The organism is Burkholderiales bacterium (assembly GCA_023511995.1).
Lineage (GTDB): Bacteria > Pseudomonadota > Gammaproteobacteria > Burkholderiales > Thiobacteraceae > Thiobacter.
On record JAIMAL010000018.1, the window covers coordinates 1 to 54,450 of the forward strand.

58 protein-coding genes are annotated in these 54,450 nt (G+C 65.4%); 43 read left to right on the forward strand and 15 right to left on the reverse strand.

What is annotated here, in order from left to right:
- The first annotated feature begins 433 nt into the window (after nt 1–433).
- The 6 genes from K6T56_09690 (at nt 434) to K6T56_09715 (ending at nt 5,509) form a co-directional block, all read left to right on the forward strand.
- Nucleotides 434–886, forward strand: coding sequence for a DUF2244 domain-containing protein (locus tag K6T56_09690; protein ID MCL6556619.1), 453 nt, complete (start codon nt 434–436; stop codon nt 884–886).
- 22 nt (nt 887–908) lie between these two features.
- Complete coding sequence (gene coxB, locus K6T56_09695; GenBank protein ID MCL6556620.1) at nt 909–2,042, forward strand: cytochrome c oxidase subunit II; 1,134 nt, start codon at nt 909–911, stop codon at nt 2,040–2,042.
- 17 nt (nt 2,043–2,059) lie between these two features.
- A complete protein-coding gene (ctaD, locus tag K6T56_09700) occupies nt 2,060–3,634 on the forward strand; it encodes a cytochrome c oxidase subunit I (protein ID MCL6556621.1) in 1,575 nt (524 codons plus the stop codon).
- 140 nt (nt 3,635–3,774) lie between these two features.
- The gene (locus K6T56_09705; protein MCL6556622.1) at nt 3,775–4,338 is read left to right on the forward strand and encodes a cytochrome c oxidase assembly protein; all 564 of its coding nucleotides are present in this window, start codon (nt 3,775–3,777) and stop codon (nt 4,336–4,338) included.
- Nucleotides 4,335–4,538 carry a DUF2970 domain-containing protein gene (locus tag K6T56_09710; GenBank protein ID MCL6556623.1) on the forward strand — a complete coding sequence of 68 codons (204 nt, stop codon included), beginning with the start codon at nt 4,335–4,337 and terminating at the stop codon, nt 4,536–4,538. The genes K6T56_09705 and K6T56_09710 overlap by 4 nt, the downstream gene beginning before the upstream one ends.
- An 80-nt stretch (nt 4,539–4,618) precedes the next feature.
- Complete coding sequence (locus K6T56_09715; protein MCL6556624.1) at nt 4,619–5,509, forward strand: cytochrome c oxidase subunit 3; 891 nt, start codon at nt 4,619–4,621, stop codon at nt 5,507–5,509.
- Between the two features lie 120 nt (nt 5,510–5,629).
- Here the strand turns inward: K6T56_09715 and K6T56_09720 are convergent, their stop codons facing one another.
- The gene (locus K6T56_09720) at nt 5,630–5,839 is read right to left on the reverse strand and encodes a twin transmembrane helix small protein (GenBank protein ID MCL6556625.1); all 210 of its coding nucleotides are present in this window, start codon (nt 5,837–5,839) and stop codon (nt 5,630–5,632) included.
- Nucleotides 5,840–5,957: 118 nt separating this feature from the next.
- Here K6T56_09720 and K6T56_09725 point away from each other — a divergent pair, with 118 nt between their 5' ends.
- The 18 genes from K6T56_09725 (at nt 5,958) to ccoS (ending at nt 22,463) form a co-directional block, all read left to right on the forward strand.
- Nucleotides 5,958–6,674, forward strand: coding sequence for an SURF1 family protein (locus K6T56_09725; protein ID MCL6556626.1), 717 nt, complete (start codon nt 5,958–5,960; stop codon nt 6,672–6,674).
- Nucleotides 6,640–7,218, forward strand: a complete 579-nt coding sequence (locus K6T56_09730; GenBank protein ID MCL6556627.1) for a cytochrome C oxidase subunit I — start codon at nt 6,640–6,642, stop codon at nt 7,216–7,218. The genes K6T56_09725 and K6T56_09730 overlap by 35 nt, the downstream gene beginning before the upstream one ends.
- Nucleotides 7,219–7,228: 10 nt before the next feature.
- The gene (locus K6T56_09735; protein MCL6556628.1) at nt 7,229–8,320 is read left to right on the forward strand and encodes a COX15/CtaA family protein; all 1,092 of its coding nucleotides are present in this window, start codon (nt 7,229–7,231) and stop codon (nt 8,318–8,320) included.
- Nucleotides 8,321–8,337: 17 nt separating this feature from the next.
- Nucleotides 8,338–9,246, forward strand: a complete 909-nt coding sequence (gene cyoE / locus K6T56_09740; GenBank protein ID MCL6556629.1) for a heme o synthase — start codon at nt 8,338–8,340, stop codon at nt 9,244–9,246.
- 64 nt (nt 9,247–9,310) lie between these two features.
- A complete protein-coding gene (locus K6T56_09745; GenBank protein ID MCL6556630.1) occupies nt 9,311–9,790 on the forward strand; it encodes an Rrf2 family transcriptional regulator in 480 nt (159 codons plus the stop codon).
- 18 nt (nt 9,791–9,808) lie between these two features.
- Nucleotides 9,809–10,948, forward strand: a complete 1,140-nt coding sequence (locus K6T56_09750; GenBank protein MCL6556631.1) for an MlaE family lipid ABC transporter permease subunit — start codon at nt 9,809–9,811, stop codon at nt 10,946–10,948.
- A 1-nt stretch (nt 10,949) separates the two neighbouring features.
- Nucleotides 10,950–11,720: an ATP-binding cassette domain-containing protein gene (locus K6T56_09755; GenBank protein ID MCL6556632.1), complete on the forward strand. Its 771-nt coding sequence runs from the start codon at nt 10,950–10,952 to the stop codon at nt 11,718–11,720.
- A gap of 8 nt (nt 11,721–11,728) precedes the next feature.
- Complete coding sequence (locus tag K6T56_09760; GenBank protein MCL6556633.1) at nt 11,729–12,634, forward strand: MlaD family protein; 906 nt, start codon at nt 11,729–11,731, stop codon at nt 12,632–12,634.
- Nucleotide 12,635: 1 nt separating this feature from the next.
- On the forward strand, nt 12,636–13,256 hold the full coding sequence (locus tag K6T56_09765; protein ID MCL6556634.1) for an ABC-type transport auxiliary lipoprotein family protein: 621 nt from the start codon (nt 12,636–12,638) through the stop codon (nt 13,254–13,256).
- A gap of 66 nt (nt 13,257–13,322) precedes the next feature.
- Nucleotides 13,323–13,910, forward strand: a complete 588-nt coding sequence (locus K6T56_09770; protein ID MCL6556635.1) for an SCO family protein — start codon at nt 13,323–13,325, stop codon at nt 13,908–13,910.
- 144 nt (nt 13,911–14,054) lie between these two features.
- On the forward strand, nt 14,055–15,512 hold the full coding sequence (gene ccoN, locus K6T56_09775; protein MCL6556636.1) for a cytochrome-c oxidase, cbb3-type subunit I: 1,458 nt from the start codon (nt 14,055–14,057) through the stop codon (nt 15,510–15,512).
- Between the two features lie 23 nt (nt 15,513–15,535).
- Nucleotides 15,536–16,282, forward strand: coding sequence for a cytochrome-c oxidase, cbb3-type subunit II (gene ccoO / locus K6T56_09780; protein MCL6556637.1), 747 nt, complete (start codon nt 15,536–15,538; stop codon nt 16,280–16,282).
- 9 nt (nt 16,283–16,291) lie between these two features.
- Nucleotides 16,292–16,540: a cbb3-type cytochrome c oxidase subunit 3 gene (locus tag K6T56_09785; protein MCL6556638.1), complete on the forward strand. Its 249-nt coding sequence runs from the start codon at nt 16,292–16,294 to the stop codon at nt 16,538–16,540.
- Nucleotides 16,537–17,457: a cytochrome-c oxidase, cbb3-type subunit III gene (ccoP, locus tag K6T56_09790; GenBank protein MCL6556639.1), complete on the forward strand. Its 921-nt coding sequence runs from the start codon at nt 16,537–16,539 to the stop codon at nt 17,455–17,457. The genes K6T56_09785 and ccoP overlap by 4 nt, the downstream gene beginning before the upstream one ends.
- 118 nt (nt 17,458–17,575) lie before the next feature.
- Nucleotides 17,576–19,015 (forward strand): cytochrome c oxidase accessory protein CcoG, encoded by a 1,440-nt coding sequence (ccoG, locus tag K6T56_09795; protein MCL6556640.1) that lies wholly within the window; start codon nt 17,576–17,578, stop codon nt 19,013–19,015.
- Nucleotides 19,012–19,809: a FixH family protein gene (locus tag K6T56_09800; protein ID MCL6556641.1), complete on the forward strand. Its 798-nt coding sequence runs from the start codon at nt 19,012–19,014 to the stop codon at nt 19,807–19,809. The genes ccoG and K6T56_09800 overlap by 4 nt, the downstream gene beginning before the upstream one ends.
- Nucleotides 19,806–22,211 carry a cadmium-translocating P-type ATPase gene (cadA, locus tag K6T56_09805; protein ID MCL6556642.1) on the forward strand — a complete coding sequence of 802 codons (2,406 nt, stop codon included), beginning with the start codon at nt 19,806–19,808 and terminating at the stop codon, nt 22,209–22,211. Before K6T56_09800 ends, cadA begins: the two co-directional genes overlap by 4 nt.
- A gap of 45 nt (nt 22,212–22,256) precedes the next feature.
- On the forward strand, nt 22,257–22,463 hold the full coding sequence (gene ccoS / locus K6T56_09810; protein ID MCL6556643.1) for a cbb3-type cytochrome oxidase assembly protein CcoS: 207 nt from the start codon (nt 22,257–22,259) through the stop codon (nt 22,461–22,463).
- 233 nt (nt 22,464–22,696) lie between these two features.
- Here the strand turns inward: ccoS and rpoH are convergent, their stop codons facing one another.
- The 4 genes from rpoH to ftsY form a co-directional block, all read right to left on the reverse strand.
- Complete coding sequence (gene rpoH / locus K6T56_09815) at nt 22,697–23,566, reverse strand: RNA polymerase sigma factor RpoH (GenBank protein MCL6556644.1); 870 nt, start codon at nt 23,564–23,566, stop codon at nt 22,697–22,699.
- Nucleotides 23,567–23,691: 125 nt separating this feature from the next.
- A complete protein-coding gene (ftsX, locus tag K6T56_09820) occupies nt 23,692–24,582 on the reverse strand; it encodes a permease-like cell division protein FtsX (GenBank protein MCL6556645.1) in 891 nt (296 codons plus the stop codon).
- Nucleotides 24,579–25,232: a cell division ATP-binding protein FtsE gene (ftsE, locus tag K6T56_09825; protein ID MCL6556646.1), complete on the reverse strand. Its 654-nt coding sequence runs from the start codon at nt 25,230–25,232 to the stop codon at nt 24,579–24,581. The genes ftsX and ftsE overlap by 4 nt, the downstream gene beginning before the upstream one ends.
- Nucleotides 25,229–26,197 carry a signal recognition particle-docking protein FtsY gene (ftsY, locus tag K6T56_09830; protein MCL6556647.1) on the reverse strand — a complete coding sequence of 323 codons (969 nt, stop codon included), beginning with the start codon at nt 26,195–26,197 and terminating at the stop codon, nt 25,229–25,231. Before ftsY ends, ftsE begins: the two co-directional genes overlap by 4 nt.
- Nucleotides 26,198–26,285: 88 nt before the next feature.
- Here ftsY and K6T56_09835 point away from each other — a divergent pair, with 88 nt between their 5' ends.
- Genes K6T56_09835 through K6T56_09855 form a run of 5 tightly spaced genes read left to right on the forward strand, consistent with a single transcriptional unit; the run spans nt 26,286 to nt 30,310 of the window.
- Nucleotides 26,286–27,671, forward strand: a complete 1,386-nt coding sequence (locus K6T56_09835) for an insulinase family protein (protein ID MCL6556648.1) — start codon at nt 26,286–26,288, stop codon at nt 27,669–27,671.
- Nucleotides 27,661–28,998 carry an insulinase family protein gene (locus K6T56_09840; protein ID MCL6556649.1) on the forward strand — a complete coding sequence of 446 codons (1,338 nt, stop codon included), beginning with the start codon at nt 27,661–27,663 and terminating at the stop codon, nt 28,996–28,998. The genes K6T56_09835 and K6T56_09840 overlap by 11 nt, the downstream gene beginning before the upstream one ends.
- The gene (gene rsmD, locus K6T56_09845; GenBank protein ID MCL6556650.1) at nt 28,883–29,545 is read left to right on the forward strand and encodes a 16S rRNA (guanine(966)-N(2))-methyltransferase RsmD; all 663 of its coding nucleotides are present in this window, start codon (nt 28,883–28,885) and stop codon (nt 29,543–29,545) included. Before K6T56_09840 ends, rsmD begins: the two co-directional genes overlap by 116 nt.
- Entirely contained in the window at nt 29,542–30,024 is a 483-nt protein-coding gene (coaD, locus tag K6T56_09850; GenBank protein ID MCL6556651.1) for a pantetheine-phosphate adenylyltransferase, read from the forward strand. Before rsmD ends, coaD begins: the two co-directional genes overlap by 4 nt.
- A 34-nt stretch (nt 30,025–30,058) precedes the next feature.
- Nucleotides 30,059–30,310: a YfhL family 4Fe-4S dicluster ferredoxin gene (locus K6T56_09855; GenBank protein MCL6556652.1), complete on the forward strand. Its 252-nt coding sequence runs from the start codon at nt 30,059–30,061 to the stop codon at nt 30,308–30,310.
- 114 nt (nt 30,311–30,424) lie between these two features.
- Here the strand turns inward: K6T56_09855 and K6T56_09860 are convergent, their stop codons facing one another.
- Nucleotides 30,425–30,658, reverse strand: a complete 234-nt coding sequence (locus tag K6T56_09860; protein ID MCL6556653.1) for a DUF3567 domain-containing protein — start codon at nt 30,656–30,658, stop codon at nt 30,425–30,427.
- A 107-nt stretch (nt 30,659–30,765) separates the two neighbouring features.
- Between K6T56_09860 and K6T56_09865 the strand changes: the two genes are divergently transcribed.
- Nucleotides 30,766–31,527, forward strand: a complete 762-nt coding sequence (locus K6T56_09865; protein ID MCL6556654.1) for a tetratricopeptide repeat protein — start codon at nt 30,766–30,768, stop codon at nt 31,525–31,527.
- A 3-nt stretch (nt 31,528–31,530) separates the two neighbouring features.
- On the opposite strand, the gene K6T56_09870 is transcribed toward K6T56_09865, so the two are convergent.
- The 7 genes from K6T56_09870 to K6T56_09900 form a co-directional block, all read right to left on the reverse strand.
- Nucleotides 31,531–32,511: a 2Fe-2S iron-sulfur cluster binding domain-containing protein gene (locus K6T56_09870; protein ID MCL6556655.1), complete on the reverse strand. Its 981-nt coding sequence runs from the start codon at nt 32,509–32,511 to the stop codon at nt 31,531–31,533.
- Nucleotides 32,512–32,538: 27 nt separating this feature from the next.
- Nucleotides 32,539–33,177 carry a thioredoxin family protein gene (locus tag K6T56_09875; protein MCL6556656.1) on the reverse strand — a complete coding sequence of 213 codons (639 nt, stop codon included), beginning with the start codon at nt 33,175–33,177 and terminating at the stop codon, nt 32,539–32,541.
- A gap of 225 nt (nt 33,178–33,402) precedes the next feature.
- Nucleotides 33,403–36,015, reverse strand: coding sequence for an EAL domain-containing protein (locus K6T56_09880; protein ID MCL6556657.1), 2,613 nt, complete (start codon nt 36,013–36,015; stop codon nt 33,403–33,405).
- Entirely contained in the window at nt 36,002–36,784 is a 783-nt protein-coding gene (rsmA, locus tag K6T56_09885; protein ID MCL6556658.1) for a 16S rRNA (adenine(1518)-N(6)/adenine(1519)-N(6))-dimethyltransferase RsmA, read from the reverse strand. The genes K6T56_09880 and rsmA overlap by 14 nt, the downstream gene beginning before the upstream one ends.
- Nucleotides 36,785–37,771, reverse strand: a complete 987-nt coding sequence (gene pdxA / locus K6T56_09890; protein MCL6556659.1) for a 4-hydroxythreonine-4-phosphate dehydrogenase PdxA — start codon at nt 37,769–37,771, stop codon at nt 36,785–36,787.
- A gap of 4 nt (nt 37,772–37,775) precedes the next feature.
- The gene (locus K6T56_09895; protein ID MCL6556660.1) at nt 37,776–39,080 is read right to left on the reverse strand and encodes a peptidylprolyl isomerase; all 1,305 of its coding nucleotides are present in this window, start codon (nt 39,078–39,080) and stop codon (nt 37,776–37,778) included.
- Nucleotides 39,081–39,083: 3 nt separating this feature from the next.
- Complete coding sequence (locus K6T56_09900; GenBank protein ID MCL6556661.1) at nt 39,084–41,282, reverse strand: LPS-assembly protein LptD; 2,199 nt, start codon at nt 41,280–41,282, stop codon at nt 39,084–39,086.
- 309 nt (nt 41,283–41,591) lie between these two features.
- Here K6T56_09900 and K6T56_09905 point away from each other — a divergent pair, with 309 nt between their 5' ends.
- From K6T56_09905 to K6T56_09955, 11 genes are all read left to right on the forward strand, one after another.
- Nucleotides 41,592–42,647, forward strand: a complete 1,056-nt coding sequence (locus tag K6T56_09905; protein MCL6556662.1) for a phosphotransferase — start codon at nt 41,592–41,594, stop codon at nt 42,645–42,647.
- Between the two features lie 2 nt (nt 42,648–42,649).
- The gene (locus K6T56_09910) at nt 42,650–43,384 is read left to right on the forward strand and encodes a nucleotidyltransferase family protein (protein ID MCL6556663.1); all 735 of its coding nucleotides are present in this window, start codon (nt 42,650–42,652) and stop codon (nt 43,382–43,384) included.
- Nucleotides 43,381–44,694, forward strand: coding sequence for an aminopeptidase P N-terminal domain-containing protein (locus K6T56_09915; GenBank protein ID MCL6556664.1), 1,314 nt, complete (start codon nt 43,381–43,383; stop codon nt 44,692–44,694). The genes K6T56_09910 and K6T56_09915 overlap by 4 nt, the downstream gene beginning before the upstream one ends.
- The gene (locus K6T56_09920; protein MCL6556665.1) at nt 44,678–45,856 is read left to right on the forward strand and encodes an FAD-dependent monooxygenase; all 1,179 of its coding nucleotides are present in this window, start codon (nt 44,678–44,680) and stop codon (nt 45,854–45,856) included. The genes K6T56_09915 and K6T56_09920 overlap by 17 nt, the downstream gene beginning before the upstream one ends.
- Before the next feature lies 1 nt (nt 45,857).
- Complete coding sequence (locus K6T56_09925; protein MCL6556666.1) at nt 45,858–47,033, forward strand: UbiH/UbiF family hydroxylase; 1,176 nt, start codon at nt 45,858–45,860, stop codon at nt 47,031–47,033.
- A gap of 71 nt (nt 47,034–47,104) precedes the next feature.
- Complete coding sequence (locus K6T56_09930; GenBank protein ID MCL6556667.1) at nt 47,105–47,884, forward strand: DsbC family protein; 780 nt, start codon at nt 47,105–47,107, stop codon at nt 47,882–47,884.
- Nucleotides 47,881–48,486: a class I SAM-dependent methyltransferase gene (locus tag K6T56_09935; GenBank protein MCL6556668.1), complete on the forward strand. Its 606-nt coding sequence runs from the start codon at nt 47,881–47,883 to the stop codon at nt 48,484–48,486. The genes K6T56_09930 and K6T56_09935 overlap by 4 nt, the downstream gene beginning before the upstream one ends.
- A gap of 60 nt (nt 48,487–48,546) precedes the next feature.
- Nucleotides 48,547–49,227 carry a TonB family protein gene (locus K6T56_09940; protein MCL6556669.1) on the forward strand — a complete coding sequence of 227 codons (681 nt, stop codon included), beginning with the start codon at nt 48,547–48,549 and terminating at the stop codon, nt 49,225–49,227.
- 27 nt (nt 49,228–49,254) lie between these two features.
- A complete protein-coding gene (locus K6T56_09945) occupies nt 49,255–49,824 on the forward strand; it encodes a hypothetical protein (GenBank protein ID MCL6556670.1) in 570 nt (189 codons plus the stop codon).
- Between the two features lie 457 nt (nt 49,825–50,281).
- Nucleotides 50,282–50,536 (forward strand): type II toxin-antitoxin system Phd/YefM family antitoxin, encoded by a 255-nt coding sequence (locus tag K6T56_09950; protein ID MCL6556671.1) that lies wholly within the window; start codon nt 50,282–50,284, stop codon nt 50,534–50,536.
- Nucleotides 50,526–50,813 carry a type II toxin-antitoxin system RelE/ParE family toxin gene (locus K6T56_09955; protein ID MCL6556672.1) on the forward strand — a complete coding sequence of 96 codons (288 nt, stop codon included), beginning with the start codon at nt 50,526–50,528 and terminating at the stop codon, nt 50,811–50,813. The genes K6T56_09950 and K6T56_09955 overlap by 11 nt, the downstream gene beginning before the upstream one ends.
- A gap of 191 nt (nt 50,814–51,004) precedes the next feature.
- On the opposite strand, the gene K6T56_09960 is transcribed toward K6T56_09955, so the two are convergent.
- The gene (locus tag K6T56_09960) at nt 51,005–52,216 is read right to left on the reverse strand and encodes a murein transglycosylase A (GenBank protein ID MCL6556673.1); all 1,212 of its coding nucleotides are present in this window, start codon (nt 52,214–52,216) and stop codon (nt 51,005–51,007) included.
- A gap of 117 nt (nt 52,217–52,333) precedes the next feature.
- Nucleotides 52,334–52,717: a Co2+/Mg2+ efflux protein ApaG gene (apaG, locus tag K6T56_09965; protein MCL6556674.1), complete on the reverse strand. Its 384-nt coding sequence runs from the start codon at nt 52,715–52,717 to the stop codon at nt 52,334–52,336.
- A gap of 116 nt (nt 52,718–52,833) precedes the next feature.
- Between apaG and rpe the strand changes: the two genes are divergently transcribed.
- Together rpe and K6T56_09975 are read left to right on the forward strand one after the other, a co-directional pair.
- Nucleotides 52,834–53,529 carry a ribulose-phosphate 3-epimerase gene (rpe, locus tag K6T56_09970; GenBank protein ID MCL6556675.1) on the forward strand — a complete coding sequence of 232 codons (696 nt, stop codon included), beginning with the start codon at nt 52,834–52,836 and terminating at the stop codon, nt 53,527–53,529.
- A 45-nt stretch (nt 53,530–53,574) separates the two neighbouring features.
- A complete protein-coding gene (locus K6T56_09975; GenBank protein ID MCL6556676.1) occupies nt 53,575–54,303 on the forward strand; it encodes a phosphoglycolate phosphatase in 729 nt (242 codons plus the stop codon).
- Nucleotides 54,304–54,450: the final 147 nt, after the last annotated feature.

Sequence of the window (54,450 nt, forward strand, 5' to 3'; positions counted from 1 at the left end):
TGGGCTCGTCGCCCGTGCGCGAATCTGCTCGAAACCCGGCTCGCCATCATCGCGCGCCCTAATGACAAATCTGGGTTTAAGCGCCGCTTGGGGGAGGGGTGAAATCAGTCCTTTGCCATCCTCTGCGAGAGGGGGGCTGCGTTTCCGCTGGCGCCGGTGACGGCCCATGACGGCCAGGGGTGGGCCTTCCCGCGCCGGCTTTGGGCGGTTTTGGCCTCGCCGGGTGCGGATCTCCCGGGCGGATAGAAACGTCCCATGCGATAAGCATTTCATTATATCGTGAAGTATGAATGTTAAGTCGTTCATCCAAAAAGGGTTTTTGCGCGTTTCCCCCTTGCGGCATTTTGTCGCGGCGTGCTAAGGTAGCGCCCAAAACAAAGACGGTGGCAAAAAACCGTCGCGGGCCCAACGACCAAGAAGGCAGCCGCCAAGGATGGAAGGCACACAGCTTGCAACCGGCGCAGATCGCACCGTTCTGGTGCGGCCCAACTGCTCTCTCTCCCCCCTTGGTCGCCGGTGTTTCCTCTTTCTCATCGCGGGTGTCACTTTCGCCGTCGCGGCGGGTTTCGCCTGGTTCGGCGCCTGGCCGGTGCTGCCCTTTGCGGGCCTCGAGGTCGGCGTGCTCGCCTGGGCCTTCCGCGAGGTGGAGCGCCACGCCGACGACTACGAAAAGATCAGCTTCTTGGGCGACCGTGTCCTGGTGGAACGGCGGGACGGCGGGCGCGTTTTCCGCCATCAGTTCAACCGTCACTGGGCCAGGCTCCTGCCGGATGGCGGCGCGCTGAAGCTGCGCTCCCATGGCCGGGAGGTGGAGCTGGGTCGCCGGCTTGCGCCAGAGGTGCGGCAAAGCCTGCTCGTGGAACTGCGAAAACATTTCAACAACTGACGATAACCTGAGGGGGAAGGCAATGACGAGGAAGTCTCGGGGTCTGGCGGTGCGCCTTTTTACCGCATTCATGACCTTAAGCGCCGCGGCGGCGGCTTGGGCGGCCGAATCCAAATACAACCTGCCCACGCCGCAAAGCCAGGTGGCAAGGGAGATCTACGACCTGCACCTGCTCATCCTGTGGGTGTGTGTGGGCATCTTCATCGTGGTCTTCGGCGCCATGTTCTATTCCCTCTGGAAACACCGCAAAGCGGCGGGCCACCAGGCTGCCCACTTCCATGAGAACACCAAGCTGGAGGTGGTGTGGACCATCATTCCCTTCATCATCCTGGTGGGCATGGCCATTCCCTCCACGAAGACGGTGCTCAACATGCGGGATGCCAGCAGCCCCGACATGACCATCAAGGTGACCGGCTACCAGTGGAAGTGGGAGTATGAATATCCCGTCGAGGGCATCCGTTTCCTTTCCACCCTGGCCACACCCCGGGAGCAGATCACCAATCAGGCGGCGAAGGGTGAGCACTATCTCCTCGAAGTGGACAATCCCATGGTGGTGCCGGTGGGCAAGAAAGTGCGGCTGCTCCTCACCGCCAACGACGTCATCCATTCCTGGTGGGTGCCCGCCTTCGGTATCAAGCAGGATGCGATCCCGGGCTACATCAAGGATGCCTGGTTCAAGGCGGAAAACACCGGCATCTATCGCGGGGTGTGCGCCGAGCTTTGCGGCAAGGACCATGGCTTCATGCCCATCGTGGTCGAGGTGAAGACCCAGGAGGAATACGACAAATGGGTGATGGCGCAGAAAGCGGCCAAGGCGGCGGCGGTGGCCGATGCCAACAAGACCTATAGCCTGGACGAACTCAAGGCAGCAGGGGAGAAGGTGTACAAGACCCACTGCGCCGCTTGTCACCAGGCCGATGGCAAGGGGCTGCCCCCGACCTTCCCTGCGCTTGCCGGGTCCAAAATCGCCACGGGTGACAAGGCCGCCCACATCGATATCGTCATGAACGGCAAGGCCAACACCGCCATGGCTGCCTTCGGCAAACAACTTTCAGACGTGGAGCTTGCCGCCGTCATCACCTACGAGCGCAATGCCTTCGGCAATGCCACGGGTGATGTGGTGCAGCCCGCCGAGATCAAGGCTTTGCGCAAATAATCCGAGGAGGTCGAGAAATGGAAGCGACGTACGCACACGAACACGGCCATGCCCATCCCAGCGGCATCATGCGCTGGATCACCACCACCAATCACAAGGACATTGGCACCCTCTACCTGTGGTTCTCCTTCATCATGCTGCTGGTGGGCGGCGTCATGGCCCTCCTGATCCGCGCCGAGCTGTTCCAGCCTGGGCTGCAGGTGGTGGAACCGGAGGTATTCAACGCCCTGACCAGCCTGCACGGCCTCATCATGGTGTTCGGTGCCATCATGCCGGCCTTCGTCGGCTTCGCTAACTGGCAGGTGCCGATGATGATCGGCGCCCCCGATATGGCCTTTCCCCGGATGAACAACTGGTCCTTCTGGCTGCTGCCGGTGGCGGCGATCCTGCTCATCGCCCAGTGGTTCGTGCCGGGCGGGCCCTTTGCCGGCGGCTGGACCATGTATGCGCCGCTGTTCCTGCAGGGCGGGGTGTCCTACGACATGACCATCTTCGCCGTGCACATCCTCGGCATCTCCTCGATCATGGGCGCCATCAACATCATCACCACCATCCTCAACATGCGCGCCCCGGGTATGACCCTGATGAAGATGCCCCTTTTCGTGTGGACCTGGCTCATCACCGCCTATCTCCTCATCGCGGTGATGCCGGTGCTCGCTGGTGCGGTGACCATGCTGCTCACCGACCGCCATTTCGGCACCCACTTCTTCAACGCCGCGGGCGGCGGTGATCCGGTCCTGTTCCAGCACATCTTCTGGTTCTTCGGGCATCCGGAGGTGTACATCATGATCCTGCCGGCCTTCGGTATCATCTCCCAGGTCGTGCCGGCGTTTGCGCGCAAGCCCCTTTTCGGCTATGCCTCCATGGTGTATGCCACGGCTTCCATCGCCATCCTCTCCTTCATCGTCTGGGCGCACCACATGTTCACCGTCGGTATGCCCACCTCGGCGCAGCTCTTCTTCATGTACGCGACGATGCTGATTGCCGTGCCCACCGGCGTGAAGGTCTTCAATTGGGTGGCGACCATGTGGCGGGGTTCCATGACCTTCGAAACGCCCATGCTGTTCGCCGTGGGCTTCATCGCCCTGTTCACCATCGGCGGCTTCTCCGGTCTGGTCTGCGCCATCACGCCGGTGGACATTCAGGTGCAGGATACCTATTACGTGGTGGCCCATTTCCACTATGTCTTGGTGTCAGGCGCGCTGTTTGCCATCTTCGCCGGGGTCTATTTCTGGCTGCCCAAGTGGACCGGACACATGTATGACGAGAAGCTTGGCAAGCTCCACTTCTGGCTGTCCGTCATTTTCTTCAATGTGACCTTCTTCCCCATGCACTTCCTGGGGCTGGCCGGCATGCAGCGTCGTGTGCCGGATTACGCCCTGCAGTTTGCGGACTGGAACATGGTGGCGAGCATCGGGGCCTTCGGCTTCGGCCTGTCCCAGTTGATCTTCCTGGCGGTGGTGCTGAAGGCGATCAAGGGCGGGGTGAAGGCGGAGGCCAAGCCCTGGGAGGGGGCAGACACCCTGGAGTGGACCCATCTGCCTTCGCCGCCTCCGTACCACTCCTTCGAAACGCCGCCCGTCCTTAAATGAAGGGCTGAGGCAATGGGCGAGGGGCCAGGCCCCTCGCCGGGAAAGGGCAACCATGCAACCGGGCGAGAGGGGCAAGTACATCACGGCATTCATCCTGGCGGGTGTCGTGGTGCTCATTTATCTCTGGACCATCCATGCCTATGGCTGACGCGATGAGGGACGCCCGCGCACAGAACAAGACCACACTCATCCGGCTCATCGTGATCACGGTGGTCATGTTCGGCTTCGGCTTCATGCTGGTGCCCTTCTACAAAAAAATTTGCGAGGTGACGGGCATCGACCGGCAGCGTGTGGCGGTGAGTAATACCCAGGTGGACCCAAGCCGCCGTGTCACCATCGAATTCGACTCCAATGTGGGGAGCGGCTTGCCGTGGCGTTTCGAACCCCTCACCCCCCGCGTCACGGTGCATCCGGGGGAAATGAAACAGGTTGTCTTCCGCGTGGTGAACACCAGCAACCGCCCGGTGGTGGGACAGGCGGTGCCCGCCTACGCGCCGCCGCGGGCGGCGGGCTATTTCAAAAAAATCGAGTGCTTCTGCTTCAGCGAGCAGACGCTCAAACCCGGCGAGGAGCGGTTGATGCCGGTGCAGTTCGTGGTGCAGAACGATCTGCCAGAGGATGTGCACACCATCACCCTTTCCTACACCTTCTATGAGCGTGCCCCGCAGACGGCGGCGGCAGCCGGCAGCGGGGGCGGCGCGTGAACTCCCCGCGCACGCCGTGGCTGAAGGCGGCCAAGGCTGTGTTCTGGAGTTTTCTCGGCGTGCGGCGGCGCCAGGATTACGACGCCGACGCGGCGGGGCTTACACCGGGCCAGGTGATCGTCATGGGTCTGATCGGCGCCGCCCTGTTCGTGGCGCTGCTCCTGGGTGTGGTGTGGCTGGTGACCCATCTGGTCGCCTGAGGCAGGACAGGGGAAGCGTCGCGGGGAGTCTGGTTTCGAAGCGAATGCTGTGCCAATAATCCAAACGAGGAGGAACAAACATGAGTGAGCATCAAGGGGGAGGCTATTATCTGCCCCAGCCTTCGGGCTGGCCCATCGTCGGTTCGGTGGCGTTGCTGTTGTTCGCATCCGGCATGGTGCTGTGGGCGAACCGGCTGCCGGGAAGCTGGCTGGTGCTGGCGGGACTGGCGGTGCTCTTCTACATGATGTTCGGCTGGTTCGGCCGCGTCATCGATGAGTCCGAGGGGGGCAAATACAACGATCAGGTGGACCGTTCCTTCCGTTGGGGCATGACCTGGTTCATCTTCTCCGAGGTCATGTTCTTCGCCGCCTTCTTCGGCGCCCTCTTTTATCTGCGGGTGCTCGCCGTGCCATGGTTGGGTTCCGGGGAAACGGGGCAGATGCTGTGGCCGGGCTATACGCCCAGCTGGCCCACCGCCGGCCCCCTGGGTCCCACCCTGGCGGGGGTGAACCAGGCGGTGCCGCCCGGTTCCAACCAGTTTTCCAGCATGGGGGCGTGGGGGATTCCGGCCCTGAACACCCTGATCCTGCTGACCTCGGGGCTGACGGTGACCATTGCCCACTGGGGACTGAAAAAAAACAACCGCACCCAGCTCACCGTCTGGCTGTTCCTCACCATCTGCCTGGGCGCCTTGTTCCTTGGCCTGCAGGCTTATGAATACGTGCACGCCTATACGGAAATGGGGCTCACCCTCGGTGCCGGTGCCTATGGCGCCACCTTCTTCATGCTCACCGGTTTCCACGGGCTGCACGTGACCATCGGCACCATCATGCTCATCGTCATCTGGCTGCGGGCGCTGAAAGGCCATTTCACGCCGGAAAGACACTTCGCCTTCGAGGCGGTGTCGTGGTACTGGCACTTCGTGGACGTCGTCTGGCTGCTGCTCTTCGTCTTCGTTTACGCCCTGTGACGGCCAGGTTCGGCTGGACATAACTAGAACGACAAGGAGAAAGGGGACTCTGGCGCCGCAGTTCACCGCGGCGCCATTTTTGTTTCCTTGCCCGGCGGCGGGCACCGCAGGGTCCCGTCCTCAGGGTTTGGGGGGCAGCACGCCGAAATAGAAGCCCGCCATGAGCAACGCAAACAGGGTGATGGACACCCCGATGCGCACGCTCAAGGCCTTCACCGTCCGTTCTGTGCTACCTTTGTCCTTCAGCAGGAAGGCGAGGGCGGAAAAGAGGCTGGCGACGATGACGAGCAGAAACAGAACCACCAGGCTGCGATAGACGATGACGGACATGAACGACTCCCGATTCTGGGCGCGAGGGGGGAGGGAAGACAAAGCACGGGGATGCCCCCTTCCTTCTTGGGCCCGGCCGACCAAAGCAGGAGTTTAGATCAAGCTTTACGCCCCCGCCATGGCTGATCGATCCCGTTCGCTGCTCTGGCCCACCGTGGCGGCAGTCGTGCTCCTTGTCGTCACCATTGCGGCGGGCAAGTGGCAGCTGGACCGCGCCCAATACAAACGGGCGCTGCAGGCCAAAATCGATGCCGCGCTGGCAGCGCCCCCAGTTCTGCTCGATGGACGCCCCATTGCGCCCGAGGCGGTGGAGGGCCGTCGCGTGCGGGTGAAGGGACGTTTCGATGCCAACCACGGGATTTTTCTCGACAATCGCAGTTGGCAGGGGCGCCCGGCGTATGGGGTGCTCACCCCCCTTCTCATCGACGGTGCCGGCACGGCTGTCCTGATCGATCGTGGGCTTCTCCCCCGCGATTGGAAGACCACGTCATTGCCGGCGGTGCCCGTACCGCCGGCGCCGGTGGAAATCGAAGGGGTGGCGATGCAGCCACCGGGGAAATATCTGGAATTGTCGCGGCAGCAGGTGCAGGGCAGGCTCTGGCAGAACCTGGACCTGCCCCGCTATGCGGCGCAACTGCCTTACCCCCTGCTGCCCATCGTGGTGACCCAGCTCAACGATACCGGCGATGGCCTCCATCGGCATTGGGTGCGGCCGGATGCGGGGGTAGAAAAACATCTGGGTTATGCCTTTCAGTGGTTCGCCATGGCGGCGACCATCGTGGTGATTTACGGAGTGATGTATGCGCGACACCGCAGGGCAGCCAAACCGCACTAAGCTTCTCCTGGTGTTTGCCGTCTTCCTGGCGCCGGTGGCGGCGGCCTATCTCTTCTATTACGTCTGGCCGCCGCGGGGGGGCGTGACCAACTACGGCGAACTCATCGAGCCGGTGACGCTCCCCGCCGAGCTGCCCCTTTTTACCGCTGCCGGCGAGCCGTTTCCCCTGGGCAGGTTGCGGGGTAAATGGCTTCTCCTCTACCCCGCTCCTGCTGCCTGCGATGAAGTGTGTGCGCGGCGGCTGGACGGCCTGCGCCGGGTGCGTCTTGCCCAGGCAGGGGAGCAGGATCGCGTCCGGGTGATCTGGCTTCTGACCGACGCCAGTGCCGTGGCGCCCACCGCGCCGGGCTTTCCCGGCCTCATGATCCTGCGTGATGCCCGCGGGGAGCTCGTGGCGCGCCTGCCCGTCAAGGGGGGGTTGAGCGGCCATTTCTACATTGTCGATCCCCTGGGCAATGTGATGATGCGCTACGACCTCGACCCGGATCTCAAGCGCATGGCCAAGGATCTCACCCGGCTCCTCAAAGCCTCCCGAATCGGGTGATGGCGTGGGGATGAGCCCCGAAAGCCTGTTCCTCCTCGCCCTGTTCGGCCTCCTCGTGGCCCTGCCGGTGCTGGTCTATGTGGGCCGCCGGGGCGGTGATCCCTTGCCGCGGCTTGCCTGGGTCACCGCCTTTCTGGCGCTGGATCTCATCATGTTCGGCGCCTTCACCCGGCTCACCGATTCCGGCCTGGGGTGCCCGGACTGGCCCGGCTGCTACGGTCACTCCAATCCCCTTTCCGCGGGGGAGCACATCCGCGCCGCGGAAACGGCGATGCCCACCGGGCCGGTGACCCGGGTCAAGGCATGGATCGAGATGCTGCACCGCTATTTCGCCATGGGGGTGGGCGTGCTCATCATCGTGCTCATGGTGGGGGCCTGGCGGCGCCACCACCGTCAACCCCACCATTCGCCGTGGCTTGCCACGGTGATTTTTCTCGCCGTGTGTATCCAGGGGGCATTCGGGGCCTTCACCGTCACCTTGAAGCTGCAGCCCTTGATCGTCACCCTGCATCTTCTGGGCGGCATGACCCTTTTGGCGCTGCTTACCTGGCTTGCGCTGCGGGACAGTCCCCCGCCTGCGGCGAACGCACCCGTCAAGCTTCATGCCCGCCTGGCCCTGGGGGTGCTTTTTCTCCAGATCGCCCTGGGTGGCTGGGTGAGCACCAATTATGCGGTGCTCGCCTGTCCGGATTTTCCCCTCTGCCATGGTCAGTGGTGGCCGGCGGGAATGGATTTCCGCCATGCCTTCACCCTCTGGCGCCCCCTGGGGCAGACGGCGGAAGGTAATCTCATTCCCTTCGCTTCCCTCGTGGCCATCCATTGGGTGCATCGCAGTTTTGCCTATGGGGTGCTGCTGGTGTTGGGCAGCCTCGCCGTGCGTGCCTGGCGGCAGGCGGGGCTCAGCCGCTGGGCCAGGATTCTCGCCGCCCTCCTGGTGTTGCAGTTTTTCACCGGTCTTTCCAATGTGCTCCTGGCCTGGCCGCTGCCCCTTGCCCTGCTCCACAACGGCGGGGCCGCCGCGCTGGTCATGGTGCTGGTGGTGATAAACTTCGTCTTGAGCGAAACAGCCAGGCAGGCGCGCAACGCCGTGTCTGCCCCATGAACAACGGGGAGAGGAGCATGGCCACACTCGGCATCAACCAGGTGGCGTGTCGCTGTCAGCAGTTTTTTGCCCTGTGCAAGCCACGGGTGGTGGCGCTCATCGTCTTCACCGCGGTGATCGGCATGTTCCTCGCGGTGCCGGGCATGGTGCCTCTGCGCATTCTCCTCGCGGGCACCGTGGGCATTGCTCTGGTGGCGGGGGCGGCGGCGGCCTTCAACTGCCTCATCGAACAGAAGGTGGATGCCATCATGGCGCGCACGCGGGCGCGGCCTCTGCCCCGCGGCGAGGTGACGCCCCTGCAGACGCTGGTCTTCGCCGGCACGGTGGGGGGGCTTGGCCTGTTCATCCTCAATACCTACGTCAATGCGCTGACCATGTGGCTGACGCTGGCCACCTTCGTTGGCTATGCGGTGATCTACACCGTGGTGCTCAAGCCCCTGACGCCCCAGAACATCGTCATCGGCGGCGCCTCCGGGGCGATGCCGCCGGTGCTGGGCTGGGCGGCGGCCACTGGCGAAGTGAGCGCCGATGCGCTGCTCCTCTTCCTCATCATCTTCGCCTGGACGCCGCCCCATTTCTGGGCCCTGGCCTTGTACCGGCGCGACGAATACGCCAAGGCGGGCATGCCCATGTTGCCGGTGACCCATGGGGAAGCCTTCACCCGCCTGCACGTGCTGCTCTACACGTTCATTCTCACCGCCTGCACCCTGCTGCCCGTGGCCACGGGCATGAGCGGCCTCATCTATCTCGCCGGCGCCCTCGTCCTCGACGGGATCTTTCTCTGGCTGGGCTTCCGCCTCTACCGCGCCTACAGCGATGCCTTGGCCCGCCGGACCTTCGCCTATTCCATCCTCTACCTCGCCCTGTTGTTCGCCTTCCTGCTGGTGGACCACCACTGGCATCTGCCCCTTGCGCACCTCGCTTGAAGTCGGGGGTGCGCGGCCGTCATATTTAGGATAAACTTCTCCCCATAGACGTTTATCGACGGCCATGATTCTCTCCCGCACCAGCCAGTACGCGATCCAGGCGCTGATCTTCATCGCCACCCAACCCAAGGGCCAGCCCGTGCTTAACCGGGAGATCGCCAGCCATCTCAACGTGCCGCCGGCTTATCTGGCGAAGATCATGCAAAGTCTCTGCAAGGGCAACTTGTTGTATTCCTTTCGTGGCCGTCTGGGGGGGTTTTGTCTGCGCGAAGGTGCGGAAAAGACCGACCTCATGCAGGTGCTGGCCATCACCGAAGGTCCCGGCTTTGCCCAGGACTGCGTGCTGGGCCTCAAAGTCTGCTCCGACGCCACGGCTTGCCCCATGCACGCCAAGTGGCAACCCATCAAGAAAAAAGTCATCGCCCTCCTTCAGGAGCAGACCCTGGAGAAACTGGCCCGGGCGGTGCAGACCGGCAAGTATCGTCTGGCCGATCTCCCCGGCGGTGTGCTTTCCCCCCAGCGCGTGGAGCGCGAGCCCGCTTGAGGGTAAGCGGCCCGGCGCATGCGCACCGACGCGAGCCTTTCCGCTACGCAAGCCGAAATCCTGAGCGGAGCTGACCGGCTCGACTGCCGGGGAGCCTGGACGCTGACGGGCATCGGCGGGCTGCACAGGCGCCTCGACGAGCTTCCCTGGCCTGCCTCGCGAGCGGTGAGTGTCCACTGTGCAGGGATCACGGCCCTCGATACCGCCGGGGCGTGGCTTTTGGCCGAGCTGGCCCGCCGCATCGAGAGCCGGGGCGGAGAGGTGCGTTTCCTCGGTCTATCGGCCGAGCATGAGATTCTTTTGCGCCTGGTGCGAAGCCGCGCGGCGAAACCTCTGCCACCGGCGCCACCTGCGCCGGGGGTGTTGGCCCGGCTGGGTATGGAGGTGGTGGCGCACCTTGCCGAGGCGAGGGGGATGCTGGCTTTCCTAGGCGAGGCAACGGTCACGCTGCTTAAGGGACTGCTTCATCCTGCGCGCTGGCGGGGGCGACATCTCATGCATCACCTCCAGCACACCGGCCTCGATGCCTTACCCATCCTAGGCCTCCTTTCCTTTCTCGTGGGGACGGTGATCGCCTACCAGGCGGCGAGCCAGCTTGCCCGTTACGGCGCGAATATCTTCGTCGTCGATCTCATCGCCCATTCCCTCCTGCGGGAACTGGCGCCGATGCTGGTGGCCGTCGTCGTCGCCGGCCGCTCCGGTTCCGCCTTCGCCGCACAAATCGGCACCATGAAGGTGGCCGAGGAAATCGATGCGCTGCGCACCCTGGGCGTCTCACCCCAGGAGATGCTGGTGTTGCCGCGCATGCTGGCGCTCTTGGTGGTCATGCCGCTGCTGACGGTTTATGCGGAGGTGCTGGGCGTGCTGGGGGGGTTCATCATCGCCTGGAGCCAACTGGGTGTGGATGCGATGAGCTTTCTCGACCGTTTCGACGACACCATTCGCCTTTCCACCTTCCTTTTCGGCATCGGCAAGGCGCCGGTCTTTGCCGTCATCATCGCCCTCGTCGGCTGCTATCAGGGCTTTTCCGCTAGCGGCAGCGCGGACAGCGTGGGCAGGCACACGACGCGTTCGGTGGTGCAGGCCATTTTCCTCGTCATCATCGTCGATGCCATTTTCTCGGTGCTGGCGAGTGTGACCCGCCTGGGGTTCCGTTGACATGAAAAGTGATTTCGCCGTCGAGGTGGAAGGGGTGGTGACCCATCTGGGTGGCGCCCGCATCCATGATGGCATCGAGTTTGCGGTGCGCCCCGGTGAAGTGTTCGCCATTGCCGGTCCCAGCGGTTGTGGCAAGTCCACGCTGCTCAAGGAAATGGTCATGCTGCTCACCCCCGACGCAGGGCGCATCCGCGTTCTGGGGCAGGACCTCGCCCGCCTGACGGAGGCCGAAGCGCAGTCCCTGCGCCGGCGCTGGGGCGTGATGTTCCAGGGCGGCGCCCTTTTCTCCGGTCTGACCGTCCTGGAAAACGTGGAATTGCCGCTGCGGGAACACACCAAGCTGACGGCGGCGGAAATCCGCGAGCTCGCCCGCATCAAGATCGCCCTTGCCGACCTGCCGCAAGACAGCGCGCACAAATATCCCCGGGAGCTGTCGGGTGGCCTGCGCAAGCGGGCCGCACTCGCCCGCGCCATCAGCCTCGACCCGGAGCTTCTCTTTCTCGATGAGCCCTCGGCGGGTCTCGATCCCGTCGCCGCCAGTGCCTTGGATGAGCTCATCCTTGGCTTGAAGGAGTCGCTGAAACTCACCATCATTGTGGTCACCCACGATCTGGATCTGCTCTGGCGTGTCACCGACCGGGTGGCCATCCTGGGCGAAGGGCGCGTCGTGGGGATCGGCAGCATGGCGCAACTTTCCCGCTCGGCGCATCCCCAGGTGCGGGAATATTTCCACGGGCCGCGGGGGCGGATTGTCCGCCCGGCTGGCGGCTAGTTGAGGTCATGGAATCCCGTTTCAGCTACACCCTGGTGGGCCTTTTCGTCGTGGTCTTGGCAGCGGTGGCGATCGGCATCGCCTTCTGGCTCTATGCCGGCGGGCCGGAGGCATACCGCCAGCGCCTCTATTACGCCTACTTCGACGAATCCGTGGCGGGCCTCAACGTGAATGCGCCGGTGCGCTTCAAGGGGGTGGTCGTCGGCCGGGTGGTGGAAGTGGGTCTCGCGCCCGATGGTTCTGGTCGGGTGCGGCTTGCCCTGTCGGTGGAGGAGAAGGCCCCCATCCGCGCCGACACCGTGGCCACGCTGCGCATGCAGGGGCTCACCGGCCTGGTGCAGGTGGAGCTGTCCGGCGGCTCACCGGCGAGTCCCCCCCTGTTGCCGCCGCCGGGGGAGAAGGTGCCGGTCATTCCCACGCGGCCCTCCCTCGTCAGCCGCCTGGATACCGCGGTCACCACGGTGCTTGCCAATCTCAACCGCAGCGCGGAGAACCTCAACGCTCTGACCGATGAGGAGACCCGGCGCAGCCTGCGGGCGATCCTCGCCAATGTGGAGACCAGCACCCGGCTGCTTGCCCAGCAACTGCCCCTGGTGGACACCACCCTGCGCAACACGGCGCAGGCGAGCCACGAGGTGAGCCGGCTCGCCCACCGGCTGCAGGAGACTGCCGGCACGGTGGACCGCCTGGCGGAGGAAATCGCCCGTGCCGGCCGCGCCACCACGGGCGCGGCGGGGCAAGTGGAGACGCAACTGGCGCAAGTGGGGGCGCAGACCCTTCCCGAACTCAATGCTCTCCTCATGGACATGCGGGAGTTGGCGGCCACCCTGCGCCGGGCGGGCGAACGCCTGGAGCGGGAACCCGCTGGGCTGCTTTGGGGACGGCCCGGACCCCCTCCAGGACCAGGGGAATAGGATGCGGGATAAAACACACTCCTTTGCGCTTTGGCGGCTTGTGCCTGCTTGTCTGCTGCTCCCCCTTTTCCTGACGGGCTGTTTCGGCCCGCCGCGGGCGGAGGAGGTGAAGACCTACCTGCTGGATGCCAACTTCCCACCCGCGGCGGTGCGCAGGGGCGTGGTCCTGCTGGTGGCACCCCCTCGTGCCAGCCCCGGTTACGATACTGCCGCCATGGTCTATGGGCGGGGGCCGCAGGAGCTCAACCATTTTGCCCGTCATCGCTGGGCGGATGCGCCCGCCCGCATGCTCGCCCCCCTCATCGTGCAGGCCCTTGAGGGAAGCGGCGGTTTTGCCGCCGTGGTGACCCCGCCCACGGCCGCCCGCGCGGGTCTGCGCCTGGATACCGAAGTCGTGCGCCTGCGTCAGGATTTCGGCCGCCTGCCGAGCCGCGTGGAGTTCGTCCTGCGCGCCCAGCTCACCGACCTGGCCTCGGGCGGGGTGGTGGCCTCGCGCACCTTTTCGGCAACCGTGGAAAGCGAACGGGACACGCCGGAGGCCGGGGCGCTGGCCGCCAACCGCGCCGTGAAGACGGTGCTTGATGAGCTTGCCGCGTGGGCGGCGCAGAGCATCTCCCCGTGATGCCGGCGGGGGTGACAGGGGCGGCCAAAATCCGGATAATGCGCTCCCATTTCTGCGTTCGCTGCCATGGCTGCCTTGCTTCGCCTCTTCTGCGCCACCCTCCTCTTCACGCTTGCGGCGTGTGGAGGCAAGCCTGCCCCCTTCCAGGGCACCGACATCACTGGCGCCGACTGGGGCCGGGATTTCCACCTCACGGACCATACGGGCCAACCCCGCAGCCTGGCCGATTTCCGCGGCAAGGTGGTGGTGCTCTTCTTTGGCTACACCCACTGTCCCGACGTGTGTCCCACCACCCTGGGGGAAATGGCGCAGGTCATGAAACGGCTCGGCCCCGAGGCGGAACGGGTGCAGGTGCTGTTCGTCACCCTGGACCCCCAGCGCGATACCCCGCTGCTGCTCGCCCAGTACGTGCCGGCCTTTGATCCCCGTTTCCTCGGCCTTTACGGGGACGAGGCCGCCATCCGCAAAACTGCTGCCGATTTCAAGGTCTTCTACCAGAAGCAGGCGGGGACAGGGGAAAAGAGCTATACCTTGGATCACAGCGCGAACACCTATGTGTTCGACCCCCAGGGGCGGTTGCGCCTCCTCTTCGGCTACGGTGCGGACGTGGAGCAAATCGTCCACGATATCAAGCTCTTGCTGGCGGGGGCGTAAGGGCGCGGGGCGGCCGCCCCCGGCGGGCTTGCCGGAGAAAAGCAGTTCAGAATATACTTATCAGTTAATTTCGTTCGAAAAGGGCGCCAGCCGGCGTGATCCTTGTGGGGCTCACCTCGGTTCGCAAGCAATCGGAGAAAAACCATGGCGATCGCAGTGACAGAAAAGGAGCAGTACAACTTCGACGTCGTCCGCAAGTTTGCGGTGATGTCCCTGGTGTGGGGTGTGGTGGGCATGCTGGCCGGCGTGTATATCGCCTCCGAGCTTGCCTGGCCCTTTCTCAATTTCGACATTCCCTACATCACCTTCGGTCGTCTGCGGCCGGTGCATACCAGCGGCGTGATTTTCGGCTTCGGCGGCTCCGCCCTGTTCGCCACCTCCTATTACGTGGTGCAGCGCACCTGCCAGACCCGGCTCATTTCCGATGCGCTCGCCAACTTCACTTTCTGGGGCTGGCAGGCGGTGATCGTGCTGGCCGCCGTCTCCTATGTGCTGGGCTATTCGCAAGGCCGTGAATATGCCGAGATGGAGTGGCCCATTGATCTGCTCATCGAAGTGGTGTGGATTGCCTATGCCATCGTCTTCATCGGCACCATCATGCGGCGCAAGCAGCCCCACATCTATGTTGCCAACTGGTTCTATATCGCCTTCATTCTGGCCACCGCGCTGCTGCACACCTTCAACAACCTGGCGGTGCCGGTGAGCCTGTTCTCCATGAAATCCTACAGCCTGTTTGCCGGCGCGCAGGATGCCATGACCCAATGGTGGTACGGCCACAATGCGGTGGGTTTCTTCCTCACCGCGGCCTTCCTCGGCATGATGTACTACTTCGTGCCCAAGCAGGCAGGGCGGCCCATTTATTCCTACCGCCTCTCCATCGTCCATTTCTGGGCGCTGTCCTTCCTCTACATGTGGGTGGGCACGCATCACCTGCACTGGACCGCGATTCCGGACTGGACCTCCACCCTGGCGGCGACTTTCTCCATCATGCTGCTTCTGCCCTCGTGGGGGGGCATGATCAACGGCATCATGACCCTCTCGGGTGCCTGGGACAAACTGCGCACCGACCCCATCATCCGTTTCATGGCAGTGGCGCTCTCCTTCTACGGCATGTCCACCTTCGAGGGTCCGATGATGTCCCTCAAGAGCGTGAACGCGCTTTCCCATTACACCGACTGGACCGTGGGCCATGTGCATTCGGGTGCCCTGGGATGGGTCGCGATGATCACCTTCGGCTCCCTCTATCACATGATGCCCAAGCTGTGGAACACCAAGCTCTACAGCCTCAAGCTCGTCTACTGGCATTTCTGGCTGGCCACCATCGGCGTGCTGCTCTACATCACTGCCATGTGGGCCTCCGGCATCGGGCAGGGCCTGATGTGGCGCACCTTCGATGACTTCGGCAACCTCAAATACTCGTTCATCGAGACCGTGATTGCCATGCATCCGGCCTACGTCATGCGGGCCGTAGGGGGCATGGTGTTCCTCTCCGGGGTGCTCCTGATGGCCTACAACATCTACATGACCATCCGTCAGGGCCAGCGTGAAGCCGCCGAGCTGGAAGCCAAACTGGCCGCCAAACTGGCCCGGGCCGGCGCCTGATTGCGGGCAGGAAGGATACCGACATGAACTTCAGCTTCAAGCACGAGTGGATCGAAACCAACGTCGGCGTGATGCTGGTGCTGACCATGATCGTCATCAGCATCGGCGGGCTGGTGGAAATCGCGCCCCTGTTCCTGGTGAAGAGCACGGTGGAGCAGGTGGAGGGGGTCCGTCCCTACACCCCGCTGGAGGCACGGGGCCGGGATATCTACATCCGCGAGGGTTGCTATACCTGCCATTCGCAGATGATCCGGCCCTTCCGTGACGAGGCGCTGCGCTACGGCCATTATTCCCTGGCGGCGGAGTCCCAGTACGATCACCCCTTCCAGTGGGGTTCCAAGCGCACCGGCCCGGATCTGGCGCGGGTGGGCAAAAAATACTCCAACGAGTGGCACGTCGCCCATCTGAAGGACCCCAGCGCCATGGTGCCCGGCTCGGTGATGCCCCGCTATCCGTGGCTTGCCACCACCGTGCTGGATACCTCCGACGTGGTGGATCGTCTCAAGGCCCTGCGGGCGGTCGGGGTGCCCTATTCCCTCACCCAGGCGGAGTATGAGCGCAACGTCAAGCAGTTCGGCGAAGCCATCGCCCGCCAGCTTCACATTCCGGACGCCAAGGAGAACCTCATCCGCCAGGCCACCGAGGGCAATTACGACGGTGATCCTTCCACGGTCACCGAGATGGACGCCTTGGTGGCTTATCTCCAGGTGTTGGGCACCATGGTGGATTTCAGCAAATACGACGACGATTACTTCGTCAAATTCCGCTAGGCGGGGCCAATGCTCGAATGGCTTTCCCATCCGGAGAACAGCAAGCCGCTCGGGCTGTTGATTTTCTTCGTCACCTTCCTGGGCATCCTCTGGTTCGTCTTCGGCAACAGGCAGCGCGGCCAGAAGCTGGAATCCTACAAGGACATCCCCTTCCTCGATGAGGAAGAGCAAGCACCGGGTGTCCACCCCGGCGCCGCCAAGGCCGGGGATGGCGAAGGGGGGGCAAGGACTGGCAGTGATATGAAAGGCAAGTCATGAGCAAGGAAAGATTGCAGTCGCATACCGTGCAGACCACCGGGCATGCCTGGGATGGGGACCTGCAGGAATACAATAACCCGCTGCCCCGCTGGTGGGTATGGGCCTTCTATCTCACCATCCTCTTCGCCGTTGTCTATTGGGTGCTCTATCCCGCCTGGCCGCTGGGTAAGGGCTACACCACGGGGGTAGCCAAGGTGACCTATGTCAACGCCAAAGGCGAGACCGTCACCACCCACTGGAACACCCGCGCCGAACTGATGGCCGAGATGAACGAGGCGGCGAAGGCGCAGAAACCCTATTACGACCGCATCGCCGCCCTGCCCCTGGAGCAGATCGCCAAGGACCCGGAGCTCAATAGCTTCGTGATCTCCGCCGGCAAGCAATTGTTCGGGGACAACTGCGCCGCCTGCCATCAGGCCGGTGGCCAGGGTGTGGTGGGCCACTTCCCCAATCTCACCGATGATGACTGGCTGTACGGGGGCACGCTGGAGAGAATCCACGAAACCCTCCTCTACGGTCGTCGCGGCTTCATGCCCGCCTTTGGCACGGTGCTCACCGGCGAGCAGATCGAGGCCCTTGCCCACTACGTGCTTTCCCTGTCCGGGGAGAAGGCCGATGCCGCCAAGGCGCAGGCGGGCAATGCGCTCTTCCATTCCATGGATGCCATGTGCTTCTACTGCCACGGCGACGATGGCAAGGGACGCCAGGAAGTGGGTTCCGCCAATCTCACCGACAAAATCTGGCTGTGGGCCAACGTGCCCGCCGCCGATACGCCAGAGAAAAAGGTGGAAGCGGTGAAGACCGTCATCCGTCAGGGCCTCAACAAGGGGGTGATGCCGGCCTGGAAGGATCGTCTCAAGCCCGAGCAGATCAAGCTCCTTGCCGTCTACGTGCACGAATTGGGCGGCGGCAAGTAAGCAGGCGGCCAGGGTGCCCGCGGCCAGCTTCTTCATGGTCCGCGTGGGCTGCCCTGCGGCCCGTCGTCTTCCCCCTTGACCCCGCCCCGTGGCGGGGTCTTTTCATCCGAGGACTGGCATGCAGGCCGGAATCGAAGAGCAGAGCGCGCTCTACGAAAAACGCATCCCCATCTTTCCCCGTTCGGTGAAGGGCGCCTTCCGCCGTTTCAAGTGGGGCGTGCTCATTCTCGCCTACAGCGTCTATTTCGGCCTGGTGTGGCTGCCCTGGCCGCGCCACGAAGGCCCTGCCCAGGCGGTGATGTTCGATCTGGCACACCGCAAGTTCTACCTCTTCGGCCTGGTGGTCTATCCCCAGGAGCTCATTCTCTGGCTGGGGATGTTGCTGTTCATCGCCGCCGCCCTTCTCTTTTTCGTCACCGCCCTGGTGGGACGGGCCTTTTGCGGCTATTTCTGCTTCCAGACCTTGTGGACGGATTTCTTCGTCTGGATCGAGCGACTGATCCAGGGGGAACGGCCGCAGCGGGTGCGGCTGTACAAACAGCCATGGAACCGGGAGAAAATCCTCAAGGTGGGGGCGACCCATCTGGTGTGGCTGCTGGTGGCTTTCTGGACGGCCTTCACCTTCGCCGCCTATTTCACCTATGCGCCGGAGCTTGTGCGTGATTTCTTCACCGGCGCGGCTCATCCGGCCGCCTATGGCACGGTGCTGATCCTCACCCTCACCACCTATGTCGCCGCGGGGCTCGGTCGGGAGCAGATTTGCATGTACGTCTGTCCCTACGCCCGCTTCCAGAGCGTGATGTACGATCCGGAAACCCTCGTCGTCACCTACGACGAAAAGCGCGGCGACGGCACCCTGGGCCGGGCGCCCCTGCGCCCCGGCGCGAAGACGCGGGAGGAGCGCCAGGCCAAGGGCTACGGCGATTGCATCGACTGCACCCTGTGCGTGCAGGTGTGTCCCGTGGGCATCGACATCCGCAATGGCTTGCAGTATCCCTGCATCTCCTGCGGCCTGTGCATCGATGCCTGCAACGGTGTGATGGATTCCATCGGCTTTCCCCGCGGCTTGATCCGTTACGATTCCGAGGTCAACATCAAGTCGCCCCACCCCGGCAAACCCCATCTGCACTGGAAGCGACTGAAGGTCATCGGCTATGGACTGGCGGTGGTGGTGATGTCGGTGTTCCTCGCATTGTCCATTGCCAATCGCAGCGACCTGGAGCAGGCGGTGATCCAGGTGCGGCAACCCCTCTTCGTCGTGCTCTCCGATGGCCAGATCCGTAACCGCTACCAGATCCGCCTGGCCAACCGCGGCGATCACGAGGAGACCTACGTCCTCGGCGTGCGGGGCATTCCGGAGGAGGCGGCAGACTTCGGCAATTTCCGCCGGGTGACGGTGAAGCCGGGGCAAAGCCTGCTCGTCCAGGTTAGCGTCAAGCTGCCGCCGGAGATGGCGGCGCGGGTGGAATCCTTCGCCTTCACCATCACCCCGCAAAGCCGGCCCCATGAAGTGCATGAGAGCCCGGCGCGGTTCTACAGCCAGCACAGCGTGCAATGAGTTTCGTTGCAACCCTCTTCGGTGGCGTGGCGCTGGTGGTGGTGCTCTACCATCTGCTGCGTCTGCTGGGGCTTTCCAACTACTGGCGCGGCGTCATCAGCGGTGTGGTGCCCCTCCTGGGTTACGCCCTTTATGCGACGGGCAACTGGGCGGGCCTCGATGTGCTGGCCATCCACACCGCCGTCTATCTTTCCGCTGCCACGGCGCTCACCCTGATGAACCGCGGGGAGCGGGAGCAGGCCGCATCGCGTGCCCCCCTCCACTGGGCACCCAAGCTCTTCATCGGCTTTTTCCTCGTGGTACTGGCCCTCAACGCGGTGTTTCTCTATGTCGCAAGCCAGGGTCTGCCGCCGTGGCTAGCCCGCTGGCTTTTGCCGGGGGCGGACCAGGGTGAGGTGCACACCGCCTTTCCCGGCGTGGTGCCCCACGGTGTGGAGGCGGCGAAGGAAATCGGCTCCGAACTCAGTGCCCGCCAGCGTCAGTTGCGCCTCGGCTGGCGGGTGGCGGTGGAGGGGCTGGAAGCCTTGGCCCGTGATGGCGCAGCCCAGGTGACGGTGGAAGCCCGCGAGCGCGACGGCTCCCCCCTGGAGGCGGCGCAGGTGGTGCTTAAGCTTCTGCGCCCGGCGCAGGCTGGAAGCGATCTCACGGTTACGCTCACCCCCGGCAAGCCCGGGACTTACACCGCCTGGGTGCGCCTTTCCGAGCCCGGGCGCTGGATCGCCGTGGTGCGTTTAAGCCGTGGCGGTGACCACTACCAGACGGAAAGTGAGCTGACGGTGGCGCGCGCGCCATGAGCGGGGAGTGCTTCCACTGCGGGCAGCCGGTCCCTCCGGGTGTGGACCTGAAAGTGACGGTGGACGGCGCGCCCCGCGCCATGTGTTGCCGGGGCTGTCAGGCCGTGGCGGAGGCCATCGTCGCCAATCACCTGGAGGACTACTACCGCCACCGCACGGCGCCCCCGGCCACGCCCCAGGAGCTGGTTCCTGATGCCCTGCGGCAGCTTGCCGTCTACGACCACCCGGACATCCAGAAAAGCTTCGTCGTCGATGCCGGCGAACACTTGCGGGAGGCGGTGTTGATTCTGGAGGGCATCACCTGCGCCGCCTGCATCTGGCTCAATGAACGCCATCTCATGCAGTTGCCCGGCGTCAAGGGGGTGAACGTCAACTACGCCAGCCACCGGGCGCGCATCCTCTGGGATGAGCGGGAGATCAGCCTGTCCAAAATCCTCGCCGAGATCAGGCTTCTCGGTTACTCCGCCCATCCCTTCAGCGCCCACGCCGCCGATACCCTGCGCCGCGCGCGCCGCGCCAGCGACCTGCGCCGGCTGTTCGTGGCGGGGCTCGCCTCGGCGCAGGTGATGATGTTCGCCATCGCCCTCTACGCCGGCGCGTACTACTACGACATGGATCACGGCACCGCCCAGCTCATGCGCTGGGCGAGTCTCCTCCTCAGCATCCCGGTCGTGTTCTACTCGGCCATTCCCTTCTACCGTGGTGCCAGATCAGCGCTGAGGACCGGCCACCTCAACATGGACGTGCCGGTAACCCTGGCCGTGCTCGCCGGTTTTTTTGGCAGTGCCTGGGTGACCTGGCGGGGTGAGGGGGTGGTGTATTACGACACCATCACCATGTTCGTCTTCATTCTGCTGGCCTCCCGCTTTCTGGAACAGGGGGCGCGGGAAAAATCGGTGGAGGCGGCGGAAAACCTCCTCAAGCTCGCCCCCGCCATGGCCACCCGTCTGCGGGAGGAAAAGCCGGAAGTGGTGCCGGTGCTGGAGCTTGCCGTGGATGACCTGATCCTGGTGCGACCCGGCGAGGCGGTGGCCGCCGATGGCGTGGTCATCGAAGGGGAGAGCAGCACCGACGAGGCGCTGCTCACGGGGGAAAGCCGGCCCGTGCCCAAACGCCCCGGGGACGCCGTGATCGCCGGCTCCATCAACCTGGAAGGGCCCCTCAAGGTGCGGGTGACGGGCGTGGGGGAGAACACGGTGCTCGCCGGCATCGTCCGCCTCCTGGATCGGGCGCAGGCGCAGAAACCCCGCCTGGCGATGCTCGCCGACCGGGTGGCCGCCTATTTCACCGCCTTCCTGCTGCTGCTTGCCCTCGCCACCGGCATCGGCTGGTATTGGGTGGACCCCGGGCGGGTGTTCGAGATCGTACTCGCCGTGCTGGTGGTGACCTGTCCCTGCGCGCTGTCCATCGCCGCCCCGGCGGCCATTGCCGCGGCGGCTTCCAGCCTCCTCAAACGGGGGATCCTCCTCACCCGTGGCCATGCCCTGGAGACCCTGGCGCGCGTGGATCACGTGGTCCTGGACAAGACGGGAACCCTCACCCATGGCCGCCCCACCCTGGAACGGGTCATCCCCCTCGCCGGCATGGAGGCAGAGCAGGCCAAACTCCTTGCCGCAAGCCTCGAACAGGCCTCCGAGCATCCCCTCGCGGCGAGTTTCCTTGCCGCGGTGGAGGGGCGCGCCTGCCTTCCGGTGGCTCTGCCGCAGAACCTCCCCGGCCAGGGGGTGGCGGGCACCATTGGGGGGGTACGCTACACCCTCGGCAGCACCCGCCTGCTCAAGGAGACGCCCCAGCTGCCCCAGGCCGCGGATTGGCCGGCGGGTGCCACCGTGGTCTGGCTCGCGGTGGAGGGTAAGCCCTTGGCCGCCTTCGTCCTCGCCGACCGGCTGCGTCCCGAGGCAGGGGAGCTCATGGAAAGACTCAAGGCGCTGGGCGTGGGGGTGAGCATCCTGAGCGGGGACGACGAGGCCGCGGTGCGCCACGTGGCGGAGACCCTGGGGGTGGCCGACTGGCATGCCCGTGCCCGGCCGGAAGACAAGCTCGCCAAGCTGCAGGCCCTGCAGGCCGCGGGGCGGGTGGTGGCCATGGTGGGCGACGGCGTGAACGATGCCCCCGTGCTGGCGGCCGCCCAGGTTTCCATCGCCATGGGCGGCGGCACCCAGGTGGCCCGGGCCAGCAGCGACATCGTGCTGCTGTCGGAAAACCTCCTCGACGTGGCGCGCGCCCTTGCCACCGGCCGGCGAGCCATCGCCATCATGAAGTCCAATTTCGCCTGGGCGGTGGGCTACAATGTGCTGGCGCTGCCCTTTGCCGTCCTAGGCTATATCCCGCCGTGGCTTGCGGCCATCGGCATGTCGGCAAGCTCCCTCATCGTGGTCCTCAATGCGCTGCGTCTGCGCTGAGCCCATCCGTTTTCGCCGGCCGTCCCGGGGCGGGGAAGTCGCGTCATGAGCGGTATCCTCTTCTTCCTCATCGGCCTGTCTGGTCTCGTCTTCCTTGCCTTGGCCGTGGGCATCTGGTGGGCGGTGAAAAGCGGCCAGTTCGACGATCTGGAAGGACCCGCGCAGCGCATCCTCATGGACGATGACGATCCCCTGATGCCCGGCCGCGGGCGGGGCAGCCGGGAGGAAGAACAATTGAAGGACGGCCCCTGACAGGCTACAATGCGCGCCTGACAAGCGGAGCGATCATGATCAAGACTATGTTTTCCAAAGAGAACCTGCCCCTCACCGTGGTGGTGATCCTGGTGGCGATGGGCTGGCTCTCCTTCCTTTCCGTGATTCTCGCCAACCTCTGAAGGGGCCGTGGGCCCCGGCCATCAAGCCGCGGACCATAAAAAAAGCGCTGCCGGACCCGACAGCGCTCTTTTACTTTCCTTGAGGCGGCTTCAGCAGGTGGCGCTTTCACAGCCCTGGGCGACGATGGCCGCCTTCATTTTCTTTAGGGCCTTGGCCTCGATCTGGCGGATGCGTTCCGCCGACACCCCATATTCCGCCGCCAGTTCCTGCAGGGTGAGGGTGTTGTCCTCCCGCAGCCAGCGGGTCTCGATGATGCGGCGGCTGCGTTCATCCAGGCTCGCCAACGCCTGAGTGAGCCCCCGCTCACGGAGCAGCTCGCCTTCCTTGTATTCGAGCTGTCGGCCGGGTTCGGCGTCGGGGTCGGTGAGGTAGGCGATGGGGGCGAACCCCTGCTCCTCTTCATCGCCCAGGGGTTCCAGGGCCACGTCCCCGCCATCGAGACGGGTTTCCATTTCCACCACCTCTTCCGGTTTCACCCCCAGGTCCTTGGCGATGGCCTCCACCTCCTTCGGCCCCAGGGTGCCCAGGCTCTGCTTCATGCTGCGCAGATTGAAGAAAAGCTTGCGCTGGGCCTTGGTGGTGGCGATTTTCACCATGCGCCAGTTGCGCAGGATGAACTCGTGGATTTCCGCCTTGATCCAGTGGATGGCAAAGGACACCAGGCGCACTCCGCGGTCCGGATCGAAGCGCCGCACCGCCTTCATGAGGCCCACGTTGCCTTCCTGGATGAGATCGGCCTGGGGCAGCCCATAGCCCGCATAACCGCGGGCGATGTTCACCACCACCCGCAGATGGGACAGCACCAGGGTGCGGGCGGCCTCCAGATCATTGTGGTCCCGCAGCCGCCGTGCCAGCCGGTACTCCTCTTCCGCGCTCAGCACAGGGAAGGACTTGGTCGCCTGGATGTAGCTTTCCAGGCTGCCCACGGTTGGATTCGGCAAAGCGATTGCAGCGGTCATGATTTCCCTCCCAGAGAAGTGCTTTCAGTTTAGCACTCGGCCCCTGAGAGTGCTAGTCGGGCGGAAAGTTCCGCCATGTGAAAACCCCGCTTCGACCCAGATTGCCCCGAGGGGACAATCTGGGTTCAATGGCGGTGGAGGTGAAGGGTGGCGGCAAGCCAGGCCCCCAGCCAGCCCAGTCCCGCGGAAAGGGCGGTCAAGGTACCCGCCTCCCGCCAGCCGAGGCCCTCAAGGCGGAAATCCGAGCCGTAAGCGGCGGCAAGGGCCTCCACCCGGCCGTTGAGGGAGAGTACCGCCACTGCCAAGAGGGCCAGGGCGAGCAGCGCCCCCAGCAGGCCCTGGAGGGTGCCCAGATAGAGGAAGGGGCGGCGTACGAAGCCATCGGTGGCGCCCAGAAGCCGGCTCACCTCGATTTCCTCCCGGTGGGCGAGGACCTGCAGGCGGATGGTGTTGAAGCTCACCGCCACCAGGGCGGTGGCAAGCAGCCCGGCCAGTACCAGGACGAAATCCCGCCCCAGGGCAAGCCAGGCCGCAAGCCGCTCCGCCCAAGCGGAATCCAAGGTGGCGCGGGCCACCCCCGGCAGCCGCGCCAGCTCCTGGCGCAGGGCTTCCAGAGCCTGGGGATCGGTGCTTTTCGGGGTGAGCAGGAAGGCATCGGGAAGGGGATTGCGGCCCAGGGTGGCCACCACGTCCTTCAAGCCGGCACGGCTTGCTAGGCCGGCGAGGGCCTCGTCGCGGCCGACGAAGCGCACCCCGGCGAGGTCCCGCCGCGCGCCCAGGAGGCCCGCAAGCTCCCCCCTTTTCGCCGAATCGCTGAGAAAGAGGGTGATTTCCGGTTTGGCCGGCAACCGCGCCGCCAGCCGGCCCACATTGTCCAGGGTGAGGTAGAGGCTTGCCGGCAGGGCGAGGGCGACCCCGATCACCAGCACCGTGAGAAGTGTAGCCACGGGGCTGTCCCCCAGCCGCGCCAGGGTGAGGGAGAGGGCGGCGCGCTGATGGGCAAGCCAGGTCCTCATGCCTGAATCCTCCCGTCCCGCAGGGCCAGCACCCGGGGGTTGAGTTTTTCCACGAGCCGGGGTTCGTGGGTGGCGATGAGCAGCGTGACGCCGGCGCGGCTGAAGGCCGCCAGCATGTCCAGCAGGAGCTCCGCATACTCGGCGTCCAGGTTGCCGGTGGGTTCGTCGGCGAGGAGGACGCTGGGGCGGTTGACGATGGCACGGGCGATGGCCAGCCGCTGCTGTTCGCCGCCGGAGAGGGTGATGGGCATGGCGCGCTCCCGGTGGGCAAGTCCCACCTTGTCCAAGGCGGTGCGGGCGCGGCGGGCGGCTTCCTTGACCGGCATGCCGCAGATGCGCAGGGGCAGCATCACGTTCTCGAAGCAGTTCCGGTCGTAGAGGAGCTTGGCATCCTGGAAGATGAGGCCCAGGGTGCGGCGCCAGTAGGGCATGGCCTTGCGCGACAGGCGGCCGATATTCTGCCCGTCCACCACCACGCTGCCCGAGGTGGGGCGCTCAATGCCGGCAATGAGCTTGAGCAGGGTGGATTTGCCGGCGCCGGAAGGGCCGGTGATGGCCACCATCTCGCCGGTGGCGATGGTGAAGCTCACCTCGGCGAGCGCCGTGTGGCCGCCGGGATAGCGCTTGCTGACCTGACTGAAGGTGATCACGCGAAGAGCGCTTCCACGAACTCCCGGGCGCGGAAGGGTTGGAGGTCTTCCTTGCCTTCGCCCACGCCGATGAAACGCACCGGCACCGGCCGCGTCGTGGCAATGGCGGCCAGCACCCCACCCTTCGCCGTGCCATCGAGCTTGGTCACCACCAGGCCGGTGAGTCCCAAAGCGTCGTCAAAGGCCTTGACCTGGGCCAGGGCGTTCTGCCCGGTGTTGGCATCCAGGACCAGGAGAATCTCGTGGGGTGCGCCCGGCTCAGCCTTGTCGATGACCCGTTTCACCTTCTTGAGCTCCTCCATGAGATGGAGCTGGGTGGGCAGCCGCCCGGCGGTATCCGCCAGCACCACGTCGATGCCCCGGGCCTTCGCCGCCTGGATGGCATCGTAGATGACGGCCGCCGAGTCGCCCTTCTCCTGGGCGATGACGGTGACCCCATTGCGTTCCCCCCAGACCAGGAGCTGCTCCCGCGCCGCGGCGCGGAAGGTGTCACCGGCGGCAAAGAGCACGCTTTTGCCATGCGCCTTGAACCAATGGGCGAGCTTGCCGAGGGTGGTGGTTTTGCCCGCTCCGTTCACCCCCACCATCATGATGACGAAGGGGCGGTGACCGGAAACCTCGAGCGGTTTTTCCAAGGGGCTGAGAAGCTCCGCCATGGCTTCGAGGAGGGCGTCCTTGAGCGCCTGCGGGTCGGTGAGGCGGTCCCGCTTCGCCCGTGCCCGCAGGGCATCAAGGAGACGCTGGGTGGCCGTCACCCCCACGTCGGCGGTGAGCAGAATGGTCTCCAGCTCCTCATAGAGGGCCTCGTCGATTTTGCCGTGGCGGCCAAAGAGGGCGGCGAGGGGCGCGCCCAGGGCCTGCCGGGTGCGGGCAAGCCCGTTTTTGAGCCGCTCGCGCCAGCTCATGGGGGCCTGCGCTTGCGTCGTGGGTTCCTGCTCGGATTTGGACTTGAAGAAACCAAACATGGGAAAGCCGGTCGGATGGATGGCCGCGCCCAAGCGCGGAAGATGGCGTCGATTATACTATCCAGCTCATTCTTCCCCAGGAAAAACGATGAAACCGTCACGCTCCCGGCCGGCGGCTTTACTTGCCGGTCTTCTGCTGGGTCTTTTGGCGCCGGCCTTTGCCGGCCAGGAGGTGGTCAGCCACACCCTGGCCAATGGCATGCGTATTTACGTCAAGGAGGACCACCGCGCCCCCGTGGTGGTCTCCCAGATCTGGTACCGCGCCGGCAGCATGGACGAACACAACGGCACCACCGGGGTGGCCCACGTGCTGGAACACATGATGTTCAAGGGTACCCGGCAGGTGCCGGCAGGGGAGTTCTCCCGCCTCATCGCCGCCGCCGGTGGCCGGGAGAATGCCTTTACCAGCCGCGACTACACCGCCTACTTCCAGACCCTGCAGAAGGACAAGCTGCCGCTGGCCCTGCGCCTCGAGGCGGACCGCATGACCAACCTGGTGTTAAGCCCCCAGGAGTTCGCCAAGGAAATCGAAGTGGTGCGCAACGAGCGGCGCTGGCGCACCGAGGACAAACCCCAGTCCCTGGTTCATGAGGCCCTCATGGCCACCGCCTTCCTCGCCCATCCCTACCGCTTCCCCGTGATTGGCTGGATGGATGATCTCCGCAACATGACGGTGGAGGATGCGCGGGATTGGTATCGCCGCTGGTATGCCCCCAACAATGCCAGCCTGGTGGTGGTGGGGGATGTGGATGCCCAAGCGGTCTTTCGCCTCGCCCGGCGCTATTTCGGGCCGCTCAAGGCGCGGCCGCTGCCCGTGCGCAAACCCCAGCAGGAACCGGAACAGACCGGACCGCGGCGGGTGACGGTGAAGGCGCCGGCGAAGCTCCCCTATCTCCTCATGGGCTGGCCGGTGCCGGTGTTGAAGGACCCGCAGGCGGACTGGGAGCCCTACGCCCTGGAAATGCTGGCCGGGGTCCTGGATGCCAATGCTGCCGCCCGTTTCCCCACGCGGCTGGTGCGGGAGAGCCGGGTGGCGGTGGAGGCGGGCGCGGCCTATGACGCCATCCAGCGGGGGCCGGGGCTTTTCCTGGTGGATGGCACACCCAGCGAGGGCAGGACCGTGGCCGAGCTTAAGGCTTTCATCCGCGCCGAATTGAACCGCATCAAGGAGGAAGGGGTGAGCGCCGAGGAGCTTGCCCGCATCCGCTCCCAGCTCATTGCCGCCCAGGTCTATCAGCGGGATTCCATGTTCTACCAGGCCATGCAGATTGGCGAGGTGGTGACCGTGGGCTTCCCGCCCGAGGTGGTGGAGCTACGCATCGAAAAACTCAAAGCGGTCACCCCCGAGCAGGTGCAGGCGGTCGCCCGCAAATACCTGGTGGATGAGCGGCTCACCGTCGCCACCCTCGATCCCCAGCCGCTGGAAGGCCGCACCCCCGTAGCCCCGCCGAAAGGAATGCGCCATGGCGATTGAAAGACCAAGTCTGCGCGGGGGGCTTTGTCGCCTCCTGCTCCTCTTTTTGGGGATTGGCCTTGTTCCATCCGCCCACGCGGGGGTGAGCATTCAGCACTGGCGTACTTCCCAAGGGGCGAAGGTGCTCTTCGTGGAAAACCATGCCCTGCCCATGCTGGACGTGGCGGTCTGGTTCGACGCGGGCAGCCGCCGTGACGACAAGGGGCTTTCCGGCCGCGCCGGCCTGGTGGCGGGGCTGATGCAGAAAGGCGCCGGGGGTCTGAGCGAGGACGAGATCGCCCGCCGGCTGGCGGATGTGGGTGCCCAGCTTGCCACCGCCTTCGACCGCGACCGCGCGGGATTCAGCCTGCGCACCCTGACGAGTCCGCGGGAGAAGGAGGAGGCGTTGCGCCTGCTCGCCCTGATTCTCGGGCAGCCGGATTTCCCACCGGAGGTGGTGGAGCGAGAAAAACAGCGGGCCCTGGCCTCCCTCAAGGAGGCGGAAACGCGCCCCGACTACCTCGCCGAAAAGGCGTTTTACAAGGCCATCTATGGCGAACACCCGTATGCCCTGCCGCCGGCCGGCGAGGTGGAGAGCGTTGCCCGCGTAACCCGCGAGGATCTCATCGCCTTTTACCGCGCCCATTACGGCGCGCCGGGGGCGCTGGTGGTGATGATCGGCGATGTCACCCGCGCCCAAGCCGAGGCGATCGCTGAAGGGCTCACCCGTGGCCTGCCGGAAGGTCCGGCGCCCGCCCCCCTCACCGTGCCCATCCCGGAGCCTACGGGCAGCCTCGTGCGGCTTGCCCATCCCGCCACCCAGGCGCACATTCTGCTGGGTTCGCCCGGGATGAGCCGGCGCGATGGGGATTATTTCCCGCTGCTGGTGGGCAACTACGTGCTGGGTGGAGGCGGCTTCGATTCCCGCATCCTCAAGGAAATCCGCCAGAAGCGGGGGCTTGCCTACAGCGCCTACAGCTATTTCCTGCCCCTCGCTCAGCCGGGGCCCTTTGAAATCGGTGTGCAGACCCGCAAGGAGGACGCTCCCCAGGTGCTGGCGGTCTTGCGCCGCACCCTCGAGGATTTCCTGCGGCAGGGGCCAACCGCTCAGGAACTTGCCCAGGCCAGGGACAACCTCGTGCTGGGTTTTCCCCTGCGCATCGACAGCAATCGCAAGATTCTCGATTTTCTGGGGGTGATCGGCTTCTACGACCTGCCCCTCACCTGGCTCGATGACTACCCGGCGGCGGTGGCCAAGGTCAGTGCCGGAGAGATCCGGGAAGCCTTCCGCCGGCGGGTGGTGCCGGAAAAACTCGTCACGGTGGTGGTGGGTGGGCCGGAGCCGTAGGGGTGCCAGGCGGGTGCGCATCATCGGCGGCACCTGGCGCAGCCGGCTGATTGCTTTCCCGCCGGCGGCGGGCCTGCGTCCCACGCCGGACCGGGTCCGGGAGACCGTTTTCAACTGGCTGGGCCAGACCCTGGAAGGCAGGACCTGCCTCGATCTTTTCGCCGGCAGCGGTGCCTTGGGGTTCGAGGCCGCCTCACGTCAGGCGCGGCGGGTGGTGATGGTGGAAAAACACCACGGGGCCTTTCTCGCCCTGCGGGAAAACGCGGCGCGGCTTCAGGCGGAAAACTGCGTCCTCATCGAGGACGATGCCCTCGACTGGCTGCGCCGGGATACGGACGTGTATGATGTGATCTTCCTCGACCCGCCCTTCGCCGCGGCGCTTTTGCCCACCCTCTGGCCCCTGGTGGCGCCGCGGCTTGGCCCGGGGGGTGTGGTCTACGTGGAAAGCGGCGCGCCCCTTGTCTGTCCTGCGGGCTGGGAGCTTTACCGGAGTGGACGGGCGGGCGCTGTGCATTATGGTCTGGCCCGACGCGAAGGCAGCGCATGAAACCCAGCCGCATCGTCTATCCCGGCAGTTTCGATCCCATCACCCGCGGCCACGAGGACCTGGTGCGGCGCGCCGCCCGGCTGTTCGAGGAGGTCATCGTGGCGGTGGCGGAAAGCCCCCACAAGCGCCCCTTCTTCAGCCTCGAGGAGCGGGTGGAAATGGCGCGCCTGGCGCTCGCGGAGGTGCCAGGGGTGCGGGTGGTGGGCTTTTCCGGGCTGCTCATGCGCTTCCTAGAAGAACAGGAGGCGCAGGTGGTGCTGCGGGGCCTGCGCGCGGTGTCGGATTTCGAATACGAGCTGCAGTTATCGGGCATGAACCGCAGGCTCAACCCGGAGGTGGAGACCCTGTTTCTCACCCCCTCCGAGCAGTACATGTTCGTCTCCGCCTCCCTGGTGCGGGAGATCGCCCGCCTCGGCGGCGATGTGAGCGAATTCGTGCATCCCTTGATCAAGGCGCGGCTCGGTGCCAGAATGTGCTGAATATCAGCAAGCTCTTATAGACGGGGAATTGGCCATGTCACTCAAAATCACCGACGAATGCATCAACTGCGACGTGTGCGAGCCCGAGTGCCCCAATGGGGCCATCTCCCAGGGCCCGGACATCTATGTCATCGACCCCAACCTGTGCACCGAGTGCGTGGGCCATTACGACACGCCCCAGTGCGTCGAGGTCTGCCCGGTGGATTGCATCATCACCGGCGTGGAAGAGTCGCGGGAAGTGCTGGAGGAACGCTACCGCCTCATCAGCGGCCAGAAAGTCGCGTAAGCCGGCCGGCTGGGGAGCGGGTCACGCCCGCCCGGCCCCCGGCAAAGAAAAACGCCCGGGGTTTGCCCGGGCGCCTCACCGACAAAAAGCCCCGGCTCGCCCGGGGCTTGGGAATCAGTGATACACCAGACGGTGGGTCATCAGGGCGTCGAAATTGCCGATCACGCCTTCCACGTCTTCTTCCGTCGGGTTGCGGTCGCGCAGCCCTTCCATGGACTGACGGAAGACGCGCGCCAACTCCCCGTTCAGAAACACCCCCGTACCCAGCCGGGTGTTGACCAGCTCGAACCCGTTGAGTTCGGGATATTCCAACACTTGGTACAGGTCGTTGGCAAAGACCAGGTTCATCGTCTGCTACCTCCTTGAGAAGCTTTTTGCTTCGCTGCTCCTTAGATGATGCAGAAGAGGAAAAATTCAAGCCTCAATATTTTGCCCCAGGCGCCGTAAATGGGAACATGAGAAAAACATCCCGCTCGGCCCAGGCCGTCCTCGCCGCCAACCGGCAGAATGCCATGACCGTTGCCGCCCTGGTGGACGAGGGCAACCGCTTGATGGACGCCCAGGACCCCGCCGCCGCGCAGCGGGTTTTCCAGTCCGCCGTGGATATTCTTCTGGGCAGCCGCAGTCGGGATGACAAGCGGCTCGCCATTGCCCGCTACAACCTCGCCCGCGCCTTCGCCGCCCAGGGCAAGCGGGAGCGAGCCATCGCGGAATACCAGGCGGCATTGAGTCTGCGTCCGCGTTTCCCCGAGGCGCAGAACAACCTGGGCATGCTCCTCATCGATGAAGGTCGCTTCTCAGAGGCGGCGGAGCTCTTCCGCCGGGCAATCCAGGCCGACCCCCTTTTGGCTTCCGCCCATTACGGGCTCGGTGTGGCGCTGCAGAACTTGGGCCGCAACCAGGAGGCGGCCTTCTGCTATCAGCGCGCCATCACCCTGAAACCAGATTTCTACGCCTCCTGGGTGAATCTGGGCCTCATCTGCTATGCGGTGGGTTCCCCGGAGGTCGCGGTGCATTGTTTCAACGAGGCGATCGGCCTGTGCCCGGGCAATGCGGAGCTTTATTTCCAACTGGGGCTTGCCTTCATGGCGCAGGAGCGCTTCACCGAGGCGGCGCGGGCGTTTTCCCGCGCGGTGGAGCTCAATCCCGACTACACGCTGGCGAAGGACGCGCTGGAGGAGGCGCTGTACTTCAAGCTGGCCACCCAGGCCGGCTAGTCCTCAGACCACCGCCGCCGCCAGGCGGTCCGGCGTGAGACCGTGTTGCAACAGACGCTCGCAGGCGCGGGAGGTGAAGCCCTGGGGCCCGGCCACATAAGCCTGGAAGGCGCTGAGGTCGGCATGTTCCGCCAGGATGGCGGCCATCACCTGATCCGGATTGGGCTCCTCCAGGTTGTCGGCGGAAAGCTCCCGGTAGTGGAAATGGTCCAGGGCATCCTCCCAGGCGCGGCACCAGTTGGCGAGGTAGTGGCCCCCTTCCACCGTGGCGAGCCAGTAGAGATAAATGGGCTCCTCCCATTCCAGGGAGGCGGCGTGTTCCAGGAGGCTCTTGATGGGGGCGAAGCCGCTGTTGCAGGCGATGAAGAGAAGCGGCCGGCGGGCATCCTGGCGCAGCACGAAATCCCCCACCGGGCCATAGACGGTCACACTGTCCCCCGGCCGCAGCGTGCCGAAGACCCGTGCCGAAAAACGGTCCCCGAGGTTGCGCACATGAAACTGCAGGTTGCGGTCATCGCAGGGACAGCTGGCAATGGCATAGACGCCCGCATCGTCCCCCACCGCCAGCGCCACACTCTGCCCGGCGAGAAAACGCAGTCGCTGACTGCGCGGCGTCTGCAGGTGGAGTAACCGCACCTTGTCGGTGAGGGGCGTGATCGCCTTCACCCGCGCCACGATCTCCTGGAACTGAATTTCCTCGGGATGGGTGGCCACTCCCGCTTCCAGCACTACGTCGCTTCGCGCCGTGTGGGCGCACATGAGGAGCCACCCCTGCTGCTTCTCCACCTCGGTGAAGACGTAATCCTGATGCCGGGTCCTTTCCACCTGACCGGAGACGAGGCGCGCCCGGCAGAGTCCGCAGTTGCCGCTGCTGCAGCCATAGTTGATGGCCACCCCTGCGCGCAGGGCGGCTTCGAGGAGCGTATCCTGCCCGGCGAGTTCGAAGACGTGGTGGGAGGGCAAAAGCTCGATGCGGAAGGGCATGTTTCAATGCTAGACGATACCCGCCCCTCACGCCGGCGGCGCCTGTCCCGCCAAGGCCTCGCGGGCGATTTCCCGCACCTCCGGATCGGGATCGTCCTGAAGCTTTGCAAGAACCGCCGCGGCTTCAGTGCCGCCGATCAGGGAGAGGAAATGGGCGATGTCAATGCGATCCCGGGCTGAAGCCTCAGGCAGGGCCCGGGCCAGGGGGGCGACCATCGATTGCGCGAGCGCCGTGCCCTGGAACTCCTCCAGCACGGCACCGATGCCCAGCCGCACCACCATGGCCGCCTCGGGATCCAGGACCAGCGCCGCCAGGATTTCGGCGCGGCGCGGGTCTTCCCGGATGAGGGATTCCACCTTGTCCCGGCGGCCGGTTTTCAGCATTTCGATGAAGTATTCCCGCAGACCCTGCCGGGGATCGGCCGCCAGTTGGGCCCAGCGGCGCAAGGCCTCCGGTGTCAATGCCCCTTCGAACTGGAACGGCCCGATTCTCAACCAAGGGACGCTGCGCACCCCCAGCGCCTGGGCGCGGTCGGCTGCCTGCGCCGCATCGACGACCTCAAGACTATCGATGAGTCCCTCCGCCTGCAGATTTTCCAGGGCACGCTTGACGCCGGGGCAGTGGGGGCAGCCGGGCAGGGTGAAAAGCAGGGCGGAAGGCGCCATGGTGAAAATCTCTGTTGGCCGATCCCCTCCTCAAGGGGGCTTTGGCCCTGCTGATAACAGCGACTATACGTCGCAAGAAGGAGGGAAACCTGTCCTCGGCCATCGCTCCCCGGGACGGCGCGGGGCGCGGCCTTGGCAGCCGTATTGTAGCGGGATTTTCATGTCCTTCGCGATGCGCCGTCGGAGGGGTGGAAGACGCCTTTATCGCGCAGTCTTAGCGGCAGCTCAGCGGCTCTGGGCAAGCAGCATGTCGCACACCCCGGCGGGCATGGGATCGCCGAAGTACTGACCCTGCATCTCCCGCACCCCCAGCCGCAGCAGGTATTGCACCTGTTCGGCGCGTTCGACGCCTTCGACGATGGTGTTGAGGTTGAGCGCCTGGGCCATCTGCACGATGGCCTGCAGGATGCGTTGCCCGTCCTCGCTGCCGATGCGGGCGGTGAAGGAGGCATCCACCTTCAGGCGAGAGACCGGCATCTCGTGCAACTGCGCCAGCCCGGAATAACCCGTGCCGAAATCATCGATGGCAAGCTCGAAGCCGCTGGCGGCAAGTTCCTGCAGGCGGCGTGATTCGTAGGAGACATCGAGCAGCGCAACGCTTTCGGTGATCTCCAGGATGAGGTCCGAGGGATGCAGGCCATATTCCGCCACCTTGGTGGTGAGGCGTTCCACGAAATTGGGTGCGAACAATTGGGCGCGGGAAATGTTCACCGCCACCTTCACGCTATAGCCGGCGTGGCGCCAGACACGCAGGCGTTCCAGGCTGTGTTGGAACACCTGCTCGCCCAGCTCGTGGATGAGGCCCAGATGTTCCGCCATGGGAATGAAGACATCGGGCGGCACCCAGCCGTTCTGATCGTCGTGCCAGCGGGCCAGTGCTTCCAGGGAAACGATGCGGCCGCTGTCCGCATCGACGATGGGCTGATAGAAAATCTGCATCTGCCCTTCCTGGATCGCCTGGGCGAGACGGGTTTGCAACAGCACGTTTTCCCGGTCCAGCACCGTGCCCTGGATTTCGCGGAAGAACTGGACGTTGTTGCGCCCCATCTTCTTCGCGTGAAACATGGTGTGATCGGCCAGGCTGGTGAGGGTCTCCGCATCCTCGGCATCATCGGGATAGATGGCAAAGCCGATGGAAAGGGTGAGCCGGGTGGCGATGCCCTCCACATCGATGGGTTGCCGCGCGGCTTCGCACAGGCGCCGCGCCACCTGGCGGAAATCCGCCTCCTCATTGCTGTCGGCAAGGAGCACCACGAACTCGTCGCCGCCCCAGCGGGATAGCACGTCGGATTCCCGCAGCACGGCCGACAGGCGGCGGCTCAAGGTGAGGAGCACGGTGTCCCCCGCCTTGTGCCCCAGGGTGTCGTTGATGTGCTTGAAGTGGTCGAGGTCGATGAAGCCCAGCGCCACTTTGGTGCCATTGCGCTGGGCGCGGGCGATGGCATGCTGCAGGTGTTCCTCGAAGAGCACCCGGTTGGGAAGCTGGGTGAGGGCATCGTGCAGGGCAAGCTGGCGGATGCGTTTTTCCTGCAGATACATGGCGGTCACATCGCGCAGGATGCCGCGCAGACTCACCACCTGCCCTTCCGGTCCGGTGAGCGCCAGAAGCCGGCACTCCACCCACAATTGTTCGCTGCCGGGGCGCAGCATGCGAAAGCGCAGCGTGGCCAGTTTCTTCTCGCCACTGGCGAGGGACTTGAGGGTTGAGAGCACCTGCGCCTGATCGTCGGCTTGCACGTATTGCAGGAAGGGATGGGGGCCCGGCGCAAGGGGGGTGGCTGCGCACAGCCGATGCCAGGCGGCACTGGCGGCCTGGAGATTGCCGGCGGGGTCGAGATCGATGATGGCCTCGTCCAGGAGGTTCAGGGTGTCCACCATGATCTTGCGCCGCGCCTCTTCCTCGCGCAGATCGGTGACATCGCGCAGCAGGGCGACGATGTGGGGCATCGCCGCGTCACTGCCTGGCAGCCGCTGCATGCGGCCAAGGAAAAGCCGTGGCCCGGCTCGGGTGTGCAGGGTGAATTCAGCATGGCGGCTTGCGCCCCGCAGCACATCCCGGGTGACGGCGACGAGGGCGGTGGCCACCTCCTCCGGGAAAACCTCGGACAGCAGGCGCCCGCCGGGGTCCGCTGGCACAAGCTCGCGGAAGAGCGGGTTTTCCGTCCACACCCGGTGCACGGTCTGGCTGCCGTCGTATTCCACCACCACATCCTCGGTGACGCCCACCAGGGTCTTGAGCCGCGCCTCGCTCGCCTTGAGGGCGTTTTCCGTCTGCTGCCGCAGCAGGGCGAGGGAAAGCTCGTTGGCCACCGTGCACAGGACGTCCACCTCGGTGGCCTCCCAGGTGCGTTCGGGGGCCACCGAAAAAAGGCCGAGAAAACCCATCATCTCCCCGCTCATGAGGAGGGGGATGCACAACACGCTGCCAATCCCCGCCGGCTCGAAGAGCGCCCTTTCCTCCGCCGTGAATTCCCGCGCCGTGGCGGCGAACACCATGCCCACGTGCAGCCGGTCGCTGAGATTGGGATAGCGTTCGTAGAAGAGGACGCGGAAGCCGCCGAAATTGGAAAGCCAGCTCGTCTCCACTGCCGACCAAGTAGCGGCAAGCCGCGCCACCGGCGCGCCGTCGGGGGCGGTGGTGTTGAGAAACAGGCAACAGTGGGAAGCCCGGGTGGTCTCCACCAGCAGGCGCAGCACCTCCACCCAGTTCTGTTCGTCGCCGCTTTCCAGAAGCAGCAGGGTCGCCTTGGACAGGGCGTCCAGATAGCGTTGGGAGAGAGCGAGCCGGCGCGCGACCTCTTCCGGGGCAAGCCAGGGGGACGGTTCAGGATTGACCATGGCGGGCCACCACGTGGTTGGCCAGACGCACGAAATCGGCAACGGAGAGATTCTCCGCGCGCAGCAAAGGATCGATGCCGAGTGCGGCGAAATCGGCGTCTTCCAGATGGGACCGCAGGGCGTTGCGCAAGGTCTTCCGCCGGGTGGAAAAGCCAGAAGTCACAATACTAGCAAAAATCCCCTCGTCCCGTGCCGGATGGGGCAGGGGACGCAGGGGACGCAGGCGGACGAAGGCGGAGGTCACCCGGGGTCGGGGGGTGAAGGCACCCGCTGGCACCTCGAACAGGGGCTCGATGTGGAAACGGTATTGCAGCATCACCGACAGGCGTCCATAGGCGGCGCAGGAGGGGGCGGCCGCCATGCGCGCCACCACTTCCTTCTGCAGCATGAAATGCATGTCCTGCACCTGATCGGCGAAGCGCGCCAGGTGGAAGAGGAGTGGCGTCGAGATGTTGTAGGGAAGATTCCCCACCACCCGCAGCGCCGGGCCCAGGGCGCTGAAGTCGAATTTCAGCGCATCGCCCTCGTGGATGGTGAGTCGCTCCGGGAGAAAACGCTGGCGCAGCCTGCCGATCAGGTCGCGGTCGATTTCCACCACCGACAGCCGCGCAAGCACCTCGAGCAGGGGTGCGGTGAGCGCGCCCAGGCCGGGGCCGATTTCCACCATGTTGTCTTCCGGCTGGGGCGCGATGGCGGCGATGGCCTTGCCCACGAAGTGGGGGTCATGGAGAAAGTTCTGGCCGAAGCGTTTGCGCGGCGTGTGGTGCATTCAGGAATGACGGGCCATCTCCACCGCGGTGTCGATGGCCACGCGCAGGCTCCCGCTTTCGATCTGGCCGGTACCGGCCAGAGACAGCGCTGTTCCGTGGTCCACCGAGGTGCGCACGAAAGGCAGGCCCAGGGTGATGTTCACCCCGGCACCGAAACTGGCGAACTTGAGCACCGGCAGACCCTGGTCGTGGTACATCGCGAGCACGCAGTCGCAGCGGCGCAGGGTATCGCGGGTGAAGAGGGTGTCCGCGGGCCACGGGCCGCTCAAGTCGAGGCCTTCCCCCCGCAGCGCCTCCAGGGTGGGCTGGATGATTTCGGTCTCCTCGCGACCGAGATGACCGCCCTCACCGGCATGGGGGTTGAGACCGGCCACGCAGATGCGGGGCGGCATCAAACCGAAGCGGCGGTTTAAGTCATGGTGGAGTACGCGCAGGGTGGCGGTGAGCCCCTCGCGGGTGATGAGATCGGGTACCGCGCGCAAGGGATGGTGGGTGGTGGCAAGGGCCACACGCAGCCCGCCCCCCGCCAGCATCATCACCACATGGGGGGCGCCGGATTTCTCCTGCAGATATTCGGTGTGACCCTGAAAGCGGATGCCCGCCTCGTTGATCACACCCTTGTGCACGGGGCCAGTGACCATGGCGGCGAACTCGCCGCGGATACAGCCGGAAAGCGCCCGATCCAAAAGCGCCAGCACGTAGGGCGCATTGCGGGGGTCGAGCCTGCCGGCCACGGCCGGGGCGAGGAGGGGAACATTTAGCACGGTGAGCCGCCCGGCCTTCGTTTCCACCGGCCGCCCCGGTACGTAGTCGCTCACCGTCAGCGCCACTCCCAGTTGCCGGGCGCGGGCTTCGAGAAGTTCCGCGTCGGCGAGCACCACCAAGGGGTGGCTGCGCAGCTCCCGCGCCAGCAGGATGCACAGGTCGGGACCGATGCCGGCGGGCTCGCCGCTGGTGAGGGCGATGGGGGCGGAAAGCGGAGCCATGGCGCTAGCGGTCTTCCAAGCGGTATTCGACGTAGGCCTGATCCCGAAGCTGGCGCACGAATTCCTGGTAGGCCTCGTCCGCCTTGCGCTCGCGGATCATGAGTCGTGCTTTCAGCTTGCGCTGCTCGTCGGTGACATCCTGCTTGCGCCGTTCCAGCACCTGGATCAGATGCCAGCCGAAGGGGGTCTGCACCGGCTCGCTCAAGCCCCCTACCGGCAGGGCGTTCATGGCGCGTTCGAATTCCGGCACCGTATCGCCGGGAGCGAGCCAGCCCAGATCGCCGCCCTTCGCCGCCGAAGCGTCCTCGGAGTTGAGCCGGGCCAGCTCGGCAAAGTCGGCGCCGTTTTCGATGCGCTCCTTGAGCGCGAGGAGGCGCCGCTTCGCATCCGCCTCACTCACCAGTTCATTGACCTTGACCAGGATGTGGCGGGCATGGGTCTGTTCCACGACGAGGGGGGCTTTGCCGCCGCGTTTGTCATTGAGTTTCAGGATGTGGAAGCCCGCGGGGCTGCGCAGAATGTCGCTCACTGCTCCCGGGCTCAGAGCATCCAGCACCGGCAGGAAGAGTTCCGGCAGACGACTGGCGGGCCGCCAGCCCAGCTCGCCGCCGTTCAAGGCATCCGGGGCGTCGGAATAGGCCGCGGCCACCTGGGCGAAAGGGGTGCCTTTGCGCAGTTCGGCCAGCGCCTGTTCGGCGCGGGCGCGGCGGGCCTGGATGGTTTCCGGGCTCGCCTGCTCCGGCACGCGGACGAGGATGTGGGCGAGGTGATATTCCGTCTCCGCGTCGTGCTGCTGGCCTTCCACGCTGCGGAAGAACTGTTCCACCTCGGCATCCGTCACCGTGACGCGGTTTTCCACCTCCCGCTCCCGCAGGCGGGAGAGGATGATCTCGTTGCGGATTTCCTCGCGGAAGCGGGAAAAAGGCACGCCATCCTGTTCCACCGCCTGGCGGAACTGCTCAATATTCAGGTTGTTGGCCGCGGCGATGCGCATGAGCGCGCGGTCAAGCTGCAGGTCATCGACGCGGATGCCGGTGGCGCGAGCAAACTGAAGCTGCACCTTTTCCGTGATCAGCCTCTCCAGAAGCTGCTTTTCCAGAACCGGCAGCGGCGGCGGGGGCACGTTCTGCGCCTTCATCTGCCGCAGGGCCAGCCGCAGGCGCGCGTCCAGTTCCTGCCGGGTGATGACTTCATTGTTGACCACGGCCACGATGCGATCCACCGGCAGCACCGGTGCGCGGGTCTGGGCCAGGGCCGGCGAAGCGAGGAGCGGCAGGAAAAACAGCAGGGCCAGGGGCAGGCGAGACATGGATCAGTAGTCTTCCAGGGAATAGGTGCCGGGGTTGAGCTCGGTGGGGGTGAAGCCGGGAATGCTGCTGCGCAGCAGCGACAGGGGGTTGGAGCCCAAGTGGCTTGCGCCGGCCAGCTCCAGTTGCACGAAGAAGGCGTTGGTGGTCTGCTGGGTGGCGGTGGCGAAACGGTGGGCCACCAGGCGCAGGGCCCAACAACCCTTGTTGTATTCGACACCGGCGATGCCTTCCAAAAGCCGCCGGTCGGCCAGGGAATAATTCCAGCGCGCCACGCCCTGCCACTGGGGCGCGAGGGGCCACTGGGCGGAAGCATCCACCTGACGCAGATCGTTGCGGTTGAAGCGGTAGGTGAGGTTGGCCACCCGGCCGGCCTGGGGAGCGTAGCGGAGGGCCACGTTGTAGCGCTCCGTGTGGCGCTGGTTGGGGTTGTACTCCCAGGCACTGTCGAAACTGAAGCCGGTTGCCAGCTGTCCGCCCAGACTGGCAAGGAAATCGGAACGCCGATCCTTGGGCGCAGCGGCGACGAGGGTCACCTGGGGCACGCGGAAGGAGAGGCGTTGTCCCAGCATCAGACGCAGCCGCTCCTGGCCCGTGGCGGGCTCCAGATAACGGGAAGTGAGGGCGAGGGTGAGCTGGTTGGCATCGCTGATGCGGTCCTGCCCGGAGAAGCGGTTCTCCGAGAAAATCTGGGCGAAATTGAAATCCGCCTCCGCCGAATCGAAACTCGGCAAGCGGCTTTGATCCTTGTAGGGCACGTAGAGGTAATAGAGCCGCGGCTCCAGGGTTTGCAGCATGGCCTGACCGAAAAGGCTTGCCTGCCGTTCGAAGACAAGACCGCCATCGAGGCTTGCGATGGGGAGCGTGCGCGTGGCATCCAGCTGATAGGGACGCACCGTGCCGGTGGCATCCGGCAGGCCGGTGGTGGTCTCGTCTAGGGTGTAGCGGGTGTAGTGCACTCCGAGGCGCGGCGTGAGGTGGCCGAAGCTGCGGGCCAAGGGCAGGCTGACACTGGGATAGGCCACCAGACGCCGGCCGCTCACCAGGCCCGTGCTGCGGAATTCCGCCCACTCGCCAAAAAGCCTGAGGTCGGTGCCAAGCCAGTCCAGCTTGTTGTAGGCAAGGCTGATCTGCGGCTGGCGGTTGTAGGGCGCAATGATGGGGGAGGCCGGGTCCTGCAGGACCTGGAAGCGCTGCACGCGCCCGAGGAGACTCAGGCCGCCGCGGGCAAAATTCAAAACCCCTTCGCGGGGCAGGAGGGTCTGGGAGGTCTGGGTCACCAGGGTAGAGAGATCCCGGAAATAGTCGTTGTCGGACACCCGCTGGATATTGAGCATGCCGGCAAGCCCGTAGCCCAACTGCTGCTGGTGCTGCCAGGAGAGCAGACTGCGGTCGGTATCGCGGACGCGGTCGTTGGAGAGGTATTCCGCCTGCAGGGTTCCCGCGTAGCGGGGCTCAAGGTAGCGGAACTCGCCGCCCAACTGCAGCCCGCGTTTTTGCATGAACCGGGGGGTGATGGTGGCATCGTAGTTGGGCGCGATGTTCCAGTAGTAGGGCAGGGTGAGTTCGGCGCCGCTTTTGCCGGTGGTGCCGAAGCTGGGCGCGAGCAGCCCGGATTTGCGCTGGCGGTTCAAAGGAAAGCTGATCCAGGGCGTATAGAGGAGGGGCACGTCCATGAATTCCACCCGCGCGTGGCGGGCCACGCCTTCATTGGCGGTGCGGTCGAGGTAAAGCTCCCCAGCGCGGATGAACCAGTCATCCTGCCCGGGGCCGCAGGTGGTGTAGCTGGCATCTTTCAGGCGCATGCGGTTCTCCCCCAGGAATTCCGCCTCTTCCGCGCTTCCCCGGGCGTGTTCCGCGGCCAGCATGTACGTGGGCTGCGCCATGCGCCCGGTCTTAGTTTCCAAGTTGAGGCGCAGTTCCGGCCCCCGTGCCAGGGCGTTTTCGGTCTGTACCCGCACGCTTCCTTGCGCAAACAAATCGCCGGTGGGCGTGTCATAGCGCATGCGATCGGCGGTCACCGTCACCCCCAGCTTGCGCACTTCCACCTCGCCTTCCGCTTCCACCTCCTGGTCCTGATGGCCGCGGATTTCCAGGGCGCGCACGAAGATGGGCAGTGGCGCTTCAACCACGTCGTGCCTGGGGGGCAGCGTTTCCGTGGGCAAGAGCGTCAGGGGTGCCTCCCCGGCGGCCGATGGCGCCACGGGGGGCGGCTCGGGGGGGATGGCGGAGGTTGGCGTGGGCAAGCTCACCGCGGGCCCGGTGGCGGGAAGCGGGGCGGGGCCCTCAGGGGCGGGGCGCGTCTGCGCCTCGGGGAGAGGTGCCGGCAGTTGCTCGCGGGGCTTCGGCTCAACGGGCGGGCGCGTCCCCTCCGGAGCCGGGAGCGCCGGCAGACCCAGAAGGCGCGGGTCCACTTTCAGCGGCGGCAGATTGGTCGCTGCGTAGGGGGCAGGTGCCAGGCACAAAAATAGAACACCGACGGCAAGCCGCGACCGGGAGGCGATCATTGTTGGATGGGGGGCGGGGGAAAGCTGCTAAAATCGCACAAAACCTCAATTTTTTCAATTGGAAGTCCATTGGACCGGTTGCTCGATCTCGACTGGTGGCTATCCCAGGTGTTCGCAGGGGAACATTTCCTCATCCTGCCCGCCTCCTCGGATGCCAGCTTCCGCCGCTACTGGCGGGTGCATCTCGACGATGAGACCTTTATCGCCATGGACGCGCCCCCTGAGCACGAGGACTGCCGGCCCTTCGTCCATGTCGCGCAACTGTTCGAAGCGGCGGGGGTGAACGTGCCCAAAATCCTCGCCCAGGATCTGGACCGGGGGTTTCTGCTCCTCACCGATCTCGGGCGGGACACCTACCTCGAGCAGCTTACCGAGGAAAACGCCGACCGCCTCTACGGGGATGCCAACGAGGCATTGATCAAAATCCAGCTCGCCAGCGCGCCCCATCTCCTGCCGGATTACGACGAGGCCCTGCTTCTTCGGGAGATGCGCCTCTTTCCCGAGTGGTATGTGAAGCGGCATCTGGGGCGGGAACTCAGCGCCGATCAGCAGGCGGCGCTGGAATCCGCCTTTGCCTTGATCCTTGAGCGGGCGCTGGCGCAGCCCCGGGTGTTCGTGCATCGGGACTACCATTCCCGCAATCTCATGGTGCACGATCCCAATCCCGGTATCCTCGATTTCCAGGATGCGGTCTATGGCCCCATCACCTACGACCTGGTGTCCCTCTACAAGGATGCCTACATCGCCTGGGACGAGGAGCAGGTGCTCGACTGGGTGATCCGCTACTGGGAACGGGCGAAGCAGGAGGGCCTGCCAGTGGCGGCCGATTTCGCCGAGTTCTACCGGGATTTCGAATGGATGGGGGTGCAGCGTCACCTCAAGGTGCTGGGCATCTTCGCCCGCCTCTGGCATCGCGACGGCAAGGATGCCTATCTACAGAGTCTGCCCGTGGTGCTCGATTATCTGCGCCGGGCCTGTGAGCGCTACCGCGCCCTTCATCCCCTGCTTAGGCTGCTGGACGAGCTGCACGGCAACGAGGCGCAGGTGGGCTACACCTTCTGAAGATGAAAGCCATGATCCTCGCCGCCGGGCGCGGCACCCGCATGCGGCCCCTCACCGACACGCTGCCCAAGCCACTGCTGGCGGTGGGAGGCAAGCCCCTCATCGTCTGGCACATCGAAAACCTGGCGCGGGCGGGGTTTCGCGAGGTGGTGATCAACCACGCCCATCTCGGACACCTCATCGAAGAGGCGCTGGGGGATGGCCGCTGCTGGGGGGTGAGTCTCCGCTATTCGGCGGAAGGCGAGCCGCTGGAAACCGCCGGCGGCATCGCCAAGGCCCTGCCGCTTTTGGGGGAGGGGCCCTTCCTCGTGGTCAATGGCGACATCCACACCTATTACGATTTCCGTCGTGCCCTGGCGATTGGCAAGGAGATGGCGCGTGATCCGGCTTATTGCGCCCATCTCGTGCTGGTGGACAATCCGCCCCATCACCGGGAAGGGGACTTCGTCCTCGTCGATGGGGTGGTGCGCCTTGCCGACGGGCCGCGCCTCACCTATGCCGGCATCGGCGTCTTTCGTCCGGAAAGCTTCGCCCATATCGAGCCGGGCAGCCATGCGGCCCTGGCGCCCCTGTTGCGGAATCTTATCGGCCAGGGTGGAGTGCGGGGGGAACACCTGCGGGCGCGCTGGGTGGACGTGGGCACGCCCGAGCGCTTGGCCGCCCTTGACCGCGTGCTTACGTACTGCCGCCGGCGGGCCTGTGACGGCGCAGACAGGATTGACGAGGAGTGCCCATGAATCCCCATCGTGAACGGCGCCTGCGTCTGGCCGCGCGCATGGAGGCGGGCGTGGCGGTGATCCCCACCGCCCCGGAACGGCCGCGCAACCGGGACAGCACCTACCCTTACCGCTTCGACAGCTATTTCTATTACCTCACTGGTTTTCCGGAGCCGGAGGCCGTGCTGGTGCTGGTGGTGGATGACGGCGTGAAAAGCCTCCTTTTCTGCCGCGACAAAAACGAGGAGCGGGAGATCTGGGAGGGCTTCCGTTACGGTCCCGAGGCGGCGCGGGAGGTCTTCGGCATGGATGAGGCCTATTCCATCACCCGGCTCGACGAGATGATGCCCAAGCTCCTCGCCGACCGGCCCCATCTCTATTTCGATCTGGGCGCGGATGCAAGCTGGGACAGCCGGGTCGTAGGCTGGCTCAACAGCGTGCGCGCCGAGGTGCGCAATGGGGTGAGCGCGCCGGCGGACATCCGCGACGTGCGGGCGCTTTTGGACGAAATGCGCCTCATCAAGGACGAACACGAGCTTGCCCTCATGCGCCGCGCGGCGGAGATTTCCGTGGCGGCCCACCGGCGCGCCATGCGCGCCACTGCGCCCGGTCGCTGGGAATACGAGATCGAGGCGGAGCTCCTCTACGAATTCCGCCGGCGGGGGGCGCAGGCACCGGCCTACACCCCCATCGTCGCCGGTGGGGCGAATGCCTGCGTGCTGCACTATGTGGCCAACAATGCCTGTCTGCGGGAGGGGGATCTGCTCCTGATCGACGCCGGCTGCGAGCTCGATGGCTATGCCGCCGACATCACCCGCACCTTTCCCGTCACGGGCCGCTTCCGCGCAGCCCAGAGGGACTGCTACGAGATCGTGCTTGCCGCCCAGCAGGCGGCCATGGAACGGGTACGCCCCGGGGCCCGCTGGAACGAACCCCACGAAGCCGCGCTGCGGGTGCTCGCCCAAGGCATGATCGATCTGGGGCTCATCAGCGGCAGCGTCGACGGGGTGCTGGAATCCGGCGCCTACAAGCGGTTCTACATGCACAAGACCGGTCATTGGCTCGGCATGGACGTGCACGATGCGGGCGAATACAAACGCGGGGGCGAGTGGCGCGAGCTCGTCCCGGGCATGGTGCTCACCGTGGAGCCGGGGCTTTATATCCGGCCGGGGGAGGGCGTACCCGAGGCGCTGGCCGGCATTGGCATCCGCATCGAAGACGACGTGTGCGTCACGGCGCAAGGGTGCGAGGTGCTCACCCAGGCGGCGCCGAAGACGGTGGCGGAAATCGAAGCCTGGATGCAGGGGCAGGGCCATGGGACAGACGCCTGAGCGCCCGGATGTGGTCATCGTCGGTGGCGGGCCGGTGGGGGCCACCCTCGCCTTGGCGCTGGCCCAGGGTGGGGGGGTGGCGCCGTCGGTGATGGTGCTGGAGGCCCGATCCAGGTTCGAGGACCTGGCCGATGGACGCACCCTGGCGCTTTCCCACGGCAGCCGGCTGATCCTGGAGGGGCTGGGGGTGTGGGCGCAGTTGGGGGAAACCACGCCCATCACCCGCATTCACGTCTCCCAGCGGGGGGCGTTTGGCCGCACCCTCCTCACCGCCGAGGAGGCGGGCCTGCCGGCGCTGGGCTACGTGCTGGATTACGCCCGCTTGAGTCGCGCCCTGCACGAGGCGCTGAAGCAAGCCCCCCTCGACTACCACACTGGCGCCGAGGCGCACGACTTGGTACCCGATGCCACGGCCCCCCGCGTCACTTGGTCGCGGGGGGACGAGACGCGGACGACGGCCTGTCGCCTTCTCGTGGTGGCCGATGGCGGACGTTCCCTGAAGGCGCTGCCGGTGCGGCTTTTCCAGCACGATTACGGCCAGTGCGCGGTGGTCTGCCAGGTGGGCACCGAGCGGCCCCACGAGGGCCTGGCCTTCGAGCGCTTCACCCCGGAAGGCCCGCTGGCCCTGTTGCCCTACCGCGATCACTACGCCCTGGTGTGGACCGCTTCGCCAAAGAAGGCCGCATTGATCCGGGAATGGGACGAGGCGACCTTCCTTGCGCGGCTGCACACCCATTTCGGCGACCGGCGCGGACGCTTCCTGTGGGCGGGGCCGCGCGCCAGTTTCCCGCTGACGTTGCGGCTTGCTTTTCCCCGCACCGCGGCTCGCACCGTCCTCATCGGCAACGCGGCGCAAACCCTGCACCCCGTGGCTGGCCAGGGCTTCAACATGGGTTTGCGGGATGCCTGGGAGCTCGCCTCCCACATCCTCGCCACCCCGCGGGGGGAGCTGGGCGGGCCGGCCATGCTTCGGGCCTACGCGAGGGGCCGCCGTCCGGATACGGCGGGGGGAATCCTCTTCACCGACTTCCTCGTCCGCGGCTTTTCCAATGCGCTGCCTGTCTTGAGCCAGATGCGGGCGGCGGCGCTGTCGGTTCTGGATGTCCTGCCGCCGGCCAAGGATTTCGTTGTGCGGCGCATGATCTTCGGCGCCCGGGGTTGACGTGGAGACGCGACACGACGTCATCGTCGTCGGCGGCGGCCTGGTGGGCGCAAGCTGCGCCCTGGCCCTGGGCCGGGCGGGGCTGGACACCGTGCTGGTGGAAGGGCAGGCCCCCTGTGGCGCCCCGCCGGGGGAAGCCGGCTGGGACAGCCGCATCTACGCGATCAGTCCCGGCAGCGTGCGTTTCCTCGAGGCGCTGGGTGTGTGGGCGCGCCTGCCGGCCGAGCGGCTGCAGGCGGTGAGCGCCATGCACATCCGCGGCGATGATGGCAGAAGCTTCCTCCATTTTTCCGCCTACGAGGCAGGGGTGGCGGCGCTTGCCGTGATCGTGGAAAGCCGGGCGCTTAGCCGGGCCCTCTGGCAGGCCTTGCCGGAATGCCCGCAGGTGGTCTGCCATTGTCCGGCGAGGTCTTCCCGTCTCGCGCTGGAGGCGGATTGGGCGCGGCTTTTCCTTGACGATGGCAGGGTCCTTGCCGCGAAGCTGATCGTCGGCGCGGATGGCGCCCGCTCCTGGGTGCGGCAGCAGGCGGGCCTGCGCTTCCGTAACAAGGATTATCGGCAGATGGGGGTGGTGGCCAATTTCGCCTGCGAAAAACCCCATGGCGGCATTGCCCGCCAGTGGTTCCGCCGCGATGGCATCCTCGCCTGGCTGCCGCTACCCGGAAACCATCTGTCCATGGTGTGGTCCACCGACACGGCACATGCAGCAAAACTGCTTGCCCTTCCGCCCGGGGAACTGGCGGCGCGGGTCGCTGAAGTGAGCGATGCTGTAGGCACGCTTACCTGCATCACGCCGGCGGCGGCTTTTCCCCTGCATCTCATCCAGGTGGATACGGTCGTTGCGCCGCGCCTAGCCCTCGTCGGCGATGCCGCGCATCAGGTGCATCCCCTGGCCGGGCAGGGCGTGAATCTGGGTTTCGGCGATGCCGAGGTGCTGGCGCGGGAGCTTTCCCGCCGCGGGGTGCGGGACTGCGGCGAGTTTGCCCTGCTGCGCCGCTACGAGCGCGCGCGCAAGGAGGACGTGCTGGCCATGCAGTTCGTCACCGATGCCCTCAAGGAACTCTTCGCCCATCCCCATCCCGTGGTGGGCGTGCTGCGCAACCTGGGGCTTTCGCTTACCCAGCGGGCGGGTTTCCTCAAACAGGCACTGGTGCGCCATGCGCTGGGTACGAGTTGAGTGAACCCGGAGATGAAACGGCGGTTCGCCACGATCTGTTCTCTCCCGCCTCTTCCGGAAAGGGGAGGGGCATGGGGCAACGCTTTGCGTTCTACTACCAAAGAAAGGAAATCATGATCTCCCGAGTGCTGTCCCGTTTGTGCGTGCTCTTCCTTGCCGTCTCCACCGTGGCCTGTGCCGACGAAAATTCCGTGCGCAAGGAACTCGCCACGCGCTTTCCCGACATTCCCGTCTCCTCGGTGCGCAAGGCGCCGGTCAAGGGCCTCTACGAAGTCACCGCGGGCCAGCAGGTGTTCTACGTGGATGAGAAGGTGGATCACGTGATCCTGGGCAATATCATCGACACGCGGAACAACCGCAATCTCACCGCCGAAAGACGCGAAGCCCTGCTGCGCGTGGATTTCGCGAGCCTCCCCCTCGATGATGCCATCCGCATCGTGCGCGGCAAGGGCAGTCGCAAGCTTGCCGTCTTCGAGGACCCCGACTGCCCCTACTGTCGGCGCCTAGAGGCGGAGCTTGCCCGCATGGATGACCTCACCGTCTATGTGTTCCTGCTGCCCCTGGAACAGTTACATCCGGAGGCAGGGCAGAAGGCGCGCAAAATCTGGTGCGCCCCGGATCGTGCCCAGGCCTGGCTTGCGGCCATGCAGACGGGGACGCTCCCCGACAACCGGGGCGATTGCGACAATCCGGTGGCCCGCACCATTGAGCTTGCCAACAGGCTCAACATCCAGGGCACGCCGGCGCTGGTTTTTGAGAGCGGGCGGCTTGTGCCGGGTGCCATTCCCCGCGAGAAAATCGAGGAACTGCTCAACGAGGCAAAAACGGCGAAGGAGGGTGCGCGCAAATGAGCCGGGAAATGTGGGATGGCCATTACGCCGAGCCCCATTACATCTTCGGCACCGAGCCCAATGTCTTTCTTGCTTCGCAGAAAGCCCTGCTCAAACCAGGCCAGCGGGCGCTCGCCGTGGCCGACGGCGAGGGTCGCAACGGGGTGTGGCTGGCGCAGCAGGGGCTTTCCGTGGTGTCGGTGGATTTCTCGGCACCGGCGGTGGAAAAGGCGAGGCGGCTTGCCGCGGAGCGGGGCGTGGAGGTGGAGTTCCATGTCGCCGACGTCCTCGCCTGGGATTGGCCGCGGCAAGCCTTCGACATCGTGGCCGCCATCTTCATCCAGTTCGCAGCGCCGCCGGAAAGGGACATCCTCTTTGCCCGCATCAAGGAAGCGCTGAAGCCTGGCGGCCATCTCATCCTCCAGGGCTATACGCCAAAACAGCTCGAGTACCGGACCGGCGGGCCTTCTGCCGTCGAAAACCTCTACACCGCGGCCCTGCTTAGGGAAGCCTTCGCCGACATGGACATCCTGCACCTTCGGGAACACGAGGACTTCCTCACCGAGGGGACCAAGCACTATGGCATGTCCGCCCTCATCGACATGGTGGCGCGGAAAAGATGAAGGGCGCCGGGCCCTGCGCTTTTCCCGCGGCAGGAGGCGGACGCCCCGCCCGGTGGTGAGATGAAGCCCGGCAGCCTGAGCGTTGGCCCGCCCGCGGCGCGTGCCCCCCTGCGGCTTACCGTTGCGCTTTTGCTGTCCACCCTGCTGCACGCGGCGTTGTTTCTGGGGGTGCGCGTGGGGACGGTGGAGCGAGCCGGCGCCGCCCCCCGTCCGCTCACCGTGCGCCTTGCTGAAGTCTCACCACCGGCAAAGGCGTCCGCCGATGTTGCGCCCGCCGCTCCCGATGCTCCCGTTGCGGCACCGGCAAAGGCGGTGCCCGAAGCCCAAGCGCCTGCTTCCACCGCGCCGACACCCACCCCCACCCCCTCCGAAGACGCGGCCCGTCCCGGCATGCCGGAAGAGGCGGCGGGTGCGACCACCCTGGACCTTCCTCTGCCCCCGGATCCCACCTACTACCCGGCGCGGATGGTGGACGAACACCCGGTACTGGTCAGCGGCGGCAAGCCCGTTTATCCTGAGGAAGCCGCCCGCAATGACCTGCGCGGCGAGGTGATCGTGCTCATGCTCCTCAACGAGCACGGTCGTGCCGACGAGGTGAGCATCGTCGAGGCCAAGCCCGCCGGGCACGGCTTCGAGGAAGCGGTCATCAACTGGCTGCGGGATGCCCGCTTCCGGCCCGCTATGCGCCAGGGGCGCGCAGTCAAGGCGCGGGTGGTGTACCACGTCACGTTCGAGCCCTGAATGTCTTTACCACGAGAGGAGACCGTCATGAGCAGAATCAACATCGCCTTCGGCTTTTTCTTCCTCGCCCTGTCTGCCGCGCTGGGCCCCTACATGCTGCTCAAGCTCCATCCCACCGCCAACCAGGCGCAGGAAGGGCGGGTGGCGGCCACCGGGCGGCTGGCGGAAGTGGCCGGCGCCAACTACGACGATCCGGAGACGCTTGCCCCCATCACCGCCGACAAGCTGGGGCGCCTGGTCACCGACGCCGTACTGGCCATCAACCGCGAGATCAACGCACGTGCCCCCATCGACGCGGTGCGTTCCGGTCCCCACGTCCATGGCAACCTGGAAGCCCTGCTCAACATCGCCGTGGGCGTGGTGATGCTCTTCGTCTCCTGCAGGCCCGCCTGGATGAAACAGGTCATCGGCTGGCTGTTCATCCTGGGTACCCTGCTCCATTCCGGGATGCTCTATCTCGCCATCGTCTTCAATCAGAGCTGGGCGGGCCAGATTCTCGGCACCGGCATCGGTCCCCTCATGATCCTGGCCGGAATGGTGCTCGCCGGCCTGGCGGTCGCCCTCGGCTGGCGGGGACAGGTGACAGGGGACAACTGAGGCGGCAGGCATCAGGGGTCAGGGGTGAGGGGTCGGAAACTGTACCGACTCCTCCGTGGCTTCCCCTCTCTGCCTGTCCCTTCGGGCGCATGGTAGGTTTTGGGGTTTGGTTTTTGCACGCGACATGTCTGCTGCCCTTGCGCGGCGCTCCTTTTAACCCAGATTTGTCATTAGGGCGCGCGATGATGGCGAGCCGGGTTTCGAACAGATTCGCGCACGGGCGACGAGCCCATAGCGAGGCCTATGGGTGAGGAGCACGGGTGCGAAGATGCCGAAAGACGGCCGCCAGGGCGCGCGCAGGCGGGGATGAAATAGCAACGCAGATGCGATTCGACTCACCAAAGCGCCAATCGAAGGCACAGGCCGGCCTAATGACAAATCTGGGTTTAAAGTGGGCCGACGGACCCATTTGGTAGAATCGTCTCTCATAGACATGCGAGACTGACAGGAGGCACTCATGGCGCATATTCTTTTAAGCTCGGTGGCAGCGAGCATCACCGAGCTCAAGCGCGATCCCATGGGGACCGTGGCTGCGGGGGAGGGGGCGCCGGTGGCGATTCTCAACCGGAACGAGCCTGCGTTCTACTGCGTGCCGGCCGAAGTCTTCGAAGCGCTCATGGAGAAGTTGGAGGACCTGGAGCTCAACGCCCTTGCGGATGCCCGGCTGAAGGACGGTCAGCCGCTGCGCCGGGTCGGGATCGATGAGTTATGAGCTCGCTTTCCACCCGGCAGCCTGGGAGGAGTGGAACCGCCTGGACCGGCCGATCCGCGAGCAGTTCAGGAACAAACTCCGGGAACGCCTTGAACAACCCCGCCTCGCCTCGGCACAACTTGCCGGACATCCCCATCGCTACAAAATCAAGCTGTGGGCAGCGGGCTACCGACTCGTCTATGAGGTCCGGGATGGCGAGCGGCTGGTCATCGTCGTTGCCGTAGGCAAGCGGGAAAGAAACGCCGCCTACACGACCGCAGCCAAGCGGCGGACGTGAAGCAAGGGGCAGGAAGCAGGGATCAGGAATCAGAAACTGCCCGAGCCCTCCGTGTCTTCTGTGGTTTTTCCTCTCTTTTCCCGCTCTAGCGTGCGCCATGGCAGCTTTTTTGGCTTTTGCAGCCGGCGGGTTTCGCTTTGTTTTCTTGGCTAGCCGCTGCTCCTGTGCCTTGAGCCTGATTGCTGTTTCCCTCACTGCCCTTTCGGTAGCAGGACCCACATCCGGCCGGGGGCGCGCATGGCGCCTGCCAGTTCCCCGGCTTCTTCGCCGAACCCCCAGAAAAAGTCGGCGCGCACGGCGCCTTTGATGGCCCCGCCGGTGTCCTGGGCGAGCATGAGGCGGCGTAGGCTTTGCTTGCTCGTGGGCCAGGTGGTGGCCAGGAAAACCGGCGCGCCCAGGGGCACGGCGCGGGGGTCCACGGCGAGGCTTCTGCCCGGCGTCAAGGGCACACCCAGGGCGCCGGGGGGGCCATCCGGCCCAGCCGCCACGGGCGGCAGCTCGCGGAAGAAGACATAGCTGCCATTGGCGGCAAGAAGCTGCGGCAGTTTGTCCGGATGCTGCGCCGCCCACTGCCGGATGCCCTGCATCGTGGCCTCCTGCACCGTGAGCTCGCCCATTTCCACGAGCCTGCGGCCGATGGAAACATAGGGGTGTCCGTTCTGTTCCCCATAGCCCACGCGCAGGGTTTCGCCATTGTCGAGGAGGATGCGGCCCGAGCCCTGGATGTGGAGGAAGAAAAGGGACAGGGCATCGTCCACCCAGGCCAGCACCCGGGCGGGAAGCGGCGCGCCGGCGTCGATCTCGGCGCGGCTGTAGTAAGGCAGCACCCGGTTGCCCACGAGTCTGCCCCGCAGGCGGTAGGATTTGAGCTCGGGATAGACGCTGGCGAGATCGATCACCAGCAGATCCTCCGGCACGCCATAGACGGGATAGCGGAAACGCTCGGAGGGGGTGCGGCTGCCCCGCAGCAGGGGTTCGTAATAGCCGGTGATGAGGCCGGTGTCGCTGCCATCGGCGGCGGCCAGGCGGTGGGGGGTGAACCAGCGCTCGAAGAAGGCTCGCGCCGCTTCGTCATCCTGCGGCGTGGTCCGTCCTGCTGCCTCACAGACTGCGCCCCATTCCGGCTTTTGCGCAAGCACCCGGCAGCCGGTGAGGAAAGCGGGCCAGGCGGAGGCGGCGTCATTTTCCGCCCACCCTTCCACCTCGCTCCAGTCTATGGCGGTGAGCACGGGGGCGGTGAGCGGGGGCGCGGGCACCGGCGGTTTCGGCGGTAGGGCGCAGCCGGCGAGGGCCAAAAGCAGGAAAAACCAAGCGGCCTGGGGGCGAAGCCCGCCCCATCGCGTAAACTGGAGGGGGATGAAACCCGGGGCGCACCGCGCCCGCCCACCGAGGAGGAAACCCATGACCTGGCTCATCATCGAAGCGGGGGTTGCGCTGGCCCTGCTGATTTTCATCGTCTGGTTCACGCTGCCGCGCAAAAACAAGGACGACTGAAAGGCAACCCCTCCCGTGATGGGCGGCTAGTGCAGGACGCGGGGGACGGAGAGGACGAATTCGGGAATCGGCGCCTCGAAGCGGGTACCATCCTCCGCCACCATCTGGTAGCTGCCCTTCATCGTCCCCACGGGGGTGGGGATGGCCGAGCCGCTGGTGTATTCATAGCTTTCGCCGGGCTTGAGCAACGGCTGCTCGCCTACCACGCCCAGACCCCGCACCTCCTGCACCTGACCTTCCGCATCCGTGATGATCCAGTGCCGGCTGATGAGCTGGGCGGCGATGGTGCCCGTGTTGGTGATGGTGATGGTGTAGGCGAACACGTAGCGGCCCGCCGCCTCGTCGGACTGCTCCGGCAGATAGTCCACGCGGGAGCTGACGGTGATTTCGTACCTGGTGCGCTCGGCCATGACGTGCTCGGCAAAAATCGGGTCGGGCCCGCTATTGCACACGAATTCCCCCGCGTAGGCAAGGCCGCGCGGGTTCGGGTAAAATGGCGGGCTTTGTTTCCGGTTGAGGATTCGCCATGGCCCAGTATCGCATCGCGCCCAGCATCCTGTCCGCCAACTTCGCCAAACTGGGGCAGGAGATCACCGATGTCATCGCCTCTGGCGCCGACATCATCCATTTCGACGTGATGGATAACCATTACGTGCCCAACCTGACCATCGGGCCGTTGGTGTGCGAGGCCATCCGTCCGCTCACCTCCGCCATCATCGATGTGCATCTGATGGTGAAGCCCGTGGACCGCATCATTCCCGATTTCGCCAAGGCGGGGGCTGACATCATCACCTTCCATCCTGAGGCTTCCGAGCACATCGACCGCTCCCTTGCCCTTATCAAGGACCAGGGCTGCAAAGCGGGTCTGGTGTTCAATCCTGCCACTCCGCTCCATTACATGGACCATGTCATGGATAAGCTGGACATGGTGTTGCTCATGAGCGTGAACCCGGGCTTCGGCGGGCAGAAATTCATCCCGGAGGCCCTCAACAAGCTGCGGATTGCCCGGCAGAAGATCGACGCCTACCGGGAAAAAACCGGCCGCGAGATCTGGCTGGAGATCGATGGCGGCGTCAAGGTGGATAACATTGCCGAAATCGCCCGCGCCGGCGCCGATACCTTCGTCGCCGGTTCCGCCGTCTTCGGCGCGGCCAAGGAATCCGACCCGCACCGGTACGATTCCATCATCGCCGCCTTCCGCGCCGAACTGGCCAAAGTCTGATCCGGCCCCCGAGTGCGGCGGTCGGCCGGAGCGAACGAGTCAACCATGGATGCTCCACAGTCCTCGCCTCCCGTGCCCGCGGGGCAGACGGGCGGGCGCTTTCCCCTCGCCGTCAAGGCCGTCGTCATCGACCTCGACGGCACCCTGCTTGACACCGCGCCGGACCTCGCCGCGGCGGCCAACCGCATGCTCGCCGACCTCAAGCGGCCGCCGGTGCCCCTCGAGGTGCTGTCCACCTATATCGGCAATGGCGTGTCCCGGCTGGTCAAGCGGGTGCTCACCGGCGAGATGGAGGCGGAGCCCGACCCGGAGCTTTTTGCCCGGGCGCTGGCCAGTTTCCAGCGCCACTACGGCGAACACGTGGCCGACCAGTCGCGCCCCTTCCCCGGCGTGGTGGAGGGGCTGCAGGCCCTGCAGGCGGCGGGTTTTCCCCTCGCCTGCATCACCAACAAGGCGGAGCAGTTCACCATCCCCCTTTTGCTGGCCACGCATCTCCACGGCTATTTCGATCTCATCCTTTGTGGCGACACCCTGCCCCGCAAGAAGCCCGATCCCCTGCCGCTTCTGCACGCCGCCGAACATTTCCGCATCCATCCCGACGCGCTCCTCCTCATCGGCGATTCGGTCAATGACGCCCAGGCGGCGCGCGCCGCCGGCTGCCATGTGTTCTGCGTGCCCTATGGCTACAATCGGGGTCGGCCGGTGGAGGAACTGGACGTGGATGCCGTGGTGCCCAGCCTGCTCGAGGCCACGCGGCTCATCCGGAAGGCCTGATATGCCCCGCGCCCGCCCCGAAACCGTTGGCCGCACCGTGGTGGCGGCGCGTGGCAAGGGACGGCCGTTTAACCCAGATTTGTCATTAGGCCGGCCTGTGCCTTCGATTGGCGCTTTGGTGAGTCGAATCGCATCTGCGTTGCTATT

Bases quoted from the DNA above. Each gene is read 5' to 3' on its own strand.
- K6T56_09930 (MCL6556667.1), top strand. From the start codon at position 47,105: ATGGGGCAACGCTTTGCGTTCTACTACCAAAGAAAGGAAATCATGATC.
- K6T56_09905 (MCL6556662.1), top strand. From the start codon at position 41,592: ATGGGGGGCGGGGGAAAGCTGCTAAAATCGCACAAAACCTCAATTTTT.
- pdxA (MCL6556659.1), bottom strand. From the start codon at position 37,771: ATGGCTCCGCTTTCCGCCCCCATCGCCCTCACCAGCGGCGAGCCCGCC.
- ccoN (MCL6556636.1), top strand. From the start codon at position 14,055: ATGGCGATCGCAGTGACAGAAAAGGAGCAGTACAACTTCGACGTCGTC.
- rpe (MCL6556675.1), top strand. From the start codon at position 52,834: ATGGCCCAGTATCGCATCGCGCCCAGCATCCTGTCCGCCAACTTCGCC.
- ccoO (MCL6556637.1), top strand. From the start codon at position 15,536: ATGAACTTCAGCTTCAAGCACGAGTGGATCGAAACCAACGTCGGCGTG.
- ccoG (MCL6556640.1), top strand. From the start codon at position 17,576: ATGCAGGCCGGAATCGAAGAGCAGAGCGCGCTCTACGAAAAACGCATC.
- K6T56_09735 (MCL6556628.1), top strand. From the start codon at position 7,229: ATGAGCCCCGAAAGCCTGTTCCTCCTCGCCCTGTTCGGCCTCCTCGTG.
- K6T56_09935 (MCL6556668.1), top strand. From the start codon at position 47,881: ATGAGCCGGGAAATGTGGGATGGCCATTACGCCGAGCCCCATTACATC.
- K6T56_09765 (MCL6556634.1), top strand. From the start codon at position 12,636: ATGCGGGATAAAACACACTCCTTTGCGCTTTGGCGGCTTGTGCCTGCT.
- K6T56_09940 (MCL6556669.1), top strand. From the start codon at position 48,547: ATGAAGCCCGGCAGCCTGAGCGTTGGCCCGCCCGCGGCGCGTGCCCCC.
- K6T56_09745 (MCL6556630.1), top strand. From the start codon at position 9,311: ATGATTCTCTCCCGCACCAGCCAGTACGCGATCCAGGCGCTGATCTTC.
- K6T56_09950 (MCL6556671.1), top strand. From the start codon at position 50,282: ATGGCGCATATTCTTTTAAGCTCGGTGGCAGCGAGCATCACCGAGCTC.
- K6T56_09860 (MCL6556653.1), bottom strand. From the start codon at position 30,658: ATGAACCTGGTCTTTGCCAACGACCTGTACCAAGTGTTGGAATATCCC.
- K6T56_09975 (MCL6556676.1), top strand. From the start codon at position 53,575: ATGGATGCTCCACAGTCCTCGCCTCCCGTGCCCGCGGGGCAGACGGGC.
- K6T56_09750 (MCL6556631.1), top strand. From the start codon at position 9,809: ATGCGCACCGACGCGAGCCTTTCCGCTACGCAAGCCGAAATCCTGAGC.
- K6T56_09800 (MCL6556641.1), top strand. From the start codon at position 19,012: ATGAGTTTCGTTGCAACCCTCTTCGGTGGCGTGGCGCTGGTGGTGGTG.
- ctaD (MCL6556621.1), top strand. From the start codon at position 2,060: ATGGAAGCGACGTACGCACACGAACACGGCCATGCCCATCCCAGCGGC.
- K6T56_09705 (MCL6556622.1), top strand. From the start codon at position 3,775: ATGGCTGACGCGATGAGGGACGCCCGCGCACAGAACAAGACCACACTC.
- K6T56_09910 (MCL6556663.1), top strand. From the start codon at position 42,650: ATGAAAGCCATGATCCTCGCCGCCGGGCGCGGCACCCGCATGCGGCCC.
- K6T56_09690 (MCL6556619.1), top strand. From the start codon at position 434: ATGGAAGGCACACAGCTTGCAACCGGCGCAGATCGCACCGTTCTGGTG.
- rpoH (MCL6556644.1), bottom strand. From the start codon at position 23,566: ATGACCGCTGCAATCGCTTTGCCGAATCCAACCGTGGGCAGCCTGGAA.
- coaD (MCL6556651.1), top strand. From the start codon at position 29,542: ATGAAACCCAGCCGCATCGTCTATCCCGGCAGTTTCGATCCCATCACC.
- ftsX (MCL6556645.1), bottom strand. From the start codon at position 24,582: ATGAGGACCTGGCTTGCCCATCAGCGCGCCGCCCTCTCCCTCACCCTG.
- K6T56_09960 (MCL6556673.1), bottom strand. From the start codon at position 52,216: ATGGGTTTCCTCCTCGGTGGGCGGGCGCGGTGCGCCCCGGGTTTCATC.
- K6T56_09870 (MCL6556655.1), bottom strand. From the start codon at position 32,511: ATGCCCTTCCGCATCGAGCTTTTGCCCTCCCACCACGTCTTCGAACTC.
- ccoS (MCL6556643.1), top strand. From the start codon at position 22,257: ATGAGCGGTATCCTCTTCTTCCTCATCGGCCTGTCTGGTCTCGTCTTC.
- K6T56_09835 (MCL6556648.1), top strand. From the start codon at position 26,286: ATGAAACCGTCACGCTCCCGGCCGGCGGCTTTACTTGCCGGTCTTCTG.
- K6T56_09840 (MCL6556649.1), top strand. From the start codon at position 27,661: ATGGCGATTGAAAGACCAAGTCTGCGCGGGGGGCTTTGTCGCCTCCTG.
- K6T56_09785 (MCL6556638.1), top strand. From the start codon at position 16,292: ATGCTCGAATGGCTTTCCCATCCGGAGAACAGCAAGCCGCTCGGGCTG.
- K6T56_09730 (MCL6556627.1), top strand. From the start codon at position 6,640: ATGCGCGACACCGCAGGGCAGCCAAACCGCACTAAGCTTCTCCTGGTG.
- cadA (MCL6556642.1), top strand. From the start codon at position 19,806: ATGAGCGGGGAGTGCTTCCACTGCGGGCAGCCGGTCCCTCCGGGTGTG.
- K6T56_09920 (MCL6556665.1), top strand. From the start codon at position 44,678: ATGGGACAGACGCCTGAGCGCCCGGATGTGGTCATCGTCGGTGGCGGG.
- K6T56_09880 (MCL6556657.1), bottom strand. From the start codon at position 36,015: ATGGTCAATCCTGAACCGTCCCCCTGGCTTGCCCCGGAAGAGGTCGCG.
- K6T56_09725 (MCL6556626.1), top strand. From the start codon at position 5,958: ATGGCTGATCGATCCCGTTCGCTGCTCTGGCCCACCGTGGCGGCAGTC.
- K6T56_09715 (MCL6556624.1), top strand. From the start codon at position 4,619: ATGAGTGAGCATCAAGGGGGAGGCTATTATCTGCCCCAGCCTTCGGGC.
- K6T56_09945 (MCL6556670.1), top strand. From the start codon at position 49,255: ATGAGCAGAATCAACATCGCCTTCGGCTTTTTCTTCCTCGCCCTGTCT.
- ftsY (MCL6556647.1), bottom strand. From the start codon at position 26,197: ATGTTTGGTTTCTTCAAGTCCAAATCCGAGCAGGAACCCACGACGCAA.
- K6T56_09855 (MCL6556652.1), top strand. From the start codon at position 30,059: ATGTCACTCAAAATCACCGACGAATGCATCAACTGCGACGTGTGCGAG.
- K6T56_09755 (MCL6556632.1), top strand. From the start codon at position 10,950: ATGAAAAGTGATTTCGCCGTCGAGGTGGAAGGGGTGGTGACCCATCTG.
- K6T56_09720 (MCL6556625.1), bottom strand. From the start codon at position 5,839: ATGTCCGTCATCGTCTATCGCAGCCTGGTGGTTCTGTTTCTGCTCGTC.
- K6T56_09875 (MCL6556656.1), bottom strand. From the start codon at position 33,177: ATGGCGCCTTCCGCCCTGCTTTTCACCCTGCCCGGCTGCCCCCACTGC.
- ccoP (MCL6556639.1), top strand. From the start codon at position 16,537: ATGAGCAAGGAAAGATTGCAGTCGCATACCGTGCAGACCACCGGGCAT.
- K6T56_09760 (MCL6556633.1), top strand. From the start codon at position 11,729: ATGGAATCCCGTTTCAGCTACACCCTGGTGGGCCTTTTCGTCGTGGTC.
- K6T56_09955 (MCL6556672.1), top strand. From the start codon at position 50,526: ATGAGTTATGAGCTCGCTTTCCACCCGGCAGCCTGGGAGGAGTGGAAC.
- coxB (MCL6556620.1), top strand. From the start codon at position 909: ATGACGAGGAAGTCTCGGGGTCTGGCGGTGCGCCTTTTTACCGCATTC.
- apaG (MCL6556674.1), bottom strand. From the start codon at position 52,717: ATGGCCGAGCGCACCAGGTACGAAATCACCGTCAGCTCCCGCGTGGAC.
- cyoE (MCL6556629.1), top strand. From the start codon at position 8,338: ATGGCCACACTCGGCATCAACCAGGTGGCGTGTCGCTGTCAGCAGTTT.
- K6T56_09770 (MCL6556635.1), top strand. From the start codon at position 13,323: ATGGCTGCCTTGCTTCGCCTCTTCTGCGCCACCCTCCTCTTCACGCTT.
- K6T56_09895 (MCL6556660.1), bottom strand. From the start codon at position 39,080: ATGTCTCGCCTGCCCCTGGCCCTGCTGTTTTTCCTGCCGCTCCTCGCT.
- rsmD (MCL6556650.1), top strand. From the start codon at position 28,883: ATGACTACCCGGCGGCGGTGGCCAAGGTCAGTGCCGGAGAGATCCGGG.
- rsmA (MCL6556658.1), bottom strand. From the start codon at position 36,784: ATGCACCACACGCCGCGCAAACGCTTCGGCCAGAACTTTCTCCATGAC.
- K6T56_09865 (MCL6556654.1), top strand. From the start codon at position 30,766: ATGAGAAAAACATCCCGCTCGGCCCAGGCCGTCCTCGCCGCCAACCGG.
- K6T56_09915 (MCL6556664.1), top strand. From the start codon at position 43,381: ATGAATCCCCATCGTGAACGGCGCCTGCGTCTGGCCGCGCGCATGGAG.